The 57,671-nt window shown below is 40.9% G+C and carries 50 protein-coding genes, 3 tRNA genes and 1 pseudogene (1 of these 54 running past the window's edge); 36 read left to right on the top strand and 18 right to left on the bottom strand.

The genetic code is table 11. The features are described 5' to 3' along the window. Positions 1 to 544, top strand: the 3' portion of a protein-coding gene (locus tag AN213_RS11300) for a PhzF family phenazine biosynthesis protein (RefSeq protein WP_055198664.1). Its footprint begins 323 nt before the window's first position; the window shows 544 of its 867 coding nt (coding positions 324-867); the start codon falls outside the window, past its left edge; the stop codon is at positions 542 to 544. A gap of 59 nt (positions 545 to 603) precedes the next feature. On the opposite strand, the gene rne is transcribed toward AN213_RS11300, so the two are convergent. After that, positions 604 to 3,843: a ribonuclease E gene (gene rne, locus AN213_RS11295; RefSeq protein ID WP_055198663.1), complete on the bottom strand. Its 3,240-nt coding sequence runs from the start codon at positions 3,841 to 3,843 to the stop codon at positions 604 to 606. A 619-nt stretch (positions 3,844 to 4,462) separates the two neighbouring features. Between rne and rluC the strand changes: the two genes are divergently transcribed. Beyond that, the gene (rluC, locus tag AN213_RS11290; protein ID WP_054561362.1) at positions 4,463 to 5,431 is read left to right on the top strand and encodes a 23S rRNA pseudouridine(955/2504/2580) synthase RluC; all 969 of its coding nucleotides are present in this window, start codon (positions 4,463 to 4,465) and stop codon (positions 5,429 to 5,431) included. Beyond that, entirely contained in the window at positions 5,418 to 6,062 is a 645-nt protein-coding gene (locus AN213_RS11285; protein WP_055198662.1) for an HAD-IA family hydrolase, read from the top strand. The genes rluC and AN213_RS11285 overlap by 14 nt, the downstream gene beginning before the upstream one ends. Positions 6,063 to 6,082: 20 nt before the next feature. Here AN213_RS11285 and AN213_RS11280 read toward each other — a convergent pair whose 3' ends face one another. After that, on the bottom strand, positions 6,083 to 7,165 hold the full coding sequence (locus tag AN213_RS11280) for a hypothetical protein (protein WP_055198661.1): 1,083 nt from the start codon (positions 7,163 to 7,165) through the stop codon (positions 6,083 to 6,085). A 52-nt stretch (positions 7,166 to 7,217) separates the two neighbouring features. Beyond that, the gene (locus AN213_RS11275; protein WP_055198660.1) at positions 7,218 to 7,814 is read right to left on the bottom strand and encodes a nucleoside triphosphate pyrophosphatase; all 597 of its coding nucleotides are present in this window, start codon (positions 7,812 to 7,814) and stop codon (positions 7,218 to 7,220) included. 141 nt (positions 7,815 to 7,955) lie between these two features. Here AN213_RS11275 and yceD point away from each other — a divergent pair, with 141 nt between their 5' ends. The 14 genes from yceD (at position 7,956) to AN213_RS11205 (ending at position 19,654) form a co-directional block, all read left to right on the top strand. Next, positions 7,956 to 8,480 (top strand): 23S rRNA accumulation protein YceD, encoded by a 525-nt coding sequence (gene yceD / locus AN213_RS11270; protein ID WP_054554711.1) that lies wholly within the window; start codon positions 7,956 to 7,958, stop codon positions 8,478 to 8,480. 10 nt (positions 8,481 to 8,490) lie between these two features. After that, a complete protein-coding gene (gene rpmF, locus AN213_RS11265) occupies positions 8,491 to 8,661 on the top strand; it encodes a 50S ribosomal protein L32 (RefSeq protein ID WP_036967969.1) in 171 nt (56 codons plus the stop codon). A gap of 11 nt (positions 8,662 to 8,672) precedes the next feature. Beyond that, a complete protein-coding gene (gene plsX / locus AN213_RS11260; protein ID WP_054554712.1) occupies positions 8,673 to 9,701 on the top strand; it encodes a phosphate acyltransferase PlsX in 1,029 nt (342 codons plus the stop codon). Positions 9,702 to 9,771: 70 nt separating this feature from the next. Beyond that, entirely contained in the window at positions 9,772 to 10,698 is a 927-nt protein-coding gene (gene fabD, locus AN213_RS11255; RefSeq protein ID WP_055198659.1) for an ACP S-malonyltransferase, read from the top strand. Between the two features lie 11 nt (positions 10,699 to 10,709). After that, entirely contained in the window at positions 10,710 to 11,456 is a 747-nt protein-coding gene (fabG, locus tag AN213_RS11250; RefSeq protein ID WP_054554714.1) for a 3-oxoacyl-ACP reductase FabG, read from the top strand. A 238-nt stretch (positions 11,457 to 11,694) separates the two neighbouring features. Next, a complete protein-coding gene (acpP, locus tag AN213_RS11245) occupies positions 11,695 to 11,931 on the top strand; it encodes an acyl carrier protein (RefSeq protein ID WP_016707440.1) in 237 nt (78 codons plus the stop codon). 117 nt (positions 11,932 to 12,048) lie between these two features. Next, positions 12,049 to 13,287: a beta-ketoacyl-ACP synthase II gene (gene fabF / locus AN213_RS11240; RefSeq protein WP_054554715.1), complete on the top strand. Its 1,239-nt coding sequence runs from the start codon at positions 12,049 to 12,051 to the stop codon at positions 13,285 to 13,287. 57 nt (positions 13,288 to 13,344) lie between these two features. Continuing rightward, the gene (gene pabC, locus AN213_RS11235) at positions 13,345 to 14,157 is read left to right on the top strand and encodes an aminodeoxychorismate lyase (protein WP_055198658.1); all 813 of its coding nucleotides are present in this window, start codon (positions 13,345 to 13,347) and stop codon (positions 14,155 to 14,157) included. After that, the gene (gene mltG / locus AN213_RS11230; RefSeq protein ID WP_055198657.1) at positions 14,154 to 15,131 is read left to right on the top strand and encodes an endolytic transglycosylase MltG; all 978 of its coding nucleotides are present in this window, start codon (positions 14,154 to 14,156) and stop codon (positions 15,129 to 15,131) included. Before pabC ends, mltG begins: the two co-directional genes overlap by 4 nt. A gap of 17 nt (positions 15,132 to 15,148) precedes the next feature. After that, on the top strand, positions 15,149 to 15,775 hold the full coding sequence (tmk, locus tag AN213_RS11225; RefSeq protein ID WP_054561369.1) for a dTMP kinase: 627 nt from the start codon (positions 15,149 to 15,151) through the stop codon (positions 15,773 to 15,775). A gap of 1 nt (position 15,776) precedes the next feature. Then, positions 15,777 to 16,670: a DNA polymerase III subunit gene (locus tag AN213_RS11220; protein WP_054561370.1), complete on the top strand. Its 894-nt coding sequence runs from the start codon at positions 15,777 to 15,779 to the stop codon at positions 16,668 to 16,670. A gap of 8 nt (positions 16,671 to 16,678) precedes the next feature. Next, a complete protein-coding gene (locus tag AN213_RS11215) occupies positions 16,679 to 17,005 on the top strand; it encodes a PilZ domain-containing protein (protein WP_054554720.1) in 327 nt (108 codons plus the stop codon). A 13-nt stretch (positions 17,006 to 17,018) separates the two neighbouring features. Beyond that, positions 17,019 to 17,798, top strand: a complete 780-nt coding sequence (locus tag AN213_RS11210; RefSeq protein WP_054561371.1) for a TatD family hydrolase — start codon at positions 17,019 to 17,021, stop codon at positions 17,796 to 17,798. Further along, the gene (locus tag AN213_RS11205) at positions 17,798 to 19,654 is read left to right on the top strand and encodes an alkaline phosphatase D family protein (RefSeq protein ID WP_408002936.1); all 1,857 of its coding nucleotides are present in this window, start codon (positions 17,798 to 17,800) and stop codon (positions 19,652 to 19,654) included. The genes AN213_RS11210 and AN213_RS11205 overlap by 1 nt, the downstream gene beginning before the upstream one ends. Here AN213_RS11205 and AN213_RS11200 read toward each other — a convergent pair. Both AN213_RS11200 and rsmF read right to left on the bottom strand, forming a co-directional pair. Further along, positions 19,651 to 20,466 (bottom strand): polysaccharide deacetylase family protein, encoded by an 816-nt coding sequence (locus AN213_RS11200; RefSeq protein WP_055198656.1) that lies wholly within the window; start codon positions 20,464 to 20,466, stop codon positions 19,651 to 19,653. The two genes, AN213_RS11205 and AN213_RS11200, sit on opposite strands and share 4 nt — an antisense overlap. A gap of 310 nt (positions 20,467 to 20,776) precedes the next feature. Beyond that, positions 20,777 to 22,216 (bottom strand): 16S rRNA (cytosine(1407)-C(5))-methyltransferase RsmF, encoded by a 1,440-nt coding sequence (gene rsmF, locus AN213_RS11195; protein WP_055198655.1) that lies wholly within the window; start codon positions 22,214 to 22,216, stop codon positions 20,777 to 20,779. A gap of 280 nt (positions 22,217 to 22,496) precedes the next feature. Between rsmF and AN213_RS11190 the strand changes: the two genes are divergently transcribed. From AN213_RS11190 to prpF, 5 genes are all read left to right on the top strand, one after another. Further along, positions 22,497 to 23,198 (top strand): GntR family transcriptional regulator, encoded by a 702-nt coding sequence (locus tag AN213_RS11190; RefSeq protein WP_054561374.1) that lies wholly within the window; start codon positions 22,497 to 22,499, stop codon positions 23,196 to 23,198. Positions 23,199 to 23,285: 87 nt separating this feature from the next. After that, on the top strand, positions 23,286 to 24,161 hold the full coding sequence (gene prpB / locus AN213_RS11185; RefSeq protein WP_054561375.1) for a methylisocitrate lyase: 876 nt from the start codon (positions 23,286 to 23,288) through the stop codon (positions 24,159 to 24,161). A gap of 24 nt (positions 24,162 to 24,185) precedes the next feature. Further along, complete coding sequence (prpC, locus tag AN213_RS11180) at positions 24,186 to 25,310, top strand: 2-methylcitrate synthase (RefSeq protein WP_054554725.1); 1,125 nt, start codon at positions 24,186 to 24,188, stop codon at positions 25,308 to 25,310. 116 nt (positions 25,311 to 25,426) lie between these two features. Continuing rightward, on the top strand, positions 25,427 to 28,018 hold the full coding sequence (gene acnD, locus AN213_RS11175) for a Fe/S-dependent 2-methylisocitrate dehydratase AcnD (protein ID WP_055198654.1): 2,592 nt from the start codon (positions 25,427 to 25,429) through the stop codon (positions 28,016 to 28,018). Between the two features lie 3 nt (positions 28,019 to 28,021). Next, the gene (prpF, locus tag AN213_RS11170) at positions 28,022 to 29,191 is read left to right on the top strand and encodes a 2-methylaconitate cis-trans isomerase PrpF (protein ID WP_055198653.1); all 1,170 of its coding nucleotides are present in this window, start codon (positions 28,022 to 28,024) and stop codon (positions 29,189 to 29,191) included. Positions 29,192 to 29,246: 55 nt separating this feature from the next. Here prpF and AN213_RS11165 read toward each other — a convergent pair whose 3' ends face one another. After that, positions 29,247 to 30,140, bottom strand: coding sequence for an ABC transporter substrate-binding protein (locus tag AN213_RS11165; protein ID WP_055198652.1), 894 nt, complete (start codon positions 30,138 to 30,140; stop codon positions 29,247 to 29,249). Between the two features lie 194 nt (positions 30,141 to 30,334). Here AN213_RS11165 and AN213_RS11160 point away from each other — a divergent pair, with 194 nt between their 5' ends. Next, the gene (locus AN213_RS11160) at positions 30,335 to 32,281 is read left to right on the top strand and encodes a glycoside hydrolase family 97 protein (protein WP_055198651.1); all 1,947 of its coding nucleotides are present in this window, start codon (positions 30,335 to 30,337) and stop codon (positions 32,279 to 32,281) included. A 282-nt stretch (positions 32,282 to 32,563) separates the two neighbouring features. Here AN213_RS11160 and AN213_RS20165 read toward each other — a convergent pair. From AN213_RS20165 to AN213_RS11140, 5 genes are all read right to left on the bottom strand, one after another. Continuing rightward, positions 32,564 to 32,634, bottom strand: a tRNA-OTHER gene (locus AN213_RS20165). 403 nt (positions 32,635 to 33,037) lie between these two features. After that, positions 33,038 to 33,116: transfer RNA gene (locus tag AN213_RS11155), tRNA-Val, on the bottom strand. Between the two features lie 110 nt (positions 33,117 to 33,226). Then, positions 33,227 to 33,303: transfer RNA gene (locus tag AN213_RS11150), tRNA-Val, on the bottom strand. Between the two features lie 114 nt (positions 33,304 to 33,417). Beyond that, positions 33,418 to 34,437, bottom strand: coding sequence for a DUF3080 family protein (locus tag AN213_RS11145; protein ID WP_055198650.1), 1,020 nt, complete (start codon positions 34,435 to 34,437; stop codon positions 33,418 to 33,420). Then, the gene (locus AN213_RS11140; RefSeq protein WP_054561383.1) at positions 34,412 to 35,770 is read right to left on the bottom strand and encodes an MATE family efflux transporter; all 1,359 of its coding nucleotides are present in this window, start codon (positions 35,768 to 35,770) and stop codon (positions 34,412 to 34,414) included. Before AN213_RS11140 ends, AN213_RS11145 begins: the two co-directional genes overlap by 26 nt. Before the next feature lie 94 nt (positions 35,771 to 35,864). Between AN213_RS11140 and AN213_RS11135 the strand changes: the two genes are divergently transcribed. After that, positions 35,865 to 36,491, top strand: a complete 627-nt coding sequence (locus AN213_RS11135; RefSeq protein ID WP_055198649.1) for a riboflavin synthase — start codon at positions 35,865 to 35,867, stop codon at positions 36,489 to 36,491. Positions 36,492 to 36,531: 40 nt separating this feature from the next. Here AN213_RS11135 and AN213_RS11130 read toward each other — a convergent pair whose 3' ends face one another. Both AN213_RS11130 and AN213_RS11125 read right to left on the bottom strand, forming a co-directional pair. After that, the gene (locus tag AN213_RS11130; protein WP_054561385.1) at positions 36,532 to 36,735 is read right to left on the bottom strand and encodes a CPXCG motif-containing cysteine-rich protein; all 204 of its coding nucleotides are present in this window, start codon (positions 36,733 to 36,735) and stop codon (positions 36,532 to 36,534) included. Positions 36,736 to 36,963: 228 nt separating this feature from the next. Continuing rightward, the gene (locus AN213_RS11125; RefSeq protein ID WP_055198648.1) at positions 36,964 to 37,824 is read right to left on the bottom strand and encodes a fructosamine kinase family protein; all 861 of its coding nucleotides are present in this window, start codon (positions 37,822 to 37,824) and stop codon (positions 36,964 to 36,966) included. A gap of 112 nt (positions 37,825 to 37,936) precedes the next feature. On the opposite strand from AN213_RS11125, the gene AN213_RS11120 reads away from it, so the two are divergent. Beyond that, on the top strand, positions 37,937 to 38,632 hold the full coding sequence (locus AN213_RS11120; protein ID WP_054561387.1) for a hypothetical protein: 696 nt from the start codon (positions 37,937 to 37,939) through the stop codon (positions 38,630 to 38,632). A gap of 53 nt (positions 38,633 to 38,685) precedes the next feature. On the opposite strand, the gene AN213_RS11115 is transcribed toward AN213_RS11120, so the two are convergent. After that, on the bottom strand, positions 38,686 to 39,048 hold the full coding sequence (locus tag AN213_RS11115; RefSeq protein ID WP_054561388.1) for a DUF3718 domain-containing protein: 363 nt from the start codon (positions 39,046 to 39,048) through the stop codon (positions 38,686 to 38,688). A 357-nt stretch (positions 39,049 to 39,405) separates the two neighbouring features. On the opposite strand from AN213_RS11115, the gene AN213_RS11110 reads away from it, so the two are divergent. The 3 genes from AN213_RS11110 to AN213_RS11100 all read left to right on the top strand — a co-directional run bounded on the left by AN213_RS11110 (position 39,406) and on the right by AN213_RS11100 (position 42,924). Continuing rightward, positions 39,406 to 40,191 (top strand): hypothetical protein, encoded by a 786-nt coding sequence (locus AN213_RS11110; RefSeq protein WP_055198647.1) that lies wholly within the window; start codon positions 39,406 to 39,408, stop codon positions 40,189 to 40,191. A gap of 112 nt (positions 40,192 to 40,303) precedes the next feature. Next, positions 40,304 to 41,686: an amidohydrolase gene (locus tag AN213_RS11105; RefSeq protein WP_055198646.1), complete on the top strand. Its 1,383-nt coding sequence runs from the start codon at positions 40,304 to 40,306 to the stop codon at positions 41,684 to 41,686. An 11-nt stretch (positions 41,687 to 41,697) separates the two neighbouring features. Beyond that, entirely contained in the window at positions 41,698 to 42,924 is a 1,227-nt protein-coding gene (locus AN213_RS11100) for an amidohydrolase family protein (RefSeq protein ID WP_054561391.1), read from the top strand. Between the two features lie 66 nt (positions 42,925 to 42,990). Here the strand turns inward: AN213_RS11100 and AN213_RS11095 are convergent, their stop codons facing one another. After that, the gene (locus AN213_RS11095) at positions 42,991 to 44,190 is read right to left on the bottom strand and encodes an Nramp family divalent metal transporter (protein ID WP_055198645.1); all 1,200 of its coding nucleotides are present in this window, start codon (positions 44,188 to 44,190) and stop codon (positions 42,991 to 42,993) included. Positions 44,191 to 44,505: 315 nt separating this feature from the next. Between AN213_RS11095 and AN213_RS11090 the strand changes: the two genes are divergently transcribed. Then, complete coding sequence (locus tag AN213_RS11090) at positions 44,506 to 44,922, top strand: MAPEG family protein (RefSeq protein WP_055198644.1); 417 nt, start codon at positions 44,506 to 44,508, stop codon at positions 44,920 to 44,922. A 74-nt stretch (positions 44,923 to 44,996) separates the two neighbouring features. Here AN213_RS11090 and AN213_RS11085 read toward each other — a convergent pair whose 3' ends face one another. Beyond that, positions 44,997 to 46,844, bottom strand: coding sequence for an ABC transporter ATP-binding protein (locus AN213_RS11085; protein WP_055198643.1), 1,848 nt, complete (start codon positions 46,842 to 46,844; stop codon positions 44,997 to 44,999). A gap of 159 nt (positions 46,845 to 47,003) precedes the next feature. On the opposite strand from AN213_RS11085, the gene AN213_RS11080 reads away from it, so the two are divergent. From AN213_RS11080 to AN213_RS11065, 4 genes are all read left to right on the top strand, one after another. Next, positions 47,004 to 47,834, top strand: coding sequence for an alpha/beta hydrolase family protein (locus AN213_RS11080; RefSeq protein WP_055198642.1), 831 nt, complete (start codon positions 47,004 to 47,006; stop codon positions 47,832 to 47,834). 3 nt (positions 47,835 to 47,837) lie between these two features. Next, on the top strand, positions 47,838 to 48,233 hold the full coding sequence (locus tag AN213_RS11075; RefSeq protein WP_055198641.1) for a VanZ family protein: 396 nt from the start codon (positions 47,838 to 47,840) through the stop codon (positions 48,231 to 48,233). A gap of 61 nt (positions 48,234 to 48,294) precedes the next feature. Next, a complete protein-coding gene (locus AN213_RS11070; protein WP_054561397.1) occupies positions 48,295 to 49,203 on the top strand; it encodes a GGDEF domain-containing protein in 909 nt (302 codons plus the stop codon). 119 nt (positions 49,204 to 49,322) lie between these two features. After that, positions 49,323 to 50,720, top strand: coding sequence for a M28 family metallopeptidase (locus AN213_RS11065; RefSeq protein ID WP_055198640.1), 1,398 nt, complete (start codon positions 49,323 to 49,325; stop codon positions 50,718 to 50,720). On the opposite strand, the gene AN213_RS11060 is transcribed toward AN213_RS11065, so the two are convergent. After that, positions 50,713 to 52,869 (bottom strand): ATP-binding protein, encoded by a 2,157-nt coding sequence (locus AN213_RS11060; protein ID WP_054561399.1) that lies wholly within the window; start codon positions 52,867 to 52,869, stop codon positions 50,713 to 50,715. The genes AN213_RS11065 and AN213_RS11060 overlap by 8 nt on opposite strands. Before the next feature lie 223 nt (positions 52,870 to 53,092). On the opposite strand from AN213_RS11060, the gene AN213_RS11055 reads away from it, so the two are divergent. The 3 genes from AN213_RS11055 to gdhA all read left to right on the top strand — a co-directional run bounded on the left by AN213_RS11055 (position 53,093) and on the right by gdhA (position 57,205). Continuing rightward, positions 53,093 to 55,282 carry an LruC domain-containing protein gene (locus AN213_RS11055; RefSeq protein ID WP_055198639.1) on the top strand — a complete coding sequence of 730 codons (2,190 nt, stop codon included), beginning with the start codon at positions 53,093 to 53,095 and terminating at the stop codon, positions 55,280 to 55,282. A 2-nt stretch (positions 55,283 to 55,284) separates the two neighbouring features. Beyond that, positions 55,285 to 55,770, top strand: a complete 486-nt coding sequence (locus tag AN213_RS11050) for a hypothetical protein (RefSeq protein WP_055198638.1) — start codon at positions 55,285 to 55,287, stop codon at positions 55,768 to 55,770. An 82-nt stretch (positions 55,771 to 55,852) separates the two neighbouring features. Beyond that, positions 55,853 to 57,205 carry an NADP-specific glutamate dehydrogenase gene (gdhA, locus tag AN213_RS11045; RefSeq protein ID WP_055198637.1) on the top strand — a complete coding sequence of 451 codons (1,353 nt, stop codon included), beginning with the start codon at positions 55,853 to 55,855 and terminating at the stop codon, positions 57,203 to 57,205. Between the two features lie 247 nt (positions 57,206 to 57,452). Here the strand turns inward: gdhA and AN213_RS20415 are convergent. Beyond that, a pseudogene (locus AN213_RS20415) lies at positions 57,453 to 57,671 on the bottom strand (transposase); the annotation flags it as partial.

The following is a 57,671-nucleotide window of genomic DNA, read 5'->3' as shown; positions in this document are numbered from 1 at the left end:
CGAAAACGGTCAAGTTACCATGGAGCAAGCCTTGCCAAAATACCTAGGCAACTTTGCTTATGACGACCTTGCAGGCTTATTAGGACTTGATGAAACGACTCTAGCAGAAACAGGCTTGCCAATTGATGTAATAACTACAGGATTGCCAGATATTATAGTCGCTGTGCCGAATGGCTACTTAGATCAAATTGTTATTGATGAGGCAGCGCTTAGCGACTTCTGCCAACAGCATAACGTGATTGGTGTGCATGCCTTTGAATTGTGTGAAGAGCAAAGTGAGCTGACCGCAAGTTGTCGTAACTTCGCGCCTTTGGTTGGTATACCCGAAGAGTCAGCAACCGGTAGCGCCAGTGGTGCGCTTGCATGCTATTTATCAAAACATGTATTTGTACAGCAAGAAAACCGTTTTATGTTTGAACAAGGCAGAGCAATGGGGTGCAGTTCACACATTTCAGCCAGTGTTTATTCGGATGAGCAGGGGGTAAGCAAAGTGCTTGTAGGTGGCTACGCCAATCACCTAGGTACTCAACAGGTTGTTATTTAAAAACATTACACACAAAAAAGCCGCGTTATAAACGCGGCTTTTTTACTTAAGCGACTAAATTATTCAGCCGCTAAGGTTTTTGCCATATCAGCACGGGCTCTGCCAGCAGGTTTAATTGAACCTGCACGAAGGCCGCTATCTGGAATAGCTACACGCTTGTCATGCGCCATAGCCTCTGGTGTTGGCTCTGGCTCACTATCTGCAACTGGCGTAGGTTTTGCCATTGCAGCGCTTGCTGAACCTTTTACTAAAACAGTTTTTTCATTTTTAGCAGGTTCTACAGCTTTCACTGGTTCTTCAGCTTGTACTGGCTCTTCAGCTTGTGCTGGCTCTTCAGCTTTCACTGGTTCCTCAGCTTTCACTGGCTCTTCAGCTTTAACTGGTTCTTCAGCTTGTACTGGCTCTTCAGCTTGTACTGGTTCTTCAGTTTTTACTGGTTCTTCAACTTGTACTGACTCTTCAGCTTTTACAGGTTCTTCAGCTTGTACTGGTTCTTCAGCTTCAACTGGCTCTTCAGCTTGTGCTGGCTCTTCAGCTTTTACTGGTTCTTCAGTTTTTACTGGTTCTTCAGTTTTCACTGGTTCTTCAGTTTCAACTGGCTCTTCAGCTTTCACTGGCTCTTCAGCTTGCACTGGTTCTTCAGCTTGTGCTGGTTCTTCAGCTTTAACTGGTTCTTCAGCTTGCACTGGTTCTTCAGTTTTCACTGGCTCTTCAGCTTTAACTGGCTCTTCAGCTTTAGCTGGCTCTTCAGTTTTAACTGGCTCTTCAGTTTTTACTGGTTCTTCAGTTTCAGCCTGAGCCTGTTTTGCTTTTAGCTCAGCTTCATATTCAGCAGCAGCTTGGTCGGCAACTGGAATAAATGCTGGCGCATCAGCTTTGTCATCACTTGACTTTTCATCATGCTCAGGGCGACGGCGACGTTGACCTGCGGCACGTAAGTGGCGAGGTGAACGACGAGAGCGTGTACGAGGTTGAGCTTGATCTTCATCAGTTGATGATTCAACTACCGATTCAGTTTGCTCAGCTTGTTTAGGCTCAGCGTCAGCTTTTACTGGTTCTGAAGATACTTGCTTTTCAGCAACTGGCTGTTCTGCTTGTTCAGTTTCAACTGCTACTTTTTCTTTTGCAGGCTTGGCTGGTTTTTCAGCTTTAGGTGCTTGCTCAGTTGTTTCAGTCGTTTGTACTGCTTTTGCTTCATCTGCGCTTTCATCTGTTACGCGAACTTTTTTGCGTAAGTTGCGACGTTGACGACGAACCTTAGGTTTAGTTTCCTTTGGTTGCTCAGATTTCGTCTCTGGTGCAGTGTCTTTATTCGTTTGTTCTACATCATCATTACGTTTTTCATTACGTTTTCTGTTGTTAGAATTACGACGACGTTTGTTGCGATTCTCGTTACCTTCTTTTTGCTCAGGCTTATTCGAAGTATTTGTGTTTTCTTCTTTAGCTTGTGCATCGTCAGGACGCTTATTACGAGAGTTGCGACGGCGTTGGTTGTTGCTACGACGACGGTTGTCGTTGTTGCGACGATTATTGCTACGTCTTTGTGCTGCTTTTTTCTCTTCTTGCTCTTTTTCAGCTTCCTCTTCGGCATTGCTGAATAACGACTTGAAGAACTTACCAATTGCAGCAAATAAACCACCTTCTGATTTTTTAGCCGCAGGAGTCGTTTGCTCAGCTTTTGGTGCAGCTTGAGGTGCAGGTGTAGTAGGCATAACAACACCTTTAAGAACCGGCTCTTCACGAACTGGTGCTGAAGGCGCTTTAGCCATTTCAAATGCTTCTGGCTCAGGAGCAACAACTTGCTCGTAGCTTACTGTTTCGATTGTTTCGTCTTTACGTAAGCGAACTACTTCGTAATGTGGCGTTTCCATGTGTTGATTAGGAATGATCACAACATCAACGTTATGGCGCTTTTCGATGCGTTGAACACTACGACGTTTTTCGTTTAATAGGTAAGCGGCAACAGCCACAGGCACTTGTGCATTTACTTGTGATGTGTTGTCTTTGATTGCTTCTTCTTCGATTAAACGAAGGATAGACAGTGCAATTGATTCGTTAGAACGAATCGTACCTTGACCATTACAACGAGGACATGGGCCTTGGCTTGCTTCACCTAATGAAGGGCGTAAGCGCTGACGCGACATTTCAAGCAGACCAAAGCGTGAGATCTTACCAATCTGTACACGGGCACGGTCAGGGCGAGCAGCGTCTTTTAAACGATTCTCTACTTCGCGTTGGTGGCGTGGTGGTGTCATATCGATGAAGTCGATAACAATAAGACCACCTAAGTCACGTAAACGTAATTGACGGGCAATTTCGTCTGCTGCTTCTAAGTTAGTATTAAGTGCTGTTTCTTCGATATCACCGCCTTTAGTGGCTTTAGATGAGTTGATATCGATAGACGTTAGTGCTTCAGTTGGGTCAATTACAATTGAACCACCTGATGGTAAGCGAACTTCACGTTGGAAAGCAGATTCAATTTGGCTTTCAATTTGGTAGTGGGTGAATAGTGGTACATCGCCCTGATAAAGCTTAACGCGGCTCATGAAGTCAGGACGGAAACGCTCAATATGCGCTTTCGCTTCTTCAAATACACGTGCTTTATCAATTAAAATTTCACCAATATCACGACGTAAATAGTCACGGATTGCGCGGAAAATTACGTTACTTTCTTGGTGAATTAAGAACGGAGCAGGGCCGCTATCAGCAGCTTGCTGAATCGCTTGCCAATGCACGAGTAGGGCTTTTAAGTCGTACTCTAGTTCTTCAAATGATTTACCAACACCCGCAGTACGAACAATTAAGCCCATGCCTTTAGGTAGTTCTAAACGGCTTAGTGCTTCTTTAAGTTCAGTACGCTCATCACCTTCGATACGGCGAGAAATACCACCGGCACGAGGGTTGTTAGGCATAAGTACTAAATAGCTACCTGCAACGCTGATAAAAGTCGTTAACGCAGCACCTTTTTGGCCACGCTCTTCTTTATCAACTTGCACAATTACTTCTTGGCCTTCTTTGATCACGTCACGGATATTTGGACGACCTTGGAATGTATAGCCTTGTGGGAAGTAGGTGCGAGCTATTTCTTTAAGAGGAAGGAAACCGTGTCTTTCAGCGCCATAATCAACAAAGGCAGCTTCTAGTGACGGTTCGATACGGGTAATTTTACCCTTGTAAATATTTGCTTTTTTTTGTTCGTGACCTGGGCTCTCTATGTCTAAATCATACAGGCGCTGGCCATCAACCAGTGCAACGCGCATTTCTTCTTGCTGCGTCGCATTGATTAGCATACGTTTCATATTGTTACTCTACTAATTCTGTCGCTGACATGACGATATAAACTCGTCTGTTCAGTGGTTTCTGACGGTTGTTTTTGTGCAGTCTCACGACTGGGTAAAGTCAAAACCTGAAGTTGTTTGCTTACATTGAGCATCACTAAGTGTGGCTGACAATAACATGTTCTCACGTTATTAAATTCTTATAGGTGTCAAAACTGCCGCCAATTCTGCGGTTTTAATTTACGAGTTTTGTCCCGAAGTCGACCATGTTCAAATTTTTATTCAATGTCTTGCTACAACAGCTGCTTCTGAATGACGTTGCTACGTCGTCACTATCAGTCAATTTATCTTGTTCAATTGCTTTTTATGTTCATTAATCAACATTCGTGCTCAAATTATTCAGGCAATATATTACGCGCATCGCCGATAATTGAACGCTCGTGTTGGCTGGGTAATTATAAAAGCTTTGGAAAACTTAGCGCGGATCTGTATGATCGGCAACCCAGAATATGCTTCACGAATGTATTAATGTGATAAAAGCACCGTTGTTACTTGCAAACTTTATGTTCGCGACGGTGATTATCCCACTATTACCGTCGCGTTAGCAACTAAATTATTTACTTAAATCAGTGATTAGGCAATGTCAGAAAAAACCGGCTTACAAGTTTCGTTTGTTACCATAGGTGAAGACCATCTAGGTCAACGTATTGATAACTTTCTTATTACTCACCTAAAAGGTGTGCCTAAAAGTGCAGTTTATAAAATCCTTCGTAAAGGCGAAGTGCGAGTAAATAAAAAACGCATAAAACCTGTCTACAAACTACAACTAAATGATGTGGTTCGTATTCCACCTATTAAAGTGGCCGAAAAAGAAGAGTTTGTGCCAAAAAAACTCGATAAAGTAAAACAACTTGAAGACGCCATTTTGTTTGAAGACAAGTATTTAATGGTGATCAACAAGCCTTCGGGTATGGCTGTGCATGGTGGCAGTGGCCTCAGTTATGGCTTAATCGAAGCGCTTCGCGTACTTCGCCCTGAAGAGCGTAGTTTAGAGCTTGTACACCGACTAGACCGTGACACATCAGGTTGTTTGCTTATTTCTAAACGTCGTTCAGTGTTAACTGATCTACATAAACAGTTACGTGAAAAAACCATGGAAAAAAACTATTGGGCATTAGTTGATGGTCAATGGGATTCTAAAACGAAAAACGTTACTGAAGGACTTCGTAAAAATACCTTGAAATCTGGTGAGCGTGTGGTTCGTGTTGATAATACCGAAGGTAAACCATCGCACACGCGTTTTCGTGTGCTTGAGCGATATGCTGAGTGCTCATTAGTGCAAGCGTCGCCAGTAACGGGGCGTACTCACCAAATTCGTGTGCATACGCAATGTAAAGGTCACCCAATAGCGTGTGATGATAAATATGGCGTTGCAGAGTTTGATCAATACGTAAATAAGCTGACTGGTTTAAACCGTTTGTTTTTACATGCCCATGATTTACGTTTTATGCACCCTAAAAACGAAACAACCATGCATGTTGAAGCGCCACTCGATAATGCTCTTCAAAACTGTATCAAAAAGCTACGTGCCGATAATGAACAAGTTTAAGCTGGTTATTTTTGATTGGGATGGCACTGTGATGGACTCTGTGCCAAAAATTGTTACCTGCCTGCGAAATACTGCGCGAGACTTAGGTATTCCTGTTCCAACAGAGCAACAAGCAAAAGACGTCATTGGTTTGTCGCTGGCAAAAGCCACTGAAGTGCTTTTTCCGGCGCATTTACATTTAAACGACGAACTCGTTGCAGGTTACAAAGCACAGTACCGTGAGTTAGATGTTACACCTACACCTTTATTTAAAGGTGTAGAATCCGTTTTAAAGCAGTTAAGTGATGCAGGTATGCAATTGGCTGTGGCTACCGGTAAAGGACGTGAAGGCATTGATAGGCTTCTTAATGAGTCAGGTCTTGGGAAGTACTTTTTGAATGTAAAATGCTCAGATGATGCACAGTCGAAGCCATCTCCAGATATGCTTGAGCAAATATTGCACGAGCAGGGCATAGCAAAAAGTGATGCTGTGATGATTGGTGATAGCCAACTCGATATGGCAATGGCTAATGCCGCAGGTATTGCTTGTATTGGAGTGAGTTTTGGTGCCCATAGCCCGGCGCAGTTGCAACAACATACGCCGTTATGTGTTGTTGATTCATACCAGCAGTTAAAGCAATATTTGCTTTAACTGCTTAGCCAATTTAAACACTAACAACGTAAGCTAATAATCGAGTTTGTACATTTTTGGCTATTGTGTTCAGTAGAACACAATTCCTTTTTAATTTTTCGGTTACAATTCCCAGCTAAATGCGCATTACCACGTGTGTGGCTATCAATCGTTTCAATTTCTTTACTATTTTCCTCAATAAACTTAAGTAGACAATTTGAAATAGCTACATCAGTTAAATCCACCACAGGACTGAATAATAAGTTCATTGCCATACCATCTATAATTGATGCGCCACGGTTTAACTTGTAAGTTAAGTTTAATTTACGAGTACCACCAATATTAAATTCACCATTATATTTCACTTCAAAGTTTAAAAGGTTATCCGAACTTCCATAAACCTTACTAATATAAGAACCTATTTCATTGTGTTGAAGACTTATTTGAAATCCTGAGTCGCCTTTACGTAGTTTTAGCACACTTTCAGTTGTATCAGAGGCTTTAAAGTTATCAAACCAATTTGCATCAAAAAGTTCTTTTTCTATGAATTTTGTTAAATCTTCATGGAGGTTGGTTTGATATTGTTGATTGCCAAAGTAATTAACTGGGTGTAAGGCACAGCTATCTTCGTTATTTGAACTCGTTGAATTAAGCTCAAGCGGACTTTGAATTTTAGAGGATGTTGTGGAAGAACTCTTCGATACTGCGGTTCTGAAATCTCGGTCTATATCGTAAAAAGTTTTTAATAAATCTTTTTCTGAGGTGTTTAATGGCAAGCTTTCGATTGTTGAAATAATCTCATTTTCTTGAGAAGTTGATGAGTTGTTTGTCGCCTTAACATTAAATTTAAAAGCTCTTTTATCTAATGGATTTACTATTATCAAGTTTTTCGATGAAGTATCGCATTTAAGAATAGGCTGACCAAGGTGTAACCTTTCATTAGATGAAGGTTCCCTTTGGCAGTCAGGTTTGACGTGGTGTTCTTTAGCAATTGTTTTGGCTTTTTCATAATTACACGTATTGCATGAGTAAACTTCTAATAACCCTTGTGAGGCATGCATTTTGCTCGTAAACAAACTTAACCCTGATAGAAAAAAGGTTATTAACAATCCTTGTCGAGTCATAAAGCCTTTCCTTTTTAGCTGAATTTTAATCTATGCTATTTAATAGATTTTACTAAGTTTTGTGACATGTCAACACGTCAACACCAAACTCAGCCAGCACTTTAGTTAATGTGATCAGTGGCAGGCCTATCAATGTATTAGGGTCATCGCCACTGAGCTTTTCAAATAAACAGATGCCTAATCCTTCACTTTTAAAGCTACCTGCACAGTTGTATGGCTGCTCTGCATCGCAATAAGCATTGATCTGTTCAAGTGTGAGTGCTTTAAATGTCACATCAAATGGCACCACGGTGGTAATTGCTTTGTCGCTTTGTATATCAAATACACTTAAACCAGTTAAAAAGGTCACTATATGGCCACTAAACGATGATAGCTGCTTAATGGCATTTTCTTTAGTATGAGGTTTACCTAAAATTGTATCGTTGAATACCGCAACTTGATCAGAGCCGATCACCAAACCTTCACTAAAATGTTGTTTGGCAACTCGGGCTTTTTGCTCGCTTAAACGAGCAACTAATTGCTCTGGTGTTTCAGCTGCAATAGGGGACTCATCAATATCTGGAGAAAAACTTTGAAAAGGTAAGTTAAACTTAGTTAATAATTGCTGTCTAAATGGTGAGCTTGACGCTAATATAAGTGTTGGTTTCATAATAAATTCTGGATGAAAATTGTATTTTGCCAAGGATAAGCCACAATGAATCCTAAAACAAAGCAGAAGATCGTTAAAAACCTACCAAAATTGGTTTTTTACTTTGACTAACTTACTAACTATCTATATGATGCAGCCCCTATGCAAAAGGTGAAAATTCCCATCACTCTTCATCCCAGCAAAGCAGCTCAACATCGTTTAACGTATGACGGTATTGTCCCGCTTGAAAAACTTTCTCGTTTAGAGCAAGTTGTGCAGGAGGAAGCAGGTGAAATAGCGGTAAAGATTCATTGCAAAATTGACGAGCAAGGTTTAGTGGTAATAAGTGGTAACTTATCAACACATGTAACTGTAACTTGTCAACGCTGTAATGGAGAATTAGGGTTGGATTTGGAACAAGACTTTGTGTATTCGCCAATTGGTTTGGATGCAGAGTCAGATCATCTACCTGAAGGTTACGATGAAGTAGAGCTGGACGAAAACGGTGAAATCAACGTATTTGAGTTAATCGAAGACGAACTGATTTTAGCTATTCCAATAGTGCCTACACACAACGAAGCTTCATGCAGTTATTCATCAGAGCCTACTAGCTTTGGTAAATTAGCAGCAAAAGATGACAAACCAAATCCATTTGATATTTTGAAACAACTTAAGAAAGATTCTTAGGAGAAGACTAATGGCTGTACAAAAAAGCAAAAAGTCTCGTGCAAGACGCGGCATGCGCCGTTCACACGATGCGATCAGTGGTCCAACTTTAACTGTAGATCAAGTTTCTGGTGAGACTCACCGTCGTCACCACGTAACTGCTGACGGTTACTACAAAGGCGTTAAAGTAATTTCTAACTAAGAGATTGCTATATGCTGACCAATCTAACCATAGCGTTAGATATGATGGGGGGCGATTACGGCCCCCGTTCATCTATCCCCGCTGCCGTGCAAGCGGTAAATGCTAATACCAACTTAAGACTCATCTTATGTGGTAATCAGCAAGTTATTCTAAAAGAACTCGAAGCACTCGATTCTGTTTCACACCCTCGTTTAATTATTCGCCATTGTAGCGAAGTCGTCACAAATGCGTGTGAACCTGCTTCAGCGGTTCGTTCTAAAAAAGATTCATCAATGCGAGTTGCCCTCGATTTAGTTAAATCGGGTGAAGCGCAAGCGTGTGTAAGCTCTGGTAATACAGGCGCGTTATTTTTTATGGCGCATTATGTATTAAAGATGCTTCCAGGCGTAAAACGTCCTGCATTAATCTCTGCTGTTCCAACCGAACGTAAAAACCCTGTTTATTTACTTGATTTAGGCGCTAATGTGCATTGTGATGCGCAAACCCTTTATCAATTTGGCATTATGGGTTCTGTGGTAGCAGGGCAGGCACTTGGGTGTGATAACCCAAGAGTTAGTTTATTGAATATTGGCTCTGAAGACATCAAAGGGCATGAAGGAATAAAACAAGCTGCACAGTTAATGCAGCAGTGTGAATATCTCAACTACACAGGTTACAGTGAAGGTAGTGATATTTTCAGTGGAAAAGCTGATGTTATTGTGTGCGAAGGATTTGTAGGTAATGTGGCATTAAAAACCTGTGAAGGTATTGCCAAACTGATCATGCATAAACTCACCAAAGCCTTACACAAGCATTTCTTATACAAAAGTTTAGCGTTTTTATTGCGTCCAGTGATAAAAAAACTCTACAAGCGGGTGAACCCCGACCAGTATAACGGCGCAAGTCTGGTAGGATTGCGCGGTATTGTTGTTAAAAGCCATGGCAATGCCTCACCAAAGGCGTTTCATGCTGCTATTGATGAAGCCGCGCGGGAAGTCGAACGCCAACTCCCTGAAAAAATCGCTGCGATTTTTGAGCAAACACATCCAACAACAAAGTAGTGCAGCATATCTAAAACTTGTTATGCTGCCTGCTACAGAATATTTTTTTGTTTAATTATAAGAGCAAAGTATGGCACATAAAATTGCACTCGTATTTCCAGGTCAAGGCTCACAAACTGTGGGCATGTTATTTGAACTATTAGCTGATTCACAAATTGCTAAAGCAACATTCGCTGAAGCATCTGAAGCTCTTGGCTATGATCTAGCTGCACTTGTACTAAATGGTCCAGAAGAAGAATTAAATCAAACCCATCGTACACAACCAGCACTTCTTACTGCTAGTGTTGCTATTTACCGTCAATGGTTAGACGCAAACCCTGATGCCGATGTTGTTATGGCTGGTCACAGTTTAGGCGAGTATTCAGCATTAGTTTGTGCTGGCGTTGTAAGCTTAAGCGAAGCCGTTAAACTAGTAGAAAATCGTGGTTTATATATGCAAGAAGCAGTACCTGCGGGTGTTGGTTCTATGGCTGCAATCATCGGCTTAGGTGACGACGAAATCAAAGCAGCGTGTGAAGCATCAGCAAATGGTGAAGTCGTTTCACCAGTAAACTACAACTCACCAGGTCAGGTTGTTATTGCCGGCCACAAAGCGGCAGTTGAGCGTGCATCAGAAGCATGTAAAGAAGCAGGTGCTAAACGTGCTTTACCACTCGCAGTAAGCGTACCTTCTCACTGTGAACTAATGAAACCAGCTGCTGAAAAATTAGCTGCTGATTTAGCGGCTTTAACATTTAATACACCTAAGTGTGATGTAATCAACAACGTTGATGTAAAAGCTGAGCAATCAAGTGAAGCAATTAAAGATGCATTAGTACGCCAACTTTACAGCCCGGTACGCTGGACTGAAACTGTACAAGCATTAGTTGCGCAAGGTATCACACAAAGCTATGAGTTTGGCCCAGGTAAAGTATTAACGGGTCTTGCTAAACGAATTGATAAAGCAATGGTATGTGGTGCGGTTAATACGCAAGCTGCTATTGATGAAGCGAAATAAGTAGGAATAGAATGACAAATTTATTTTCTCTTGAGGGCAAGGTTGTCCTAATCACTGGTGCAAGCCGTGGTATTGGTAAAGCGATTGCAAATACGCTAGTTGCACAAGGTGCAAAAGTAGCCGGCACTGCAACAAGCGAATCAGGTGCTGCTAAAATCAGTGAATACCTGGGTGACAACGGTAAAGGTTATGCCCTTAACGTTACAGATCCTGAATCGATTGAGGCGACACTTGCTGCGATCAAGGCTGATTTAGGCGATATCGACGTATTAGTTAACAATGCGGGTATTACTCGCGATAACTTATTAATGCGTATGAAAGACGGTGAGTGGGATGACATCATCGACACGAACCTAAGCTCAATTTTCCGTTTATCTAAGGCTGTTTTACGCCCTATGATGAAAAAGAAAAATGGCCGTATCATTAATATCGGTTCTGTTGTGGGCACTATGGGTAATGCGGGTCAAGCTAACTACGCTGCAGCGAAAGCGGGTGTAATTGGTTTTACTAAGTCATTAGCACGCGAAGTTGCATCACGTGGTATCACAGTGAACGTTGTTGCACCTGGTTTTATCCAAACAGATATGACAGACGAGCTGACTGAAGACCAAAAAGCAGCTACGCTTGCAAATGTACCTGCAGGGCGTTTAGGCCAACCTGAAGAAATCGCTGCTGCGGTATGTTATTTAGCATCTGACGCTGCTGCGTATGTATCAGGCGAAACATTGCACGTAAATGGCGCGATGTACATGGTTTAATGAAAGTTAGCAAAAATTTGCTAACGAAAGATTATCGAAAATTGTTGAAATTTTTGTGATCTTGCTTTAAACATACTTGAATTCGCTATGAAAATAAGCGATAAATGAACAAATACTATTCGAGAGGTTTGACCAGATAAGTAATTATCAGCAAATCCTTGAATCACAGAATTATGCGGCGTAAACTACGCCGCAATCTGAAAATAACGCATTGGCGTTTTTAATAAAGGAAAGAAGAATGAGCGACATCCAAGAACGCGTAAAGAAAATTATCATTGAGCAACTAGGTGTTAAAGAAGAAGAAGTAAAACATGAAGCTTCTTTCGTTGACGACTTAGGTGCTGATTCACTTGACACTGTAGAACTAGTAATGGCTCTTGAAGAAGAATTCGACACTGAGATCCCAGACGAAGAAGCTGAAAAGATCACTACAGTTCAAGCTGCAATCGATTACGTTACAGCTCACGCTGAGTAATTTTACGCATTTTGATTTTAAGGGCAGCATTAAGCTGCCCTTAGTCTATCTATAGAATGATACTAATAAATTTGGTATACACCCCACCTAAAATAATTTCCTTATTGGAGGCAACCCGTGGCTAAACGTCGAGTCGTCGTAACTGGCTTAGGAATGTTGACACCGCTAGGTAATGATGTTGAATCTACTTGGCAAGGTTTGTTAAACGGTAAAAGTGGTATTCAAACTATCACGCATTTCGATACCTCAAGTTTCGGCACCAAATTCGCAGGTTTGCTGAATGACTTTGATGCATCAGCTTACATGTCACCGAAAGATGCAAAGAAAATGGATTTGTTTATCCAATATGGCATTGCAGCGGGTGTACAAGCACTACAAGATTCTGGTCTAGAGATCACTGAAGAAAACGCCACTCGTGTTGGTGTAGCAGTGGGTTCTGGCATCGGTGGTTTAACTTTAATTGAAGAAAACCACATCAAACTATTAAACAGCGGCCCGCGTAAGCTTTCTCCGTTCTACGTGCCTTCGACCATTATCAATATGATTTCTGGTCATTTATCGATTATGCACGGTTTACGTGGTCCTAATATTTCAATCGTTACAGCCTGTACTACAGGTCTACATAACATTGGTCATGCTGCGCGTATGATTGCATACGGCGATGCAGATGCAATGGTAGCCGGTGGTGCTGAAAAAGCATCGACACCAATTGGTATGGGTGGCTTTAATGCAGCACGTGCATTATCAACTCGTAACGATGATCCACAAGCAGCATCACGCCCTTGGGATAAAGACCGTGATGGTTTTGTTCTTGCTGATGGTGCTGGTGTTATCGTACTTGAAGAATATGAGCATGCTAAAGCACGTGGCGCGAAAATCTACGCTGAACTCGTTGGTTTTGGTATGAGTGGTGATGCATATCACATGACGTCTCCACCTGAAGACGGTGCAGGCGCAGCTCTAGCGATGGAAAATGCCCTAAACGATGCACAAGTTAATGCAGACCAAGTTGGTTACATTAATGCTCATGGAACATCGACTAATGCAGGCGATAAAGCCGAAACATCAGCTGTTAAAACTATTTTTGGTGATGCAGCGAAAGATGTGATGGTAAGTTCATCTAAATCAATGATGGGTCACTTGTTAGGTGCAGCAGGTTCGGTAGAGTCGATCATTACTATCTTGTCACTTGTTGACCAGAAAGTAAGCCCTACAATCAACCTTGATAACCCAGATGAAGGCTGTGATTTAGACTACGTACCGCACACTGCACGTGACGCTAAATTGGATTACGCACTATGTAATTCATTTGGTTTTGGTGGTACTAATGGCTCGTTGCTATTTAAAAAGGTATAATTCTTTTTAACAACGGACTAAAAAGAAGAGCCCAGTTGTTTAACTGGGCTTTTTTGTATGAGTAAATTAAAACAAACAATAAAAATAATCACACCAGACACCACAATAAGCACGCAAGACCGTGGCTTAAATTATGGTGATGGCTTTTTTACCACCGCCTCTGTGGTGAATTCTGTCGTTGAGCACTGGGATTTACACAAAGCGCGTTTAGAAGAATGCGCGCAAAGACTATTTTTCCCCGAATTAGATTTAACCGCAATTGAGCGTGAAGTTAACCACGCAATCAGTGATACACAAACTGGTATTTTAAAAATAGTTATCACCCGTGGTGCAGGTGGGCGTGGTTATGGCTTACCAGATACACCAAGTATTCAAGTGCTGATCAGTATAATGCCTGCAGTTTCACACTATAAAAGTTGGCAGCAGCAGGGCGTAAGCTTAGCAGTCAGCGACGTGAAACTTGCACATCAACCTTTACTTGCAGGCTTAAAAACATTGAACCGTCTAGAGCAAGTGCTTATCAAAAAGCAAATGAGCAGCCTTGAATGTGATGACGTTGTTGTTCTTGATTATGATAACAATGTGATTGAATGTTCGGCTGCAAATTTATTTGCTATTAAAGACGGTCAAGTTATGTCACCTAAGTTAGACCGCTGCGGTATCACTGGGGTTTATCTCAGCGCTTTATGTGATAAGTTAGCCATTGAATTTAAAGCAATCCAATTAGATGAGCTTTTAGCTATGGATGCCGTATTTATGTGTAACAGTTTAATGGGCGTGGTTCCCGTTGCACGGATTGCTGATACACAGTTTGATATTGAATGCAGTAAAGCGCTATTAGCGGCGCAGTTTGCCAAGGAGAGTGTGTGATAAAAGTCATTGTTAGCGTGCTGTTATTAGCATTGCTATGTTGTGGTATTGGCTATCAACAGCTTCAATCAGCATTAAAAATGCCGTTAAAGGTTGAAAATAGTACTTTATTTAAAGTAGAACGTGGCACTGGCTTTAATCAGCTTTGCCAAGCATGGCAAACAAAGCAGTGGGTTGATAGCTGTTTTAAATTTCAGGTACTTGCTAAATTAGATCCTACGCTTACTGATCTAAAAGCGGGTCTATATGAACTGGATACAAGCGCTGTTATTGATAATATTCGTCGTATCAATCAAGGTGCACAAGTGAGCTTTAGCTTTACAATTATTGAAGGTCAGCCACTTCGAGACGTTGTTGCTAATATTCAAAAGCAAGCACATTTAACACAAGACTTAGACACAGAAAATTTAGCGACGCAGATAAGTAGCACACAACAAAATTTAGAAGGCTGGTTGTTCCCTGACACCTATCACTACCATAGTGAAGATACTGCCAGCGGCGTATTAAAACGTGCATACAACAAAATGCAGCAGGAATTAGACGCTGCATGGCAAACTAGAGCAGCAGATTTGGTGTTAAGTTCACCGTATGAAGCGTTAATACTGGCTTCTATCATCGAAAAAGAAACGGGCCTTGCTTCTGAGCGACCATTAATTTCTGCGGTATTTACCAATCGTTTAAAAACCAATATGCGCTTACAAACCGATCCAACTGTGATTTATGGTATTGGTGCTGATTTTGATGGCGATATAAAACGAAAAGATTTAACAACCTATACACCGTATAACACGTATAAGATAAAAGGCTTGCCGCCAACACCCATAGCCATGCCTTCGAAAGCAGCGATTTTGGCCGCGGTTAATCCACCGGAGTCTGAATATGTGTATTTTGTTGCGAAAGGGGATGGCAGCCATCAATTTTCGAAAACATTGCAAGAACATAATCGTGCGGTAAAGCAGTACCAATTAAACTAACAACCAGAATTGAGTCTATGACAGCGAAATTTATAGTGATTGAAGGCCTAGAAGGTGCCGGAAAATCAACGGCCATTGCCGTATGCCAAGCTTATTTAGAAAACAAGCAAGTCGATTTTATTAATGTACGTGAGCCTGGCGGTACAGCTATGGCTGAAGAGCTGCGTAATATCGTCAAACAGGCTCACCAAGAAACAGTGACGGGCGAAACGGAGCTGTTAATAATGTATGCAGCACGCTCACAATTAGTTGCTAATGTTATTAATCCGGCACTTGAAAAGGGCACTTGGGTTTTAGGTGATCGCCATGATCTTTCATCACAAGCATATCAAGGTGGGGGTCGCGGTATTGAACAGACTAAACTCTCTTTTTTAGCTGATATGGTGCTAAATGGTTTAAAACCGGATTTAACCATTTATTTAGACATTGACCCTGCAGTTGGGCTTGCTCGTGCAAAAGGCCGTGGTGAACTTGATCGTATCGAACAAGAAGCATTAGGCTTTTTTGAGCGCACTCGCGCACGCTACCTTGAAATAGCTAAAACTGATAGCAGTATCAAAACAGTGGATGCAAACCAAACAATGCCAGAAGTACATGCGGCAATCACAACTGTGCTTGATAACTTTTTTGCAGGTTTAAATTAATATGCCTTTGCCGTGGCTTGAAGGGCTTTATCAGCAACTAGCGCAAAGTTTTGCACAGCAACGCTTTCATCATGCCCAGCTATTTAATGGTGATAAAGGTGTTGGCAAACAATGTTTAGTCGATTCGCTCGCCGATGGCTTACTTTGCGCGTCACCTGTAAATTTAAAAGCCTGTGGCAATTGTAAAAGCTGTCAACTTAATCAAGCGGGTACTCATCCTGATAAACGCGTTGTAAAGGTGGAAGGCCAAACAATAGGCGTTGATGAAATTCGTGAGATCAGTGATTTTATCAACCATTCAGCGGCGCAAAATGGTAACAAAGTAGTTGTGCTCGAACAGTGTCACAAAATGACCACTGCTGCGGCTAATGCTTTATTAAAAACCCTTGAAGAGCCAAGCTTACGCCGTTATTTATTGTTAACGTGCGAGCAAACAGCATTATTACCTGCAACAATTTTAAGTCGCTGTGCCGTACACGAAATAAAAGTTAACTCTGAATATACGAAAAAATGGTTAGCATCATTAAATATTGCTAATTATTCATGGTTAGAGTTGTTCGCTAGGCAACCTTTACTTGTTCAGCAGTGGCAAAATGACAACCAACTTGAAGCTGTCGATTCTCTTTATAAATTTGCAACTGAGATAAAAGACAGCCATAATTTCAGTGCGTTAGTCGACATCCTTAATAAAGATCATAGCTTGGTTAATGTATTTGCTTTGTTCTTAACAGAGCATCTTAAAACGCAATTAATGTTAGGAATGGACTTTTTCAATTATCAGAAAGCACAAACTGCAATTTCAGAGTTTCTTTATAATAACTCACATGTGCTTGGCTTGAATATGGAACTAGCCATTTCACAATTAGCGTTTACTTTACGTGAAAGCCAAAATTAGGAAGTATCGTGCAAGAATTATTAGTAGATATTGAAGACTTAGAAGAATTATATCGCTGTTACATGCCTTATCTAAAAAATGGTGGTTTGTTTGTTCGCACTAATATGCGCTTTGAAATGGGTCATTCATTGGCTTTAAAGGTCACATTACCAGATGCATTAGAAGATGATGTAGTAACGGGTAAAGTTGCTTGGATCACACCACAAGGTGCACAAAGCTCAAACCCACCAGGTATTGGTGTTAATTTTATCGATGATAAAACCAATTTGAATGCGAAAATCGAAAAACTACTCGGTACTATGTTAAACTCCGGCAATCCGACCTATACCATGTAATAAAAGTAGTACCATGATTGTAGATTCTCATTGTCATTTAGATCGTTTAGATTTTGAAAAACTAGACTTAGACTTAGACCAAGTACTAGATAATGCTCGCGCTAAAAAGGTTGAACACTTTTTATGTGTAAGTGTAACTTTAGATCAATTCCCAAGTATGCTGGATAAAATTAAGAACTATCCAGATGTTTCTGCATCATGCGGTGTGCATCCACTCGATCAAAAAGACGCACTCGATAAGCAAAAGCTTATTTCACTTGCAAGCCACGACAAAGTGGTTGCTATTGGCGAAACGGGTCTTGATTACTATTACTCAAAAGACACCCATATTGTTCAGCAAGAGAGTTTCGTCGGTCATATCGACGTTGCCAATGAGCTAAATAAGCCGCTTATTATTCATACACGAGACGCTAGAGAAGACACTATTAACTTAATGCGCGCTCACAATGCCGAGAACTGTGGCGGTGTATTGCATTGTTTTACAGAAAACTGGGAAATGGCCAAAAAAGCCATTGATATGGGCTTTTATATTTCGATTTCGGGCATTGTTACGTTTAAAAATGCAGTAGAGTTAAAAGACGTTGTAAAGCAAATTCCGCTAGATCGCTTACTAATCGAAACAGATTCACCGTATTTAGCACCTGTGCCATATCGTGGTAAAACAAATCAACCAGCCTATGTTGAAGATGTCGCTTACTACATTGCTGAGTTAAAAGGGCTCACTTTTAACGAATTAGCTGAAGCAACAACTAACAACTTTTATTCGTTGTTCAATCAGGCTAAAAGGGCGTAATAGTGGACGGCGTATCGAACTTACCTCAGTTAGTAATGGGGCCAATGGTACGCCGAGCAGATGCAGGGCGAGTGTGCTTTCAATTTGTTACAACTAGGCCTTGCCAATACCGAATAGAGTTTAAAGGTGTTGAGACATTCTCTAGCTTAGAATCAATCCAATTAGGGCAACACCTTTACTTAAATTTCATTAATGTCATGCCAGTCAGTGGCCAGTTTGCAGTTGATTCACTGATCTACTATTCATTACATGATGAAGAAAAAAGCCTTGATTTATCGTCTTATTGCTATGAACGTGCCGAATCTCCGGCATTTGTGATCCCAAATCGACTCGATAGAATTCTTCATGGTTCGTGTCGTAATCCTCATCACCCTGCAAAAGACAGCCTTGTTGCTGCAGATAATTGGCAAAATGATCAGCGCCAATCGCTTAATGCAGGTGCTGATTTATTATTGTTATCTGGCGACCAAATATATGCGGATGATGTCGCAGGGCCAATGCTGCTCGCGATTGAAAAAGTGATTAGTCTATTTGGTGTGTTTCAAGAACCAGAGCTTGATTTAGATTTGCCAGAAGAGTTTGAGCAGCAACTATATCAGCGCCATTTACACTTACCCAAAGTACCTTGGCAGAAAAGGAGCAAATTTGGTGTTGGTTATTGGCTCAAAAAAGACGAGCCACACTTCTCAAGTTTAAAAGCTGAAAACCACTTAATTCATTTTCAAGAATTTATTGCGCTTTATTTATTAAACTTCAGCGCTGTTACTTGGCAGCTAATAGATTTTGAATCAATTGAATGCCCAGCATTAGCCCCTAAATACGCTAACTTATTTAAACTTGAAAAGGACGCACTGGTTGGCTTTGCAAAGGGTCTTCAAAGCGTTGAAAGGTTATTCGCTAATGTGTCGACATTAATGATGTTTGACGATCATGATGTCACCGATGATTGGAACTTAACCGCAGGCTGGGAGCAGGCTATTTATCAGCACCCAGCTAGCCGTCGTATTGTAAATAATGGTTTAATTAGTTATTGGTTAATGCAGGGGATTGGTAATGATGCAGGCGATAACTCACTGTCTTTATTACCCAGCTTTAAAGAAAGTCTGCAGCAACAGAGCTGGTATTTTAAAGACTTTGATAAGTTAATACTCAATTTTAACCATTGGCATTACGAGCTTAATACCATTCCAAAGGTTGTAGTGCTCGATACCCGAACCCATCGCTGGCGTAATGAACAAAACTTCAATGAGCCATCAGGTTTACTTGATTGGGAAAGGCTCACTGAATTAGAAGAAAGCTTACTGTCTCACGATAAAGTGATTATCGTATCTCCAGCTCCGGTGTTTGGTGTTAAATCGATTGAAGCAATTCAAGCGATTTTTAATTTTTGCGGGCAACCCTTGTTAGTTGATGTTGAAAACTGGATGGCCCATGAAGGTTCTGCTAAAAAGTTGCTAGATACTTTTCGCCGTGAAGATACGCCAAAAGAAACCTTGATCCTCTCTGGTGATGTTCATTATTCATTTTGTTTTTCAGTTCAAAAGCGCTTTGGTAAGCATAAAAATCGGATTTGGCAGTTAACCGCCAGTGGTATTAAAAATGAGTTCCCACGCAAACTTATTAATGTACTCGATAAGCTCGACTCAATTTTATATGCGCCAAAAAGCCCACTTAACTTTTTCACTAAACGTTGGCAAATGGAAGTTGATAAACACCAAACCATAGGCGAAGGGCAAAAGTATTTGGTCAGTAATGCGGCTATCAGCTTAATTGAGCTCAATGACGGTTTGCTTGCTAAATATGAACTTATTCACGCTGATAACCAAATAACTGAATTCGATTTAAACGATAATTAATCTATTGCTTTGCGATTCGCCTCAACGTAGTCAGCAACATTACTTACTGTATCTAACCAAAACCCATTTTTAGGATCTTGTAGATAAACAATGAGCTGCTCTAGCGCGTCGGTGCCGGTAGTGTACTGATCTCGTTTGCCAATATCGTGGCCTGCCAGAATGATCCAACTATTGTTAGTTCGGTGCTGCTCTATGGTTTTTTGGATCTCTTCGAAAGTAAGTCCATCAATGGGTAAGCTAGTTAACTGCGAAAAGTCTGTAAAGTTGGGGTTATTCGCCGTTTCGTCGAGCCAAGTTCTACCTGTTTTAAAGTGCTTGGCTATTAACGGTACATAACTTTTAGTATTTGCACCACGGCCAACAAAGGTGTTTCCGCAAGGGTAGGCAAAAGCGGTTGGTGTCACGTTGAGTGTGGCTTTTATATAGTCTTGCCCCTTTAAGATATCTTGCTCCATTTCTTTTAGCGTAAATTGTTCAAGCGACACCCCAAGTTCACGAAGCCATTCAAAGTTGCCGGTACACAAGTGGCTTGCCGTATGATTCGCAATTTCGTGACCTGTTTTTACAGCCATTTGCCACTTTTCAACACGTTCTTTTACGTTAAAAGGGGATACATAAAATGTCGCTTTTATTTGGTATTTGTTTAAAAGCGCTAAACCGGTATCAACTTGGCTATGTCTTGCATCATCAAAAGTGATACTGACAGCATTTTTAGCCTTATTAGGGTAGTCAAAGCCTAGGTAGTCACTGCTTTTTGCCAGAGTTTGGCAGCTGATTAAAAGTAGTAGTACGACGCACAAGGGTTTAAGCATAATCAATCCTTTATCATTGTTTTTACAATGAAATCAAAAAGACTAATGCTTTGCTATGCGACTTTTGAATAAAAAACGCCCAGAACGAATCCGCATTGTTCTGGGCTTAGGGGGTGGCTCGTGTGAGCCTGCGCTAACTATAAAAAAACACCTTCTAAATTCAGTAGGGAGAAGTAGAAAGTACTTTTAAGTGTAGTTAATCAGCAGGAAATTGCACGGTAAATATACAAATTTTATACTAGTTTAAAATCAGTCTGTTACATCTTTTTACCTAAATTAGTGCCTTATTTATACAGTCTTTATGCGCAACTTATACCCAAGTTATCAACTGGGCATTTTGGACCAAATCACGAGGTAATGAGTTCTTAATTTTATTCTTTTGCCACTTACCTAGGCCTACCGGACAACCACATAACATTAAAACTACTTCACCATTATCTTGCGTTGGTTTTTCGAGTCGAATATCTTTACCGTTAAAGTAATCGTTTGCTTGGCAAGCAGACATCTCAAAGGTATTTTTATCGCAATCTTGGCCAAAGACAGTGGCAAACTCGTGAGTTAAGCGAACTCCGCCTTTGTGGATCACACCAAGTTGAATACCTAAACGTGAGTATTTAATTTTATCTTGCAGTTCATCAAAGCCACCAGGAAACAACCAAAGCTCTTTATCACGCTGCATTAGCGTGCCTTTGAGTGATTTTAGACCGAATTGTTTTTTAATTGTTTGCATAAACGCTTGGCTTTGCTTTTTATCAAACTCAGCAAACGGAAATGCGCCTTTTTTAACTTTTTGATTAGGGTTATCGCTTGACGCTATTTTCTTAAATTTAGCTATGAAGAAACCTTCACTGTCGTAAGTTTGCGGCCAAACATGCAAATAACCTTCGCTGGTTGTTGCTTTGTCTGCACCATCAAAAAGGCTATCGAGCGATTGTACTTCGATGCAATCAGGGAACTCTGCTAATAGATACTCACACACTTGTTGGTTTTCAAGCGGTGTTAAAGTACAGGTCGAATACACTAATGTGCCGCCTGGTTTTAAGGCATAAAAGGCACTTTTGATAAGGGCTTTTTGCACAGCAGCAATATCAATATTTGACTCAATTGACCAATTCTTTAGGGCGTCTGCATCTTTACGAACCGTGCCTTCACCTGAACACGGGGCATCTAGCAAAATACTGTCGAAGCACTCATACATGTAATCCCCAAAGATCACACCGTCAAAATGTGATAATGCACAATTACCTACGCCCATACGTTTAAGGGTTGCTGCTAATACTTTTAAGCGTGACGATGACAACTCATTGGCCACTAACACACCACTATTATCCATCATGGCAGCGATTTGTGATGTTTTTGAACCCGGTGCTGATGCCATATCAAGTACCGCATCGCTTTGCTGAACTTCGGCTCTCAGTGCTACAGGCGGTAACATTGAGCTGGCTTCTTGTACATACATAGCACCACTTAAGTGTAAATCGGTATTTCCGATGGCAAGCGCCGCTTCTTCGTCGCTAGGACGTGTTAGCCAGAATCCTTCTTCACACCATGGAATTGCTGTTAATTCCCATCCTTTTTTGGCGCATTGACGCTGAAATTCATCGACTGACATTTTTAAGGTATTTACGCGAACAGATCGTCTGAGTGGGCGGCGACAGGCTGCAATAAAGTCGTCTAATGATAAATGTTCGGGAAGGTAGCTTTTTACATCATCAATAAATGAGTCAGGAATATATGTATTAGCGTCCACTAAATGGCTCTCACATCACGTAATAATAGCTGGATCATACCATTTATAGCGCTATCAGGGGATATTTTTAGCTTTTTAAGAGTGATATTGAAGTGTCGACACATTGCCAATATAAATGTTCTTTATAGCCATTATTTTTGATAAATATCAATTTATGTCGACATTTCGCTGGTTTTTTAGCCTATTTTTCCGATCTGAAGGTTGACACTTGCAATGATAGGGCGCATAGTGAACTCACAAATTGTCGACAATCTTAATTTAGTACTTTGATAGACCTATTATGACAGAGCAAAAAGCCAACGATAACTACAACGATATCACGATAACAACAGCATCAGACCAAGTGTTTGTCGACATGCGTCGTGAAATTGTCCAAGGCACCATCGAGCAGGGTAGCAAAATTTCTGAGCCAGAACTTGCTAAACGCTATGGTGTAAGCCGTGCCACCTTACGTGAGGCGCTAAATCGTTTAGAGAGCTGTTATTTGGTAGAGCGTAAAGCAAATGTCGGTTGCCGTGTCGTTGCACTAACAGCTGAGCGTTTAATCGAAGTCTATCAGGTTCGTAGTGCCTTAGAAGGGCTGGCTTGTCGTTTAGCTGCCGATAACATGGAACCTGAAGAAGTGCAGGGTTTAAAACAGTTATTGAACCAGCATTTACAAACACAGCGTGTAAAAGAAGGTGAATCATACTACCAAGAAGCGGGCGACCTTGATTTTCATTATCGCATTATTAAAGGGTCGAAAAACGCACACTTAATTCATCTTTTATGTAATGAGTTGTACCAGTTAATTCGTATGTACCGTGTACAAATGGGGATGGTTGGGCCGCGTGTATCAAAAGCGTTTGATGAACACTTGGCTATTATTAATGCCATTGAAAACCATGACGGTGAATTAGCCGAAATGCTTATGAAGCGCCATATCAGTGCGTCTCAGGCAAATATTCAGACCAAGTTTGACTTACTCGCAGCAAAAAATTAGTAGCGCTTTAGTTAAACAGTCACAATTTAGATTTAAAAAATAGAGTTAGCCAAAGAGCTAAAACCGTTCAAAGATAGGAGTTATCCAATGTCAGCAGGATTGAAATTCAAACAGGCAATCGCCAACAACAAGCCATTGCAAGTGGTTGGCACCGTCAACGCGTACTGCGCAATGATGGCAGAAAAAACAGGTCACCAAGCACTTTACCTCTCAGGTGCGGGTGTTGCTAACGCATCATACGGCATGCCAGATTTAGGTATGACTAGCCTTGATAACGTACTTGAAGATATTCGTCGAATCACCAGCGCTACCGACTTACCGCTTCTTGTTGATGCTGACACAGGGTGGGGCGGTGCATTTAATATTGCTCGTACCGTTAAAGAAATGACCAAAGCAGGCGCAGCTGGCTTTCATATTGAAGACCAAGTAGCACAAAAACGTTGTGGTCACCGTCCTAATAAAGAGATCGTGTCTAAAGATGAAATGGTTGACCGTATTAAAGCTGCGGTTGATGCCAAGACAGACAGTGATTTTTATATTATGGCGCGTACTGATGCATTTCAAAAAGAAGGCTTAAATGCCGCGATTGACCGCGCAGCAGCGTGTGTTGAAGCAGGTGCAGACGCCATCTTCGCAGAAGCGGTACATGATTTAGCAGATTACCAAGCGTTTGCTAAAGCGTTAAATGTGCCGATTCTTGCAAATATCACTGAATTTGGTCAAACGCCACTTTATACAAAAGAGCAATTGAGCGAAGTGGGTGTTGAAATTGTACTTTATCCACTTAGTGCATTTAGAGCCATGAACAAAGCCGCACTTAATGTGTATTCGTCTATTCTTAGCGAAGGCTCGCAACAAAGCCAAGTAGACAATATGCAAACACGTGCGGAATTATATGAGTTTTTAGATTATCACTCATATGAAAACACACTCGATAACCTTTTCTCAGCTAAAAAATCATAACGACAACATATAAGGAGAACACTCATGGTAGATAAAGCATTAGGCGGCGCAGGTTTACGTGGTCAAGTAGCAGGTGAAACAGCACTGTGTACAGTAGGTAAGTCAGGCTCAGGTTTAACTTATTGTGGTTATGATATTAGTGAATTAGCAGATAAAGCGCAGTTTGAAGAAGTGTCTTTTTTACTGTCGCGCGGTGAATTACCAACAGAGTCTGAGCTGACTGAATATAAAGCAAAGCTAAAATCACTACGTGGTTTACCAGATGCACTTAAAACAGTGCTTGAGAACATTCCTAAAGACGCGCACCCAATGGATGTAATGCGTACGGGTTGTTCTATGCTAGGTAACCTAGAAATGGAGCAAGATTTCTCGCAAGCGAATGATGCGATTGATCGCCTAGTTGCCGTATTCCCAAGCATTATTTGTTACTGGTATCGTTTTAGCCATGACGGCGTTCGTATTGAAACTGAAACAGATGATGATTCGGTAGGTGCACACTTCTTACGTTTATTACATGACGAAGCACCATCAGCACTGTTCGAGCAAGTAATGAATGTGTCTTTAATTCTTTATGCAGAGCATGAGTTTAATGCATCAACATTCACTGCGCGTGTGTGTGCATCAACATTGTCTGATATTCACTCTTGTGTAACGGGTGCTATTGGTAGTTTACGTGGTCCATTACATGGTGGTGCGAACGAAGCGGCTATGGATATGATTGAAGGCTTCACAAGTGCAGACCAAGCTGAAGATGCACTGATGGGTATGCTTGAGCGTAAAGACAAGATCATGGGCTTTGGTCATGCCATTTACCGTGAATCAGATCCACGCAACGTGATCATCAAAAAGTGGTCAGAAAAACTGGCAGCAGAAGTGGGTGATGATGTTCTATATCCTGTGTCTGTTCGCTGTGAAGAAGTTATGTGGCGTGAAAAGAAATTATTCTGTAATGCTGATTTCTTCCATGCATCTGCGTATCACTTCATGGGGATCCCAACTAAGTTATTCACGCCAATTTTCGTGATGAGCCGTGTAACAGGTTGGACAGCGCACGTGAAAGAGCAACGTGCTAATAACCGTATTATTCGCCCAAGTGCAGATTATACGGGCCCAGAAGCGCGTAGCTATACGCCAATTTCTGAGCGTTAATCGTAATTAAATCAGTGATAGGGGTAGCTTGGCTGCCCCTTTATGAAGGGGCGAAATAAATACAAAAACAATCAGCCCACCTTTGTTCACCGTCACCAAGTACAAGTAGAATCATCATGAATACAAATTTTAGAAAACCATTAGCAGGCACCGGAGTCGATTACTTTGATACTCGCGCTGCTGTTGATGCAATTAAACCAGGCAGCTATGCCACACTTCCTTACACATCGCGAGTACTTGCCGAAAACTTAGTTCGTCGCTGTGAACCTGAAATGCTAAATGATGCACTGTCGCAGTTAATTGACCGCAAGCGTGATTTAGATTTTCCATGGTTTCCTGCGCGTGTTGTGTGTCACGATATCTTAGGTCAAACAGCGTTAGTTGATTTAGCAGGCTTGCGTGATGCCATAGCTGCAAAAGGCGGCGATCCTGCAAAAGTAAACCCTGTGGTACCTACACAGTTAATTGTTGACCACTCATTAGCCGTTGAACACGCAGGTTTTGAACCTGACGCATTTGAAAAAAACCGTGCTATTGAAGATCGTCGTAACGATGACCGTTTCCACTTTATCAATTGGACAAAAACAGCATTTAAAAATATAGATGTGATCCCGCCGGGTAACGGCATTATGCATCAGATTAATTTAGAGAAAATGTCACCTGTGATCCAAAAACGTGATGGCGTGGCATTCCCAGATACATTAGTTGGTACAGATAGCCACACACCTATGGTTGATGCGTTAGGTGTAATTGCTGTCGGTGTCGGTGGCCTTGAAGCTGAAAGCGTGATGCTTGGCCGTGCATCTTACATGCGTTTACCTGATATTGTAGGTGTTGAACTAAAAGGCAAGCCACAACCGGGTATTACTGCAACCGATATCGTATTAGCGATCACCGAATTTTTACGTAATGAAAGAGTTGTGTCGACCTACCTTGAATTTTATGGTGAAGGTGCCGATGCACTTACCCTAGGTGATAGAGCAACTATCTCTAATATGACGCCAGAGTTTGGCGCAACAGCTGCGATGTTCTACATCGATGACAACACACTTGATTACCTACGTTTAACAGGCCGTGAAGAAGAGCAAGTTAAACTAGTTGAAACTTACGCAAAAGAGACTGGCCTTTGGAGTGATAGCCTTAAAACGGTCGAGTATGAGCGTGTGTTAACTTTTGATCTGTCTTCAGTTGGTCGCAATATTGCGGGCCCTTCAAATCCACATCGCCGTGTTGCAACAAGCGAACTTGATAAAGCAGGTATCACTGGCGTTGTTGAGAATGAAGAAGGCTTAATGCCAGATGGCGCCTGTATCATTGCTGCAATCACAAGTTGTACTAATACCAGTAACCCACGCAACGTTATTGCTGCAGGTTTACTTGCGCGTAATGCCAACGCTAAAGGGTTAACTCGTAAGCCATGGGTTAAAACATCACTGGCACCGGGTTCTAAAGCGGTTAAGTCTTACTTAGAAGAAGCCAATTTATTACCTGAGCTTGAACAACTTGGCTTTGGTATTGTTGCCTTCGCGTGTACAACCTGTAACGGCATGAGTGGTGCGCTTGATCCAAAAATTCAGCAAGAAGTGATTGACCGTGACCTATACGCAACGGCTGTACTTTCGGGTAACCGTAACTTCGATGGTCGTATTCACCCTTATGCTAAACAAGCATTCTTAGCTTCACCACCACTGGTTGTTGCTTATGCTATTGCCGGTACTATTCGTTTTGATATCGAAAAAGATGTATTAGGGCATGATCAACAAGGCAACGAAATTCGCCTTATGGATTTATGGCCATCAGACGAAGAAATTGATGCAGTGATTAAACAAAGTGTTAAACCTGAGCAGTTCAAAAAGGTTTACGAGCCAATGTTTGATTTAAGTGTAGATTATGGCGAAGACAACGATCCGCTTTACCAATGGCGTCCACAAAGTACTTATATTCGCCGTCCTCCTTATTGGGAAGGCGCATTAGCGGGTGAACGCTCTTTGAGTGATATGCGTGCCTTAGCTGTGTTGGGCGACAACATCACTACTGACCATTTATCACCTTCAAATGCGATTCTAGCGTCAAGTGCTGCTGGTGAATACCTGGCTAAAATGGGTCTGCCGGAAGAAGATTTTAACTCGTATGCTACTCACCGAGGTGACCATTTAACAGCACAGCGTGCTACATTCGCTAACCCTAAGTTATTGAATGAAATGGTTAAAGAAAATGGTGAAGTGAAGCAAGGTTCATATGCTCGCATTGAACCAGAAGGCAAAGTGACGCGTATGTGGGAAGCTATCGAAACCTACATGCAGCGCAAACAACCGCTTATCATTGTGGCTGGTGCCGATTATGGTCAAGGGTCATCACGTGACTGGGCTGCAAAAGGTGTACGCCTAGCTGGTGTTCAAGTGATTGCAGCCGAAGGCTTTGAGCGTATTCACCGTACCAACTTAATTGGTATGGGTGTATTACCACTAGAATTTAAAGCAGGTACCACGCGAACTACGCTAGGTATTGATGGTAGTGAGAGTTTCAGTGTTAAAGGTGAGCCAACACCAGGCGCAACACTGACACTAGTGATTACCCGTGCCAATGGTGAAATCGTTGAAGTACCAATGACGTGCCGTTTAGATACAGCTGAAGAAGTGTCAATTTATTCAGCGGGTGGTGTACTGCAACGTTTCGCGCAAGATTTTTTAGAATCTGAGGAGCACTAAGCAATGGTATTTAAACCACAAATTAAGGTGCCAGCGACCTATATGCGTGGCGGCACCAGTAAAGGGGTGTTCTTTAACTTGACTGATTTACCCGAGCCTGCTCAAGTGGCAGGTGAGGCGCGCGACAACCTGTTATTACGTGTGATTGGCAGCCCCGATCCTTACCAAAAACAAACTGATGGTATGGGCGGTGCAACCTCAAGCACCAGTAAGACGGTGATATTATCGAAAAGTACTAAAGCTGATCACGATGTCGATTATCTGTTTGGTCAAGTTGCTATCGATAAAGCGTTTGTAGATTGGAGTGGTAACTGCGGTAATTTAACTTCAGCAGTCGGGGCCTTTGCTGTGTCAAATGGTCTTGTTGATGCCAGCAAAATTCCAGAGAACGGCGTTGTTGAAGTTAAAGTATGGCAAGTCAATATTAGTAAAACCATCATAGTGCACGTGCCAATTACTAACGGTGAAGTGCAAGAAACTGGTGATTTTGAGCTTGATGGCGTGACCTTTCCAGCCGCTGAAGTAAAACTTGAATTTATGGACCCTGCTGATGGCGAAGGGGCTTTGTTCCCAACAGGTAACTTAGTCGATGAATTAGAAGTGCCGGGTGTTGGTATGTTGTCTGCAACGATGATCAATGCGGGTATTCCTACAGTTTTCATTAACGCCAGTGAAGTTGGCTATGATGGCACAGAGCTACAAGAAGCCATTAACGGTGATGCATCGGCACTTGAAAAGTTAGAAACGATTCGTGCCTATGGGGCGTTGAAAATGGGGCTAATTTCTCATATTGATGAAGCAAAGGCACGTCAACATACGCCAAAAGTAGCTTGGGTTGCACCAGCTAAAACTTATCATGCATCAAGCGGTAAAGTTGTAAACGAAGCTGATATTGATTTAGTAGTACGTGCTATGTCGATGGGTAAGTTGCACCATGCCATGATGGGCACGGCTGCGGTTGCAATAGGTACTGCAGCTGCTATTCCTGGTACCTTGGTAAACCTTGCTGCAGGTGGTGGTGAGCGACAGGAGGTAAACTTTGGTCATCCTTCTGGCACTTTAAAAGTGGGCGCTGCTGCAACACTTGTTGATGGTAATTGGCAAGTCACAAAAGCAAGTATGAGCCGAAGTGCACGTGTATTAATGGAAGGCTGGGTTCGAGTTCCTCAATAGTACACAGCTGTGCACAGATATAATTTAAATAAAGCGGCGGTTACGCCGCTTTGTCTTATCCGTAGCATTGTTGCTTCATGCCTTCAATAAACTCATCAAACTTGCCGCTCTGTTGCATGAGTTCTATTTCATCATTTAAGTCTTCTAAAACTTTTTGCCAGTGTGGCGTTGATTTGCTGACAGAAAAATATAGCGGTTTGTATTCAAGCTTAGGCTCTAATGCGACCAGTGATTCTAGTATTTGTCGTTTGCCGCTAATTGATAATTCAGACTTGTAAACGCTTGCTTTTAACACTTCAAGATCTGCCACAATCAGGCTTACGCGGTTACTAAGTAAGAGATGAATTAGTTGGTACTCATTATTAGCGACGATTATATCGATTTCTTTATTATCAATCATGGCATCGAGTTCTTTGGTGTTTTTATATGAGCGAACTACACCAATAGGCAAGTCTTTTACAGAGTTTAAATCCCCATTAAATGGAATTTGAGTTCCCTTTAACGCCACGAAAGAAAGATCCCCACCTGGAATGGCATGGCTTAAAGCGAGTAAATCGTTGCGGGTTTTATCAAGGAAGTTATCTGAAATAACATCATCTTCAATGAAATATTCAGGAAAGAGAATATCAGCGCGACCTAATTCAGCCTCTCTTACGGCACGTGCCCAAGGATAAAAACCAATATGCACGCCATAACCTTTTTCAAGTAAGGAGCTTACAGTAAATTGATAGAGCCAGCCTTTGTTGCATAAGTTTTCGTCTATATAAGGAGGCCAATCTAAAGTAACGAGCTTTAATACATGTTTGGCATCTAAGTTATACCCATATCCGCCGTTGAAACGCACCGCTTCTTCAGTGATGATTTCGCCATTTTTTTCAAAGCTAACAGGCGTAAGGCCCGCAAGAGCTTGATATGAGGCGAATAAAAAAAATACGGTCAGTAGTTTCATAAATTGTTTAAGTTTTTGTTATTTATCTAAAGCTTAGCCTTTTGCCGTAAATATACAACCTAGTAACTGTAACAATATCTAACGGATGGAGTACATTTTTCGATCACAGCTTATATTAATAGACTTGAGTGACAAAAAGTTTACATTTGTATTATGATACCACTTAATGCTTTTGCAGCTTAAGGATAACAACAATGATAAAACCAAGTATCTATATATCACTTCTCACAAGCTCTATGCTTGCTCACGCACAATTACCGCTTAGCGTTACAAGCCCAGATGGACAAATAACTGTAAAACTCGAAAAACAACAAAATCAGCTTGTTTATAGCGTAAATTATGGCAACCAAGAGTTTTTGCAGCAATCACAGCTTGGTTTAAATACCAACCTGGGTGATTTTTCACAAAGCCTAAAATATAAAAGCCATACAACAGCTTCAGTCAATGAAAGATATAAGCTGCATAATGCAAAGGTGAGTGAAGTAAACTACACGGCGAATACCTTAAAAGCGCAATTTGAAAACCAAGAGGGCAAAGTACTAGGAGTCGAGTTTAACGTGTCTGATAGCGATGTTGCATTTCGTTATCAGATATCGGGAGCTGAAACTGATACCCGTATTAAGGTGTTAGCTGAATACAGTGCTTTTAACCTACCAGATAATGCAACCACGTTTATAAGCCCACAAGCCTTACCTGAAACGGGCTGGATGCAAACAAAACCAAGTTACGAAGAGCCTTACACCTTCAACGCAGCCCTTGGAACACCGTCAGCGAATGGCGTGGGCTATACATTTCCTGCATTATTTAAAAATAGCGATAAAGGCTGGTTATTAATTTCTGAAACCGGTGTTGATAGCCATTATGTTGGCTCAAAATTAAGCGAAGGCACGAAAGACGGTGTTTATCGTATTTCATTTCCTCAGGCTGGAGAAAACAATGGCATTGGTGCAACTTATGCGGCTATGGCAATGCCTGCAACCACACCTTGGCGCACCATCACGTTAGGAGCAAGTTTAAAGCCAATTGTTGAATCAACCGTGGCGTTTGATTTGGTTAAACCCCTTTATCAAGCAAGCCAAGAATATAAAATGGGTCGTTCAACATGGAGCTGGATTGTTTGGCAAGACCCAAGTATCAACTACGATGATCAAATCAAATTTATCGATTTAGCTGCGTCATTAAACTTTGAATATGTATTAATCGACAATTGGTGGGATAAAAACATTGGCCGCGAGAGAATGGCTGAATTGGTTAAGTACGCCAATGGAAAGGGCGTTGATGTTATTTTATGGTACAACTCAAATGGCTGGTGGAATGACGCACCTCAAACCCCACAAAATAGAATGAACAGTGCACCAGCACGTCGAAATGAAATGGCGTGGTTGCAAAGCATTGGTGTTAAAGGGCTTAAAGTAGATTTTTTTGGTGGTGACAAACAAGAGACCATTAAACTCTATGAAGATATTCTTACAGATGCAAATCAGTATGGTTTAGTGATCACCTTTCATGGCAGCACCATCCCGCGTGGCTGGGAAAGAATGTATCCTAACTTCGTCACATCTGAAGCAGTACTGGCATCGGAGAACCTTGTTTTTCATCAAAATTCGTTAGATTTACATGCCTATAACGCGACTATTTTACCGTTCACTCGTAATGCTATTGGCGCTATGGACTTTGCCCCAGTGTTTTTAAACAAACGCTTATCTCAAGATCAAACAGTCGGCAATATTCGTAAAACCACAGATACATTTGAACTGGCAACAGGTGTGCTTTATCAATCACCAGTGCAACATTTTGGTCTGACGCCAAATAACCTTGAAGAACAACCTCAATTTGTTATTGATACTTTAAAGGCGATGCCAACGGTATGGGATGAAACACGCTATATTGCAGGTCAGCCGGGTCAAGATGCAACGATTGCGAGGCGTCATCAACAAACATGGTGGGTAGCAGCCGTGAATGGTGAAAATAAATCTAAAACATTAGATATTGATTTACCTATGTTAGCAGGTAAAAAAATCACCCTGTTGTTTGATAAAAAAAATGGCATTGCAGGTACTAAGCAAGTCACAGTAAGTAACAGTGGTAAATTAACCTTAAACTTATTAGCTCAAGGTGGCGCACTGATAATTGGTCGCTAAATGTGAGTTAATAGGCGATAAACAAAACCAAGTAGAGAAAAGCGAGCAGGTTGCTCGCTTTTTTTATAGCTATATTTGCCTTGTTAAATTAGACGTGGGTCACAGAGAGGAGGGATGCGCTAATAAACTTAGCTTTTTATTTTTTTAAATTAGAGAAATTTAGAATTAGTACACAGAGTGGATTCGAACCACCAACTTTTGGTGTGGGTCATAGAGAGCGGTAGTGTTCTAAACAACTGAGCTACACAATATTTTAAATTAGGAAAAATTAAGAATTTGTACGACCGAGTGGATTCGAACCACCGATTTTGGCGTGGGTCATAGAGAGCGGTAATGCTCTAACCAACTGAGCTTTTAAATTTATAATTCGGGAAATTTAGAATTGGTACGACCGAGTGGATTCGAACCACTGACTTTTGGGCCGGGTCATAGAGAGCGGTAGTGCTCTAACCAACTGAGCTACAGATGTTTTAAATTTGGAACATTAAGAATTGGTACGACCGAGTGGATTCGAACCACCGATTTTGGCGTGGGTCATAGATAGCGGTAGTGCGCTAATCAACTGAGCTACAACTGTATGATTTTGGTTTTATGATAGAAAAATTATAAAGAATTGAATAAGTTGGTACGACCGAGTGGATTCGAACCACCGACTTTTGGGCCGGGTCATAGAGAGCGGTAGTGTTCTAACCAACTGAAATAGAACTGTATAATGTTGATTTTAGGATAATAAAATTCTGAGGAGTTTGAATAAATTGGTACGACCGAGTGGATTCGAACCACNCCGACCCCTACCATGTCAAGGTAGTGCTCTAACCAACTGAGCTACGGTCGTACTGAGATGTTAAAATCAAGATTGGTACAACCGAGTGGATTCGAACCACCGACCTTTGGAGCGGGCCGTTAAGAGTGGTAGTGCTCTTTCCTTTGGTTATAACTAAATCATGGTACAACCGAGTGGATTCGAACCACCGACCCCTACCATGTCAAGGTAGTGCTCTAACCAACTGAGCTACGGTTGTATTTTGATTTTAAATGGTTGTTAGCGTGGCTAAACAACGGAGGCTAATATATAGCGACTGGTTGTGTGAATCAAGCAGCTTTAGCTATTTTTATGCTAAGTGCTGGTTTTTTATTCATAACGGACTAATTTCGCACCTTCTATAAAAACCTTGCCACCAAGTGACATGGCTTTTAGCTGAGCGCTTTAGATTTTGTAAAATTGCATCATTGCTATCGCTCTCTACAAATTTGCCCATTTCTGTGTCACGCCATATTTGCTGGTAAAGAGGTTGTAGGGTTTCTAATCGACCCACTAAGAATGATTGATAGGGCTGTAATTGCTCTAAATAAAACTTTTTAAACACATTACTTAGCGTTTGCGCCTTTTGTTTATTCTTGTTCGCAGGGCAGAGCTCATCTTTTGAGTACTGCTTGAGCAGCGCTGTTATTTGTTGATTGTAATGTGTTTGCACCCTTGCCGCCGAAATAAGAAGCTTGTTGTATTTAAAACGGTTTAATACTTCGAGTTGGTTGATGATTTGCTCAGGGTCTACAGCGTTTATTTTGCCGTTATTAATATGGTTGTTTAATTTAGCAATTTGCTCCATCGCGCTCACGGTTTCGCTAAAACCTGCGGTGTTTTCATCAATCTGAGTCGAACTTAGCTGCCAGCTTTGCTTAAACTCGCTTTCGTTGAGCAGCATAGCTTTAAAGTAGTTAGGAAGGTTTGCTTGCTTTTGTACTGCGGTGAGTTTTATTTTTTCAAACAGATCATCCTGATCTTCAAAGCTTTCTAAGCACTCATTTGCGCTTTGAATAAACTTAATTTGATAACTAAGAATGTTAGCAGGCGTCGCTGTTTTGCCAAGCTGGTTATTGTGCTCAGCAATAAGGGTTGCAAGTTTACATTGACGTAACTGGGCAAGTTCAAGCATGCCAATGGTTGCTTTATCTTCAGTATTTTCAGTGAAGTGGTTAACAGCTAGTGTACTTGGTTTAGAGAGTTTAAAACTTTCAGTTTTAAGTACGTTTTCTAATCTTTGCGCGTAGGTGTGATTTACATCACCGGAAGAGGGCGTGCAGGCAATAAGTGCCAGGCACGCTGTTGCGATGATAGAGTTTAAAAGGCTATTGGTTTTGCAAAAAAGGTGCATGTTTAAATCGCCTATGAACAGTGAACATCAACATAATTGCTGCGGCACTTAACCCCACAATAATACCTATCCAAAAGCCATGAGGGCCCAGTGCTGGAACAATTAAATCTGTACGAGCAAGTACGAAGCCAAGCGCAAAGCCGATCAACCAATAGGATACAAAGGTGATATAACCAATCGGTGCCGTGTATTTCAATCCACGTAAAATACCATTGGCAGAAACTTGCAGGGCATCTGGTAACTGGTAGATACAAGCAAGTACCATGATTGAAGAAGCAAGAGCTAATACTTCAGGGTTGTCAGAATACAATTGGCTTATAATATCTCGAGCAAAAAAGGTCACACTTGCCAGTAAAAAAGCAATAATTGCCGCGAGAATATAACTCGTTTTAACGGCATTTTTTAACTGCTGATAATGTTGTTGGCCAAACAAATTGCCTATTCGAATGCTAATGGCAATTGAGAGGCTCAACGGCATCATAAACAGTAATGTCGTCACACTGGCTGCAATTTGGTGACCGGCAACAGCAACTGCACCTAAGTGTGCTATAAACAAAGGAATACAAGCAAATAGCGTTACTTCAAAAAAAGTAGCTAATGAAATTGGAATACCCACTTTGGTGATAGTCCACAAAGTAGCGGGCTTTGGCGCTTCGAAATTGGCTAGCAATGCTTTGGCATCAATCTTTTTGTTAAAGTGACAATAAATAACCTGAGTTAACGCCATTGCTGTAAATACCAGCGCCGTGGCAATACCACAGCCCGCGCCACCGTACGCTTGAAAACCTAATTTACCGTGTATAAATACGTAGTTGGCCGGAATATTAACTGCTAAGCCAATTAAACTAATGTAAAAAGCAGGTTTGGTCATTCCCATACCTTCAGTGATATTTCGGTACACACTGAAAAGTAAAAAACCAAAAATACCCCATTTAACAAAATGAATGTATTGCTCAGCTAAGTGGGTAATAGACTGTGAAGTATCTAATTGACTAAGCACAGTATCAGCAAGGCTTGCCAGTCCTAAACCGATTATGGCAAGTACTAACGCCAGATACAGGCCCTGTTGAAAATAATGACTAATACCTTGTTTATCGTTTGAACCAGCAAACTGCGCTATGATCCCGGTTAACGCCAATAATATGCCTTGCAGTGCAAGCATCAACGGATTCCAAATACCCGTTGCAATAGAAAGTGCCGCCAAATCTGTTGCACTGACTTGGCCTGCCATCACGGTATCTACAACCGTCATTAAAATAAGGGTTACCTGTGCCAAAAAAACAGGAATGGCTAACGAAATTAACCTTTTGGCTTCCCAACTACAAAAAGACATAAATTACACGACTAAATAAACAGACAGCCATTGTAATCTATTCATAGATCAATAAAAATCGCAGTTATCTATTTAATGAAGAAAAGAGAAAGCGATGTTCACTGGAATTGTGCAAACGCAAGCCGTTGTGGTTGATGCTACTAACCAAGGCGGTGTACTAAGGCTAGCTTTAAAAGTAGAGCAGCAATATGCTGAAAACCTGAATATCGGCGCAAGCATAGCTATTAATGGTTGTTGTTTAACCGTGGTGAAGTTTGCATCAGACACGAAAGGTTGCTGTGTTATAAATTTTGATGTGATTGATGAAACATTAAAGTTAACCAACCTAGGTATGCTTGTTGTCAATGACACGGTGAATTTTGAGCGTTCAGTGACTTTTGGTACTGAACTGGGCGGGCATATCGTGTCGGGTCACATTCATTGTATGGCCGAGATACTTTCAATTAACCACCATCAAGATAACTGTAAAATGCAATTAGCATTAACAAAAGAGTGGCAAAAATACGTGCTTTATAAGGGATTTGTGAGCGTTAACGGGGCAAGCCTCACTGTAGGTGAAGTTGATGAGCAGGGCTTTTGGCTACACTTGATCCCAGAAACACTCTCTATTACCAATCTCGATAACTACCGCGAGGGTGATAAGTTAAATATCGAAGTCGATCAGCAAACTTATACCATTATCAACACGGTCGAAAATTATCTCTCGCAACAAGCAAAATAAATACATCAAACGAGCTTAATAAATATAGCAAACGAGCAAATTAAAAAATTTGCTCGTCGTCACTATCGACATGTAATTCGAGTTTGTTGTGTGCGTAATCTATATGCATATTTAAATGAATGGGATTGCAACATGCTGCGCAATCTTCATAGTAATCTTGGTCACCGTCGCTTGCATCAAGTGCAACATGAATATGGTGGCCACAGTGAGGGCATGAAATCCGTTGTGTGTATTGGTCTTTCATCAGCTTTTACCTTAATCAGGCATGCCTGAGTTCGTTAAATTGCAATCTTTATTAAACCCTAACTCATCAAAAATGAATCTAGATTTAATTAGATTGATATAACTCTCTAACCGAATAGATGTAAGCGTAGTGCTACCAATTCGGTTAGCATCTTTATTAATACGCTTTATAAGATAAATATAGCTGTGTTTAGCGGTTTGTGTCATTCCTTTTACAGTGATTTCGTGCTTATTTCAGTAGCTGATCAATTTGTTGTTTTGCTTCAGTAAGATAGTGCCCAGCAAATATATTGGCATTATTGAGCATAGGGTATAGTTGATAGATGGCTCTACGTTGCTCGTAACCTACCTGCAATGGGTAGATATCGTTATAGGCATCATAAAAGCTATTAGGCAATGGCGCATAAAGCTCACTCATGGCAATATCGCATTCCCGATCACCATAATAACAAGCAGGGTCAAATACACTGGGTACATTATTATAAAAGCCCATATTTCGACGCCAAAAATCACCATGCAATAACGATGGCTCTACAACATGGCTATGCAGTGCGTCTTTAACAAAAGCGATGAAGGTGTCTTGGTTGACAAGTTCAATGCCTTTTTCTTGTAATAACTGCAATTGCCAACCAATGCGTTCTTCAGCAAAAAATACATCCCATTTTTTGTGCCAACGATTTGGTTGTAGAGTAGGGCCAAGAAAATTATCGTTATCTAAGCCGAACATGGCTTGGGTATGCTTTTGGTGTAAATGGGCAAGGTGTTCCCCCATTTCATGCCAATTGGTATGGGGCTGTTTATCAAGCTCTAACCATTCAAGCACGATAAATGAAAACTCAATATTGCAACCTGTGGTGATGCAGTCTGGGATCATAAATAGGCTTTCTTGGGTTAATAGCTCAAGATTAAAGGCTTCGCACTCTAGGCGCTCTAGATCACTCAAGTGAGCAACTTTCACAAAGAAGTGGTGTAGATCATCACCAATTTGAAAGTATTTGTCGTTATTGGGTGATTGTAATTGGCGCTTAAAGGTATGCTTAAAATCAAAGTGCATCGCTTGGCTAATCTGTTCATTCACCGAATTCCACATAATTTTGTTCACCTTTTAACCATATAATTAAACTATGGCAAAAAGACGATGAATTAACAAACCCATAGCGTTAATATTGTTAAAGTTTATCGAAGTACTTATGAGGGGTCAGATGAATAAAAGTCTCATTACTAATTTAGTGGCGCTTGCCTTAGTATTAGTCGGATTTTTATTTGAACAAGCAATTGTGCTTTCTGTTGGTTTATTTGCGTTATCGGGCGCAGTAACTAACTGGCTTGCTATTCACATGCTATTCGAAAAAGTACCATTTTTATACGGCTCTGGGGTTATCACTTTAAAGTTTGCCTCTTTTAAGGTGGCTATTCGTAACTTGGTAATGACCGAGTTCTTCGCCGAAGAGAAAATCGATCAGGTAATGGCGTTAGCTAAGCCAAATATTGATTTAGAGCCAGTGATCAGTGAAGTTAATTTAAGTCCGGCTTATGACTCATTAATTGAGGTTATCGAAAACTCACAATTTGGTGGCATGCTATCAATGTTTGGTGGCCGTGATGCGCTTGAGCCGATGCGTGAACCTTTCATTGAAAAAATGAAAGCAGCGGTGATTGATATTTCAAAGAGCGACGAATTTAAAACCATTCTAGATGAAAAGCTATTTGCCAACTCTCATCTTGGTGGCTCATTGCACAGTACTGTTGAGCGTTTAGTTGATGAGCGTTTGAATGAGCTTACGCCAACCATGGTAAAAGATATTATTCAAACCATGATCAAAGAACATTTAGGTTGGTTAGTGATTTGGGGCGGAGTATTTGGCGGCCTATTTGGCCTGATCGCTGCGCTAGTTTAACGAAGAAGGAATTTGTAGCAGGCCTTTAAAGACCTGCTACAGTGAATTCATCATTATTTAGAACCAGCAATAACAATCACTGTGTCATCAGATACTTTAGCAATATCTTGAATACTTGTTTTTGTTGCTGTTTCAAAATTTAAGTATTTCGCAGAGTTATGAAAACCATAAGTGCTTGCAAACTTATCAGTCGTCATATCATTGCAAAGTAGTTTTTCTGTCATTACTCGTTTGCTTAAGCGTAGATCGCGCATTGTGCTTGATACGTTTAATGGTTTGTTAGAAGCAATGGCCATGCAAGCTTGCGTGCCAACAGAGTTATCTGCTGCGACAAATTGTGCTGCACTTGCATCAGTTGCTGCTAATGAAGAACCTAAAATTAATGCTGTACCTAGTGCTGTAGTTAACGTATTCATCTTTCTCTCCAGTTGTTGTCCGTATTACGTTTAGTATGTGCGACCTCGCTTTTATGGATACTTCACACTTCCTGTTTGCTGGGCACATTTAAAGTATTACGCTAAACAAGAACAATTGCTGTTAATGAATATCGACAAGATGTAAGTAAGTATGTAGATGTGAACAAGTAAAACTAACCGCTTGATAAGTGCTATTTTAAAGTGTGAATTTTGACACAAATAGGCTGAAATTTTTTTCATTTATTTTTTAAAACATGTTTTGGCTCGTATTAAAGGCTTAATTTTTACGTAGCTGTTACATTTAAGTATTAACTCTAGCTTTTCTTAAAAAGGCTATTCAGAGTATAAGGAGCATGAGTGACCACAAAATTAGCAGGCTATTATCAACAAGCCTATGCATCTGAATCAAAACACTTTAATCAATGTTTTTATTGTGGTTGTGAAGCAACTGAGCGAGATTTTTGTCCGCCACTGCATATGCTACAAAGCATTATAGATTTAGGCGAAGAGGCTGAATTTATATCAATTCCAGCATGTTATGAGTGCTTTGCATTACTGCATAACGAACGAGAGCTGACTATTGATGGGCGAGTTACAAAGCTTAAAAAGAAACTTTCAACAAAGTATGCAAAAGCGCTGAGAATTTATCACATGTGGCATGAGAGTGAACTCCACGATATGAGTGATGAGTTTGTGCACAGTATTAAAGCAGGCATGAAGTTAGGTGCAGAGGCAGCAGAGCGAGTAGCATTTCAAGGTTATAGCTATGCAACTGAAGATGCCAGTGTCACTATTCGTGAGAAGCGTGCCGAATTTGATGTGCAAGGCAAAGTTTTTTATGACTTTAAAGACGCGCTTAATTATTGCATTAATGATTTACAAGTCGACAGAACAGAATTCTATAAGCTGGTGGTGGAAGATTATAATGGCGATTTTAACCGTGCATTGAGTCAATACCGCCATCGACACGAAAAAGTAACCGCAGCTAACGATGCTGATTCACTGATTAAAAGTTTTGCCAAGCAGCATAAGCAAAACTCAGACTTTGTAACTCGCACTGTGAAACATTTTATCAACAAAGATCCGAGCTTAACGACCGAAGGTGCGTTAGAGCAGCTATATAACAACTACATAAAGAAATAGTGCTCTGTGAGGCTGGTTGTTCGTCTTGAATATTGGTGACTGGCCTCGTTTACTCGCATTAGAATTAACAATTAGTTAAAGTAATTAAATAATAAAAAAGAGGAACGTAAGAATGCAAAAATTTGCACCATCCTTGTTGGTTATGGCGCTTGGTGTCGCGTTAGCGGGATGCCAAGACAATGGCCCACAAGATCCAAAAGTCTCGATTAACAAAAAACCATACCCAAGCACTTATCAGCCACTTGCATCACAAAGTACGTTAATCACTAATGCCACTGTTTTAACCGGCACTGGTGAGCGTTTAGATGACGCAGATGTATTCTTTGTTGATGGCAAAGTACAACAAGTAGGTAAAGACCTTTCTGTACAAGCTGATAAAACAATTGATGCAGAAGGTAAATGGGTAACACCGGGTATTATTGACGTCCATTCACATTTAGGTGCATACCCAACTCCATCAGTGGCATCTCACCAAGATGGTAATGAAATGACCAGCCCTGTGACTGCAGAAGTATGGGTTGAGCATTCAGTATGGCCACAAGATCCTGGCTTTAACCGTGCTCGTGAAGGCGGTATTACGTCATTACAAATTCTACCAGGTTCAGCAAACTTAATTGGTGGCCGCGGTGTAACACTTAAAAACATTCCTTCGCACACGATGCAGGGTATGAAATTTCCTGAAGCACCGTATGGTTTAAAAATGGCATGTGGTGAAAACCCTAAACGTGTTTATGGCCGTAAAGGTGTTTTACCATCAACGCGTATGGGTAACATGGCGGGCTATCGCACAGCGTGGATTGAAGCGACTGAGTACAAACGCGAGTGGGATAAATACGAAAGTGATTATGCCGCGGGTAAAAACCCTGCAGTACCTCATCGCGACATTAAGCTAGATACACTAGCTGGTGTGTTAGAAGGTGACATTTTAATCCATAACCACTGTTATAAAGCAGAAGAAATGGCCATGATGATCGACCTTGGTAAAGAGTTCGGCTATCACTCAGGTACTTTCCATCACGGTGTTGAAGCATACAAAATTGCTGATTTACTTGCTGAGAACGGTAACTGTGCGGCACTTTGGCCAGATTGGTGGGGCTTTAAAATGGAAGCCTACGACATGGTTCAAGAGAACGTAGCAATTGTAGATGCTGTTAAAAATTCATGTGCCGTTGTTCACTCTGATTCAGATACAACTATCCAACGCTTAAACCAAGAAGCCGGTAAAGTTATGTATCGCGCGAATGATGTGGGCTATGACATCTCTGAGCAACACGCAATCAAGTGGATCACTTCAAACGCGGCTAAATCGCTAGGTATTGATGATAAAACAGGTTCACTTGAAGCAGGTAAGCAAGCTGATGTGGTTATTTGGAACCAAAACCCATTCAGTGTTTATGCGAAAGCTGAACAAGTATTTATCGATGGTGCCAAAGTTTATGATCGTAACGATGATAAATACCAAGCACAAAGTGATTTCATGCTAGGTCAAAAATAGGAGTAACATTGATGACAAAATTAACTAAATCATTAAAGCTGTCACTTGTTGCTGCTGGCTTATTTTCTGCGACAGCAAGTGCTGCATCGGTAGCGATTGTAAATGCAACACTACACACTTCAACAGAGCAAGGCGTACTTGAAGGCGCAAGCATTGTTATTGAAGATGGCAAAATTGTTGCTATTAACCCAGCATCTATCAACGCGGATACAACCATTGATGCAAAAGGCCAAATCGTGACTGCTGGCTTTATTGGCACTATGAACCAATTAGGCTTAGTCGAAGTGGGTGCTGTTGCAGGGTCGCGCGATGGTGGTGACGACAAAGCGGGGATTGATTTTGATCCAAGCCTTGCATTCAACCCACGCAGTAGCTTAATTCCTTATGCACGCAAAGGCGGCATTACACAAGACGTAATTGTACCAAACGGCGGTGACAGTATCTTTGCGGGTCTTGCATCTGTAGTTGATCTATCAGGTAGCTTTGAAAGCGTAAATAAAAAGCAAGTTGCACTTGTTGTTCATTTAGGTGAAAAGAGTAAAGGCTCACGTGCTATGTCGATGAAAACACTTATCGACAAGCTTGAAGGCGAAAAGTCAGCTAAAAAAGATGACAAAAAAGAGCCATCAACAGAGCAAAAAGTGCTAGCAGCTGTGCTTGCGGGTGATATGCCACTGATTGCGAGTGTTCAACGCGCATCAGACATCTATGAGCTTGTTAAGTTAAAAGAAACCTATGGCATCAATTTAGTGATTCATGGCGGTGATGATGCTGTTGTGGTTGCGGATGCTCTAGCTAAAGCGGATGTTCCTGTGATCATTAGCTCTATGGCTAACTTACCGGGTAGCTTTGACTCATTACATGCAAACCTTGCTAACGCAGGTAAGCTTGAAAAAGCTGGTGTAAAAGTCATTATTGGTGTTGCTGGTGACTCAAGCCACAATGTATACCAATTACGTTTTGATGCAGGTAATGCTGTGTCATACGGTATGAGCCAACAAGGTGCACTTAGCGCAGTAACCAGCAATATTGCTGATGTTTTTGGTTTAAACTCAGGCGCAATTGCCAAAGGTAAACGTGCAAACCTAGTTATGTGGTCTGCAGATCCATTTGAGCTTAACTCACACGTAAGCAAAATGTGGATCAACGGTGAAGAGGTTTCAACCGAAGCGCGTCAAGATAAACTACGCGATCGTTATACAACTGATTCAGCGATGCCACGCGCTTATACAAAATAAGCGTTAATGCATACGAAAAGGCCGCAAATTTGCGGCCTTTTTTAATACATATTTTCAAAGTAAAAACTAAAAAATTAGATTGCTTAGTTTATAAAGGCTAAGGCCAAATATAAGCAGTATTACTGGCACAATCACAAGGTTAAGTAAAAGCGAATTAGTGTAGCCTTTCATCACCGATTTTTGATTTACCAACCAAACAAGGTAACAGGTTACAATTGGCAGTAATAAACCATTGGCAGCTTGCGCAAAGATGATAACCGCAACCGGATCAAGCCCAAGCGATGCGACCAGTGCACCGAAAACAAGGATAGTGATAGCAACCAGTTTAAAACGTGTATCCCTCATTTGTGTTGACCAACCAAGCATGCCGCATACAGCGTAAGCACCCGCAAGAGGTGCAGTTATTGCGCTAGTAAGCCCGGCAGCACATAAACCGATAGCAAAGAAATAATGAGCCATACCACCTAGAAGTGGCTCAAGCTGCACAGCCATATTGGCCGCTGAAATTTTACCTGCATCAGTACCGTAAAATGCCACAGAGGCTGTTGATAAGATAGCTAACGTGATTATGCCACCTAAAGTTATCGAAATACCGGTATCAAGGTTTGTTTCTTTGATTACTTTGTCGATATTTTTTGAACTATCGTGTTTTTCTGCAAGTACCCCAGAGTGTAAAAACAGGTTGTAGGGCACAATTGTCGTGCCTATCAAGGCAAGTACCGTGGTAATTGAATTATCAGGTAAGCTAGGTATAAATCCTTTTAGCACTTCACCAAGTGGCGGAGCTGCCATCACCAGCGTTGAAATAAATACTAAACTCATCAACACCACTAAAACAATTAACGCACCCTCAATGACTTTATGTTTGCCACTGTACAAAAGAACTGCACTTAAAACTGCAATAAGGGGAGTCCAGAGTAATGGGTTTACAGAAGGTAGTATTTCTTGCAGTCCTAAACTGGCACCAGTCAGATTACCAGCTTCATAAGCTGCACTGCCAATGCCAATCGCACTTATTACTAATATTACAGCCAGGGCTTTAAAAATCGGTGTTTGAATGGTGCTTCTAAGTGCTGAGGCTAAATCTAGCCCTGTAGCCACACCAAGACGAGCTGCCATAGATTGCAGCAAAATAGTCGCTATGACAGAGAACAATAAAGTCCAAATAAGAGCAAAGCCAAAATTAGCACCAGCAACACTTGCCGTGGTGATGGTACCTGGGCCAATAAAAGCAGCGGTGACAAGAAGTCCGGGTCCTAAACGCATGATAAAACCTTTTATTATTATTTTTAGTACATTAACTGATAGATAAAACAGCTATCGTTATATAAAACAGATCTTAAGATTATAGAGAGTCGAAGCAAGGGTAAAGTAAAAGAGGTGAGTTGCGTTAAGTTCACGTGTTTACCAAATATCAATCCACTCTGTAAATTTTATACAAAGTAGGTAGCAGTGGCACAGCATACATAGTTTTTAATATATAGATAATTATTTAAAATCAGTAAGTTACTTTAGTTTTTTGGTTTGGTTGGTTTTTTGCAAGGAATAGGCATTCATGTTGTTATACAAAAGGAAATGAAAATGCCTGAACTTACTTTTTCAGCTTATGCGGCTGTGTATGTTTATCTAATTATGCTGACTATTCAGTGGATAGTTGCAGCTGTCACAAAAGCCAAACAACCCAATGCGGTGCCTGGTAAACTCGATAATTCATTAAGTCATGACAGCTTTGTGTTTCGTTCACATCGCACTTTTATGAATACCTTAGAAAATAGTCCGTTATTTTTAGGTACCGTATTTCTGGGATTCTTTTTAAACTTGAACAGCAGCACATTTGCACTGTGTATATGGGTGTATGTGATTGCAAGGATCATTCATATGCTGCTGTATTATGGTGTGGCTACTGAGAAGAATCCAAGCCCACGCAGCTATTTCTTTTTAATCGCTGCTTTGGCAAATATTGTGATGCTCGTTCTGATTGGTTTACGTTTGATTTAAACAGCATTGCTAACATATAAAAAAGGCATTGAAAGAATACTCATTCAATGCCTTTTTTAATAGTGAAAACCTAGCTACTCAACGCCGATAAAGCCACCGGTCTGATGTGACCACAGGGCAGCATAGATGCCACCTTGTGCGATTAATTGCTCATGAGAGCCTTGTTCTACCACGCCACCTTCATCAAGCACAATGAGCCTATCCATTTGCGCAATAGTTGATAAACGGTGTGCAATGGCAATTACAGTTTTGCCAGTCATTAAATCGTCTAGGCTGGTTTGAATCGCGGCTTCAACTTCAGAATCAAGAGCACTGGTTGCTTCATCCAATATAAGAATTGGCGCATCTTTTAGAAGGACTCGTGCAATAGCAATACGTTGACGTTGACCACCAGAAAGCTTCACACCGCGTTCACCAACTTGTGCGGCAAAGCCTTTATTGCCTTTGCTGTCTTCAAGGTCTTCGATGAACTCAATTGCTTCTGCTTGCTTTGCGGCCGCAAGCATTTCATCTACAGTTGCATCGGGTCTACCATAAAGAATGTTATCTTTTACTGAGCGGTGTAACAGTGAGGTATCTTGCGTCACCATCGCAATGTGCTTACGTAAGCTTTCTTGGCTTACCTCAGCGATGTTTTGACCATCAATACGAATTGTGCCCGAGTCAACATCATAGAAACGCAGTAATAAATTCACTAAGGTAGATTTACCCGCGCCAGAGCGACCCACTAAACCTATTTTTTCACCCGGTTTGATGTCTAGATTTAAACCATTGATAACAGGGCCGCGGTGGGTTTCGTTGGCAGCTTTACCATAGTTAAATTGCACATTATCAAAGCTTATCGACCCTTCATTAACAGTAAGAGTGCTTGCGTTTTCTTTATCATCAACTTCAATCGGCGTTGATAGGGTTTTCATACCATCAGCAACAGTACCAATGTTTTCAAATAGGCTACTGATCTCCCACATGATCCATTGTGCCATACCGTTTAATCTCAGCGATAAACTCACCGAAATGGCGATAGCACCAACACTGATGGCGCTAATTGACCATAGATATAAAGAGAGGGCAGCAATACTAAATACCAATAAGTAATTTAGCGTGTTGATAGAGAAGTTTAAGCTAGTAACTAGGCGCATTTGCTTATATACCGGCTGTAAAAACACATCCATGCTGTCTTTTGCATATTGTTCTTCTCGCTGTGTGTAGGAGAACAATTTGATAGTCGAAATGTTAGTGTAGCTATCAACTACACGTCCGGTCATTTCTGAGCGTGCATCAGCTTGCGAGCTGGCTACTTTCTTGAGCTTAGGTACAAAATACATTTGAATAGCGGCGTATAAAACCAGCCAAATCAATAATGGCAACATTAAGCGCCAGTCAGATTCTGCGACCAAAAACACCATGGCGCCAAAGTAGACCACGATATACATTAGAACATCGAGCAATTTCATCACTGATTCACGAACAGCTAATGAGGTTTGCATTACTTTTGTCGCAATACGGCCTGCAAATTCGTTTTGATAAAAACTAACACTCTGACGAAGCAAATAACGGTGTGCTAACCAACGGATAGACATAGGATAGTTGCCAAGGAGCGCTTGATGTAACACCGCTGAGTGAAAGAACACGACAATAGGTAACACCACCAGCAACATAATCGCCATTTTTGTAAGTTCAGCCTGCTGCTCTACAAACAAGGTATCTGGGGTATATTCGCCAAGCCAATCGACCAGTTGCCCCATGTAACTAAATAGCGATACTTCTAAAATAGCGAGCGCTGCGGCACTCAAAGACATAAATAGCAGTGATAGTTCCATGCCACGGGTATAATGACGGCAAAAAGCAAATAAGCTATTAGGTGGCTGAGAGGGTTGCTCTTTAGGAAACGGATTAGTCATCCGCTCAAATAAACGATACATAGACGACGCTTTTTAAAAATCAAAGTAGCCTTACTATACCATTTGAGTGGTTTTTTAGCAGTTCATTTAATTTAAAAACTAAGATTAAAATCTATCAACTATTCAGTTATTTACATCTAGTGTGAGAAATGAAAATATAATAAGAAAAAGGAATTAATGATGAAAAAGTTGCTTTATACGCTGTCCCTCGTTTTTAGTTTACCGCTTTGTGCCTACCAAACCGACACCCACATATTTAAGGGCAAAAAAACTGCCATCGAAAAACCCGTAACGGTGACATTACCTGACGGCTATCAAGACTCAAAAGAGTACAATGTTATCTATATATTACATGGCTACAGTGGCAATCACAGCGATTGGACTAAGCTGACAAACATTGAAAAACTGGCAGACCAATATGATGTCATCATTGTTAACCCTGATGGCAACTTCGGTTCGTGGTATCTCGATTCTGATATCGACAAAAGCTCGCAATACGAAACCTACATCGCAGACGATTTACTAAATTATATCGATTCTAAATATTCGACCAATCGGTCTAAAAGTGGCCGTGCAATCACTGGCTTATCAATGGGGGGCTTTGGTGCTTTGCACATTGCAATAAATCACCCAAACCTGTTTGCAGCAGTTTCAGGGATGTCTGCTGGGGTTGATGTTAGGCCCTTTAGTGCAGAGTTTGATCTTGCAAAAGTACTCGGCAGTTACGCTGAAAACAAAGAAAAATGGGATAGCATAGCCATTATTAATAACCTCCATAAAATTGCTGCAGGCAATACGGCATGGAAAAAGGGCGCTGATACCTTACCGATTATGCTTGATATAGGCGTTGATGACTTTTTTATTGAGCAAAACCGAGCGCTACACCAAGCGATGTTGAAAATGCGCATCCGCCATGACTATGTTGAACGTCCGGGCATTCATGACTGGCACTATTGGAATAAAGTGATTGCCTATCAATTTTTATTTTTAACCTCACATATGGCGCCATAAAAGATGTTTCAACGTATTCTTGTGTTAATTGCTATCGGCTTTTTTGGTTTTATTGGTTGGGTTATCTATCTTGCCAATACTGGGCAAAAGTCGGTGTTTTTCGAACTCGTTGCGGCAATTCCTTTCGGTGATAAGTTGGGGCATTTTTGCTTATTTGGACTACTTACGCTATTCATCAACCTCGCCTTTAAGTTTAAAACAATGAATATTGCTGGGCGGCCTATTTATTTAGCTGTGCTGATTGTAAGTACATTTGTGATTTTAGAAGAGCTAAGCCAGTATTTTGTCGAATCTCGGACGCTAGATTTTGTCGATTTAATCGCTGATTTTGTGGGTATTGCCGTTTTCAGTGCTTTTTCAGCTTGGCTTTGCAAAAAGTTATATCCAATTAAGGCTTAAACTTTCAGTGACTTGTTAGGTTTCGTCTATACTCAGTGTAGACCTAGCCTAAAAGTTGCGTATGAACATAGATACATCGGATTATTTGTCAGATATTATTGAGCTTCTACTCGATGCAGTATGTGTAGTTGATGCCAAAGGCACGTTACTTTTTACTAATCCTGCCTTTGAAACAATTTTCGGATACGCGCCAGAAGAAGCCATTAATAGAAAAATGTTGGACTTTGTTTATCCAGAAGACAGAGCCAAAACCATCAATGCCATTAATCAAATTGTGGTCAATGATCAGCACCCACGATTTGAAAACCGCTGGGTTAGAAAAGATGGCAGAATAGTGCATGTTTTATGGTCTGTTTATTGGTCTAAAGAAAAGCAAGTTAGAGTGGCTATTGCTTATGACATTACAGAGCAAAAAAAGCTCGAACAAAAACTGATTTATATGGCTGGGCACGACCCTCTGACCGATCTCCCCAACCGCAGTTTCTTAACCACCCAGCTTGAGGAATCATTGTCGATTGCGAACACCATTTCAACCGTGATTGCAGTTCTGTTTATCGATATTGATGGCTTTAAGCAAGTTAATGATATTCATGGTCATGGTGCTGGCGACAAGCTCTTAAAAACCATTGCTATGCGTATTCGTCATGTCTTAAAAAAAGAAGACAGTGTAGGGCGCTTAGGGGGCGATGAATTTGTGGTGATCCTCAATAGCATTAAACACAAAAAAGACGTCATCGAAATGGTTGACGAATTAATAACCGAGATTTGCCAACCCTTAATTTATAACGATGCAGAGCTTATTTACTCGCCAAGTATTGGTGCCGTATTGTTCCCCGAGCATTATGGTGACGCAGAATATCTCATTCAGTGTGCCGATAAAGCCATGTACAAAGCAAAGTATGAAGGGGGTAATCGTATGGTGTTTTACAATGATGGAATAAAGTTACCCGGCGCTAAAAACACAGGGTAATTTTCCTTAGACCACTGCTGGTATATGGTTTCAACCTAATAATTTGTTTTCTAACTCATAACTATTGCGCAAAGTGAAATATTAGTTAGCCTTGAATGATTCATTGAAGGAGTGAAACTATGTTTAAGCGTAAAAAAATAACAACAACGGGTGCTTTGTTTAGCTCATCGCTGTTATTGATCTCGGCAGCTCATGCCACAACACCTCAATATAAAGATCAACAAGCTTTGCATGATATTGCAAATGCCGTTTCTAAAGCACGTATAGAGCAAGATATTCAAACGCTGGTTGATTTTGGCACTCGCCATACTCTATCTGAGACGAAATCAAATACGCGTGGTATTGGAGCAGCAAGGCGTTGGATCAAGTCTGAGTTTGAGGCGATTTCTAAAGCCTGCGGTAACTGCCTAGAAATCATCGAAGTAAAAGACACTATTTCTGGTGAAAAGCGTATTCCAAACCCGGTTGAAGTTGTCAATGTTGTGGCTATTCAGCGCGGTCAAGTTGATGCGAACCGAATGGTTATGATGTCGGGTGATATTGACTCGAGAGTGTCTGATGTAATGGACTATACTTCAGATGCGCCAGGGGCTAACGATAATGCATCTGGTGTGGCTGGCGTGCTGGAATCGGCGCGTGTTTTATCAAAGTATAAATTTAATGGCTCAATTGTTTATGCAGCATTATCTGGTGAAGAGCAAGGCTTGTTTGGTGGTAAAATTTTAGCTAAATATGCACAACAGCATAACTGGCGTGTTCATGGTGTTTTAAACAACGACATGATTGGTAATTCAACCGGGATTAATGGGGTAACAGATAACACAACTGCACGTATCTTCTCTGAAGGTACACGCGTTATTGAAACCAAAGAGCAAGCCCATAAACGCCGTTTTACAGGCGGGGAAGTTGACTCTGCAAGTCGAAACCTAGCGCGTTACATAGATACAATTGCAGATCGCTACATTGAGAATTTGGATACCATGTTGGTATATCGACTCGATCGTTTTGGTCGAGGAGGGCATCACCGTCCATTTAATGATGTTGGCTTTGCAGCAGTGCGTATAATGGAAACCAACGAAAACTATAATCAACAGCATCAAGACTTGCGTACTGAAAATGGTATTACCTACGGCGACACCATTGACCATGTTGATTTTGCCTATGCGGCAAAGTTAACGTCACTTAATGCAGTGACAATGGCTTCAATGGCATGGGCTCCAGCGCCACCAACGGGCGTTAGTATTTCAGGTGCAGTAAAGCCAAGTACAACATTAGCGTGGCATAAAAGCGATGATCCAACGGTGGTCAGTTATAAAATCTATTGGCGTTACACGAGTGAGCCACAATGGCAATTTAGCCGCGATGTTGGCAATGTAACCGAAGCAACCCTTAAAAATGTTGTTATCGATAACTACTATTTTGGTGTTGCCGCTGTAAACAAAGACGGTATTGAATCACCGGTTGTATTTCCTGGCGATGTTGGCGCGTTTGAATGGCCAGACAAATCAACTAAATAGGAATTGTAAGGTCATAGCGGACACCTCCCAGTTCGCTATGAGCAGCTGTAATATGCCAGTTATGGGCTTCGACAATTTGTTTTACTATCGCAAGCCCAATTCCTGAGCCTGACTGTTTTACCGTTTTTAAGTCTGGCACTCTATAAAGATGGTCAAAAATCTTTGCTAAACTTTCATCGCTGACGCCAGGGGCTGAGTCTTCATAGCAGATTAAGAGCTGAGTTTGGTTTTGGCTAATCGTCAAATTTATCTTACCAGGGTGATTTGTGTACTTAAGCGAATTACTGATTAAGTTTGCAAATAACTGTGAAAGCCGTGTTGCATCGCACTCAAAGTTTAATTCATCAGCAACATTTTGTGAGAATCTCACTTCAAATTTATCAAGCTGTATCACCATATCTGTGTGCAAGCTTTGGAAATACTCAGCCGCATTAATTGTTGTTACGTTGAGCTGAAAGCTGCTTTGTTCTAAAAGTGAAATTTTATTTAAATCAGTGACTAAAGTTGCCATATCGGTGATTTTTTGGTTGAGTTTTTCGTATGTAAGCTCATTAAATTGAGTTAAGCCTGCTTGGAGCGTTTCAAGGTGTAAGCGCAACCCGGTTAATGGACCACTTAACTCGTGAGCAACTTGTGATAATAACTTACTACGTTGACTGATTTGTTTATCGAGATAATTTCGGCGCTGTTCAATAAGCTGTTTTCTCTGTCTTATTCTTAATAAAGCAATGCCCATTACAGCTAAAAGCAGGCTAAATAATAAAATGCTATATAAGATAGTTTGGCGCTGTGAGGCAATTGCTTGGCTTTTTTCATTATCTTGGAGTTTTAAATCTTGAATGGCCAAATCACGGTCGCGCATGGCAATGGAATTTTGCAGCTCCGCTAAACGTTGATTGTAGTTGTTGCGGGCAAAGCCTTTTTCAAGCTCTGTAATAGCACGTTGATACGACAATGCCTGTTTGTAATCAGATTGTTGTTCTGCCACAGTGATCAAATGTTTTAGGGCTGTGATTTGCTTTTGCAGCTTATTTTTTTGGTTGCTTAACTTGTAGGCTTGCTCAGCAAAATGTTTAGCTTGTTCGTGCTCATTAGAGCCAATGTATAGCTTTGCTAATGTAAGTAGTACATCTATATATAAGTGATCGTCTTGTTTGAGTTCAGTGATCACTTGTTTTTCTATGGTTAATGCCTGAGTTGCTTTATCGATTTCGAGCAAATTTATCGCAATATTATGATTTGCCCAGGCTGTATTTCGTGCGCTGTTATAACTTGCGAACACCTGTTGAGCCTCTTGTGCGTATTCAAGTGCTACATTGTAGTTTTTTAGCCCATATTCGCATTGGGATAGTTTAACTAAACTATGTCCGATATCAGAAAGTGAGCCCGTTTGCCTATCAAAACTAAGGGCTGTAATAAACTCGCTCTTTGCTTTTTCGTATTGTTCTAAATCTAAATAACTTTGAGCAATTGAATAACTAATGCCGGCTTGTAACGAGATAGACGGCGACATCTGTTGAATAACTTCACGGCGTTTTAGCTTATATTCGAGTGCAAGCGTTAAGCGGTCTAACTGTTCAAGATTACGCGAATAACCATGATAGAGCATTTCTTTTTGCTTTAAGGTTAATTCGCGATTGTTGTCGTGAATATAAACTTCAAGTAAGTTTAAGGCTGCTTGATACTCGCCAGCATTATGATAAGCACTGACAAGACTCGCCACGGCATCAATTTCATAATGGGTAAGTTGTAAGCGCTGAAATAGGGCGACATTTTGTTGCGATAAATAAATTGCGGTTTCTAAGTCACTTTTTCTATATGCCAACCGCGCTTTCGCTAGATACAACTCGCTGTAAATGGGGGAGTCTTTTTTGTATTTTGGGCCCGCTTCAAGTTCATCAATGATAGTTTGCGCTTGTTGAAATTGGCCGAGGTGTATGTGAACGTGAATTAATCTAACGTTATAACTTACTTGTTCTGCAAGGCTGGCAGACTCAATAAGCTTTTTATCGATGGCTTTTAAATAGTCATATCGTTTTTGGTAGTCACTGATTGTTCTGGCTTCATCAATGTTTTGTTGCAGTGTTGATGCAAAAGCACTGTTCATTGATAAGGCAAAGTACAGAATTACAGAGGCTTTAAGTTTCATAGTGGGGTTTATTATTATTTTTATTCCTAACTAGTCTAGCATGCCATTCTTTTAAGTGGGAATGATTTGCTTTTATAGCTAAAAAGAATTGCATTATGCAACTATGCCTCTTGCATCTTGCAAATACTCAGTCTGATTTTTCATAACACCTTGTTATAGCGTGAGTTATATTATGGAATGGTTACTGCTTTGAGTAATAACACATCCACAGGAGAGTGTAATTATGAAAAGTAACATACCTGCTTACCTAATAACCGCACTTGCAACAGGCTTTGTAAGTGCTGCACCATTTGAACAGTGCCCGAGTAAAGCATTTTTGATTCAAGGTTCGCCTGCGCAAATGTTTGGCGTTGACCTAGTATCTGCCAAAACCACCGTGCTTGCAGCGTCAATGGATTTTACAACAGAGGCGAATAACGACAGCGTAAATGCGGTTGGCTTTAATTATCAAGACCAGTACATGTATGGCTTTAGCAAACAAGCCCCGAGAAGTGTTGTACGTATTGGTGATGATTATGTTTTACAACGTTTAATTGTTAATGGTCTACCAGATACCAATTTTTATGTTGGTGATATTCATGTGAATAGTGAAACTAATCAGGCGGTTTACTATTTATACCACCCTAAATTTGGTTTATTTGGCATTGATTTAACTGAAGAGGCCGATGAGTATCAGGCACAATTAGTTGCAGGCTCAGCGAACTGGAATTTAGCTATTTATGATTTTGCTTTTCATCCACATAGCAATCTTTTGTATGCAGTTGAGTCTAACGGCGACCTTTACGAAATCAACTTAGATAATCAGACACCCACTTTTATAGCAAACCTCGACATAGCCGGCGATACCGGTGCTAATGGTGCAGGTTACTTTGATGTGCAAGGTCAGTTTTATTTTAGTAATAACCGCAGCGGTAAAATCCATAAAGTAGATTTAAGCACCAGTCCTGTGGTTGGTTATACACCTACCGCAGCAGTTTTTACCTTAGGGCCAACATCGAATCAAAATGATGGTGCACGCTGTGCTATTGCGGAAGTAAAAGTCACTGATAACTCGATCGACTTTGGCGATGCACCTATGCCTTATAAAACAGCGCTTGCTGATAGTGGTGCTCGCCATCTGTTTGACCCTAATGAAGACCAATCAAATTTAGTTTATTTAGGAGCCGTTGTTGATGGTGAAAATATTAACACTCCGGCAGATTTACAGGCATCGCCCGTCGATAGCTCAGATGATGGTGTTAAATTTGTCACTGATTTTGTTGCAGGTTCTACCAGCCAGATAATTGTGACCGCTCCTAATGATAATGGTTATTTATATGCTTGGTTCGATTGGGATCAAAATTTCCAGTTTGATCCAGACGAAATCACAGTAAGTAAATACAGTTTAAATCAAGGTGATAACAGTGTGCTGGTTGATGTACCGAGTGATGCTGTGATGGGAGCAACATGGGCACGCTTTCGTGTAACCGATGGCAGCGAGGCTAACCCAATTACCGCAAGTGGTGGGGTAACAGGCGGCGAAGTCGAGGATTACCCGGTAACAACATATGGAAGTTTGGTATACCCAAGTGAGAATGGCTGGGTAACCCTTGCCTATGAAGATCAATGGCCTTTTGCTGGTGATTATGACTTTAACGATTTAGTTGTAAATTACCGTACTACATTGATTGATAAAGAAGGTCAGGCCATTGGTTACAAAATAGAAGGGGAGTTGGTTGGAATTGGTGCTGATTTTCATAATGGCTTTGCAGTTCGTTTGTATCAAACGATAGCCGATGATGTTGATAAACGAATATTAAGAAGTCAGATAGATACAAGTTCAATTAATTTAACGATAAATGGCGAAACACAATCACATTCTATATTAGAACAAGGGGTTGAAGATGCTATTTTCATTATCATGCCAGACACTTGGGCTTATGCAGATAAGCAGTCAAGTTGTAGTTATTTTAGAACTGAAACAGGCTGTGATACCAACAGCAAAGTTTCGTTTAGTTTAACCGTTTCACTTCAAAATGGAGTGACCACAATTGAAGCGCCAAAATATACTTTAGACCCATTTATTTTCGCAGCTCAAGATCACTACCATGGTGAGTTTTTAGTTGGACAAAACCCACGTGGTTGGGAAGTTCATATTAAGAATCAACAACCAACCGAAAAATTCAATTCACAATTATTTTCAATCACTGACTCTGATGATGCCAGTAATAGTGCTCAAAGTTATTATTTCCAAACTGAAACTGGTCTACCTTGGGCAATGGAGATTGGCAGTTCATGGGCGCATCCAAAAGAGAGTGTTGATATAACACATGCGTATAGTGACTTTAGAGCATTTGCTGAATCAGAGGGACGGGAAAAGCCGCTTTGGTTTAATAATGCAAAACTTGCAAATGTTATTCTACGAGGAGAATAGTCATGAAACATTATACTTTATTAATCATTAGCTTAATGTTATCTGCGTGTGGTGGCGGTGGTGAAGGTAGCTCTTCAACTGAAGCGGTAAGTACAACTGCTACACAGACACCCACCACAAGCACGCCGCCACCAGAGACAACACCTACTGACTCGAGTGTGGAAACAGAGACAATGGCTGACCTAACGATTGCTTCTCAATTTGATTTAAGTAGCAAGATAGAACTAAACATAGATGTTGATTTGAACATGGGTGATAGCAGAGCGTATTTAAATATCTGCTTGAAAGGCGATGATAATAAGGCTGATTACAATCAATGCTTATTGCGGGCACCTCTAAAACAAAGCAAATTAACGTCGACTGTGATGCTGGCAAATAGTGCTTTAGAGCTTGTGGCAGAAGTTTGGTTTTATGATTCTCAAAATGAACCACTGCGTTTTGAGTGGCAATATGATGGGGAGCAATCAGCGGTGTTCATTATTCGTTAAACATGAGTGATCGATATTATGTCTAAGTTAGTTTAATTCTAATAGACTGAATATTTTCAACAGCTTGAAAGAGGGTTTTGTAATGCAATATATCGAAGAGGTACTGCAATCAGTTAAAGAGTCTAATCCAAATGAGCCTGAGTTTTATCAAGCTGTTGAAGAAGTGCTTTCATCAATAAATCAGGTAGTAGAAGGTAACAGTGAATATCAACAGCAGGCAATTCTAGAGCGGTTAGTTGAGCCTGAAAGGCAAGTAATATTTAGGGTTCCTTGGCTTGATGATGACGGCAAAGTGCAAGTTAACCGTGGTTTTAGAATCGAATTTAGCTCAACTCTAGGCCCTTATAAAGGGGGCTTGAGGTTACACCCGAGTGTCAATAAAAGTGTGGTGAAATTTTTAGGCTTTGAGCAAGTTTTGAAGAATGCACTCACAGGGTTGCAATTAGGAGGCGCTAAAGGCGGTGCTGACTTTAACCCTAAAGGAAAAAGTGACAATGAAATTATGCGTTTTTGTCAGTCATATATGACTGAACTCTATCGTCACATAGGTGCTAACACAGATGTTCCTGCTGGTGATATTGGCGTTGGGGCGAGAGAAATTGGTTATCTATTTGGTCAATATAAACGGATCACTAATCAATTTGAAGGGGTACTAACTGGTAAGCCTGAGATTATGGGAGGGTCTTCACTGAGAACAGAAGCAACTGGCTATGGTGTTGCATATTTTTTAAGTGCCATGCTAGATGCTAAAGGCGATTCTTTAAGAGGCAAGCGATGCCTAGCTTCTGGTGCTGGTAATGTAGCATTGTATTTGATGGAAAAGCTTGACCAATACGATGCTGTTATTCTTAGCTGTAGTGATTCAAAAGGGACCTTGTATTGTAAAGATGGGCTTGATGTGGCTCTTGTAAAACACTTAAAAAATGAACGAGGTGCTGAGCTTAGGGATTATTTGAACGAGCACAAAGGTGCTGAGTTTACGCCTGTAAATCAATACCCTAGCGACGGACATCAAGTGTGGCGATATGAGGCAGATATTGCACTTCCTTGTGCAACTCAAAATGAAATTACCGAAAAAGATGCTGAAGCTTTGGTTGAAAATGGCTGCTCTGTTGTGTGCGAGGGTGCAAACATGCCGACCACAGCTGATGCGTTAAAAGTGTTTAAAGACAACGATGTATTTTTAGGGCCAAGTAAGGCTGCAAATGCTGGTGGAGTTGCTACCAGTCAATTTGAAATGGCTCAAAATGCCAGTATGCAAAAGTGGCGAGCTGAGCAAGTTGATGAGAAACTTCAGCAAGTTATGAAGTCTATTTTCGATACAATTTCAGCTACTGCCAAGCAGTACTCGAATGAACATGACTTGGTCCTTGGTGCGAATATAGCAGGGTTCGAACGAGTTGCAGATGCAATGTTAAAACAAGGAGTAGTGTAACGTTTCGAATAAAAGCGAATTAAAGAGACATACATTTTATAACAGACACCCACTTTTAGTAGTTTAAAGCTAGATAGCCACAGCTTTTGATTGAACTAATTTTGCATATAATGATGTTTAGTTTTTTTGTATTATTTAGATTTAAGGGTTGGTCATTTAGTTTTAGCTAAAGTTAATTTCAGAACGTAGACACTTTCTATTTATTTAAAACAGATGAATAAAAATAGTAAATGAAAAGTTTAAGTGTTTAGCAAAACAAAGCTTGGCTATTAGTTATTGAGCTTCTTCTCTTTCGTTTCATGTGTTTTGCATACTCAGTTATAGCTTGCTCTTTACCCGCTGTATTTTTAAACGAGCGGGTAAAGGAAGTGGTGAGTGTGAGCCAGTTTTCTGTACAAATATTTAATCTTTCAAGTATTGGTAACGCATTTTCTGGGATTTTCCCAGGCTTATTTTCTCGTATTGA

The organism is Pseudoalteromonas sp. P1-8, assembly GCF_001399985.1.
Taxonomy (GTDB): domain Bacteria; phylum Pseudomonadota; class Gammaproteobacteria; order Enterobacterales; family Alteromonadaceae; genus Pseudoalteromonas.
Note: the sequence above shows the minus strand (reverse complement) of the source record. Positions and strands in the feature narration are given on the sequence as shown.

Excerpts from the sequence above, each read along its gene's own strand:
- rne (WP_055198663.1), bottom strand. The coding sequence starts at position 3,843 with ATGAAACGTATGCTAATCAATGCGACGCAGCAAGAAGAAATGCGCGTT.
- rluC (WP_054561362.1), top strand. The coding sequence starts at position 4,463 with ATGTCAGAAAAAACCGGCTTACAAGTTTCGTTTGTTACCATAGGTGAA.
- AN213_RS11285 (WP_055198662.1), top strand. The coding sequence starts at position 5,418 with ATGAACAAGTTTAAGCTGGTTATTTTTGATTGGGATGGCACTGTGATG.
- AN213_RS11280 (WP_055198661.1), bottom strand. The coding sequence starts at position 7,165 with ATGACTCGACAAGGATTGTTAATAACCTTTTTTCTATCAGGGTTAAGT.
- AN213_RS11275 (WP_055198660.1), bottom strand. The coding sequence starts at position 7,814 with ATGAAACCAACACTTATATTAGCGTCAAGCTCACCATTTAGACAGCAA.
- yceD (WP_054554711.1), top strand. The coding sequence starts at position 7,956 with ATGCAAAAGGTGAAAATTCCCATCACTCTTCATCCCAGCAAAGCAGCT.
- rpmF (WP_036967969.1), top strand. The coding sequence starts at position 8,491 with ATGGCTGTACAAAAAAGCAAAAAGTCTCGTGCAAGACGCGGCATGCGC.
- plsX (WP_054554712.1), top strand. The coding sequence starts at position 8,673 with ATGCTGACCAATCTAACCATAGCGTTAGATATGATGGGGGGCGATTAC.
- fabD (WP_055198659.1), top strand. The coding sequence starts at position 9,772 with ATGGCACATAAAATTGCACTCGTATTTCCAGGTCAAGGCTCACAAACT.
- fabG (WP_054554714.1), top strand. The coding sequence starts at position 10,710 with ATGACAAATTTATTTTCTCTTGAGGGCAAGGTTGTCCTAATCACTGGT.
- acpP (WP_016707440.1), top strand. The coding sequence starts at position 11,695 with ATGAGCGACATCCAAGAACGCGTAAAGAAAATTATCATTGAGCAACTA.
- pabC (WP_055198658.1), top strand. The coding sequence starts at position 13,345 with ATGAGTAAATTAAAACAAACAATAAAAATAATCACACCAGACACCACA.
- tmk (WP_054561369.1), top strand. The coding sequence starts at position 15,149 with ATGACAGCGAAATTTATAGTGATTGAAGGCCTAGAAGGTGCCGGAAAA.
- AN213_RS11220 (WP_054561370.1), top strand. The coding sequence starts at position 15,777 with ATGCCTTTGCCGTGGCTTGAAGGGCTTTATCAGCAACTAGCGCAAAGT.
- AN213_RS11210 (WP_054561371.1), top strand. The coding sequence starts at position 17,019 with ATGATTGTAGATTCTCATTGTCATTTAGATCGTTTAGATTTTGAAAAA.
- AN213_RS11200 (WP_055198656.1), bottom strand. The coding sequence starts at position 20,466 with ATGCTTAAACCCTTGTGCGTCGTACTACTACTTTTAATCAGCTGCCAA.
- AN213_RS11190 (WP_054561374.1), top strand. The coding sequence starts at position 22,497 with ATGACAGAGCAAAAAGCCAACGATAACTACAACGATATCACGATAACA.
- prpB (WP_054561375.1), top strand. The coding sequence starts at position 23,286 with ATGTCAGCAGGATTGAAATTCAAACAGGCAATCGCCAACAACAAGCCA.
- prpC (WP_054554725.1), top strand. The coding sequence starts at position 24,186 with ATGGTAGATAAAGCATTAGGCGGCGCAGGTTTACGTGGTCAAGTAGCA.
- acnD (WP_055198654.1), top strand. The coding sequence starts at position 25,427 with ATGAATACAAATTTTAGAAAACCATTAGCAGGCACCGGAGTCGATTAC.
- prpF (WP_055198653.1), top strand. The coding sequence starts at position 28,022 with ATGGTATTTAAACCACAAATTAAGGTGCCAGCGACCTATATGCGTGGC.
- AN213_RS11165 (WP_055198652.1), bottom strand. The coding sequence starts at position 30,140 with ATGAAACTACTGACCGTATTTTTTTTATTCGCCTCATATCAAGCTCTT.
- AN213_RS11160 (WP_055198651.1), top strand. The coding sequence starts at position 30,335 with ATGATAAAACCAAGTATCTATATATCACTTCTCACAAGCTCTATGCTT.
- AN213_RS11145 (WP_055198650.1), bottom strand. The coding sequence starts at position 34,437 with ATGCACCTTTTTTGCAAAACCAATAGCCTTTTAAACTCTATCATCGCA.
- AN213_RS11140 (WP_054561383.1), bottom strand. The coding sequence starts at position 35,770 with ATGTCTTTTTGTAGTTGGGAAGCCAAAAGGTTAATTTCGTTAGCCATT.
- AN213_RS11135 (WP_055198649.1), top strand. The coding sequence starts at position 35,865 with ATGTTCACTGGAATTGTGCAAACGCAAGCCGTTGTGGTTGATGCTACT.
- AN213_RS11130 (WP_054561385.1), bottom strand. The coding sequence starts at position 36,735 with ATGAAAGACCAATACACACAACGGATTTCATGCCCTCACTGTGGCCAC.
- AN213_RS11125 (WP_055198648.1), bottom strand. The coding sequence starts at position 37,824 with ATGTGGAATTCGGTGAATGAACAGATTAGCCAAGCGATGCACTTTGAT.
- AN213_RS11120 (WP_054561387.1), top strand. The coding sequence starts at position 37,937 with ATGAATAAAAGTCTCATTACTAATTTAGTGGCGCTTGCCTTAGTATTA.
- AN213_RS11115 (WP_054561388.1), bottom strand. The coding sequence starts at position 39,048 with ATGAATACGTTAACTACAGCACTAGGTACAGCATTAATTTTAGGTTCT.
- AN213_RS11105 (WP_055198646.1), top strand. The coding sequence starts at position 40,304 with ATGCAAAAATTTGCACCATCCTTGTTGGTTATGGCGCTTGGTGTCGCG.
- AN213_RS11100 (WP_054561391.1), top strand. The coding sequence starts at position 41,698 with ATGACAAAATTAACTAAATCATTAAAGCTGTCACTTGTTGCTGCTGGC.
- AN213_RS11095 (WP_055198645.1), bottom strand. The coding sequence starts at position 44,190 with ATGCGTTTAGGACCCGGACTTCTTGTCACCGCTGCTTTTATTGGCCCA.
- AN213_RS11090 (WP_055198644.1), top strand. The coding sequence starts at position 44,506 with ATGCCTGAACTTACTTTTTCAGCTTATGCGGCTGTGTATGTTTATCTA.
- AN213_RS11085 (WP_055198643.1), bottom strand. The coding sequence starts at position 46,844 with ATGTATCGTTTATTTGAGCGGATGACTAATCCGTTTCCTAAAGAGCAA.
- AN213_RS11080 (WP_055198642.1), top strand. The coding sequence starts at position 47,004 with ATGAAAAAGTTGCTTTATACGCTGTCCCTCGTTTTTAGTTTACCGCTT.
- AN213_RS11075 (WP_055198641.1), top strand. The coding sequence starts at position 47,838 with ATGTTTCAACGTATTCTTGTGTTAATTGCTATCGGCTTTTTTGGTTTT.
- AN213_RS11070 (WP_054561397.1), top strand. The coding sequence starts at position 48,295 with ATGAACATAGATACATCGGATTATTTGTCAGATATTATTGAGCTTCTA.
- AN213_RS11065 (WP_055198640.1), top strand. The coding sequence starts at position 49,323 with ATGTTTAAGCGTAAAAAAATAACAACAACGGGTGCTTTGTTTAGCTCA.
- AN213_RS11060 (WP_054561399.1), bottom strand. The coding sequence starts at position 52,869 with ATGAAACTTAAAGCCTCTGTAATTCTGTACTTTGCCTTATCAATGAAC.
- AN213_RS11055 (WP_055198639.1), top strand. The coding sequence starts at position 53,093 with ATGAAAAGTAACATACCTGCTTACCTAATAACCGCACTTGCAACAGGC.
- AN213_RS11050 (WP_055198638.1), top strand. The coding sequence starts at position 55,285 with ATGAAACATTATACTTTATTAATCATTAGCTTAATGTTATCTGCGTGT.
- gdhA (WP_055198637.1), top strand. The coding sequence starts at position 55,853 with ATGCAATATATCGAAGAGGTACTGCAATCAGTTAAAGAGTCTAATCCA.